General features: G+C 34.0%; 29 protein-coding genes and 1 riboswitch. Of the genes, 14 read left to right on the top strand and 15 right to left on the bottom strand.

Annotation, left to right across the window (positions count from 1 at the left end; translation table 11 throughout):
- The first annotated feature begins 405 nt into the window (after window positions 1-405).
- The 3 genes from ACHZDT_RS11750 to ACHZDT_RS11740 all read left to right on the top strand — a co-directional run bounded on the left by ACHZDT_RS11750 (window position 406) and on the right by ACHZDT_RS11740 (window position 2,434).
- The gene (locus tag ACHZDT_RS11750) at window positions 406-1,002 is read left to right on the top strand and encodes a hypothetical protein (RefSeq protein WP_394774817.1); all 597 of its coding nucleotides are present in this window, start codon (window positions 406-408) and stop codon (window positions 1,000-1,002) included.
- A 155-nt stretch (window positions 1,003-1,157) separates the two neighbouring features.
- The gene (locus ACHZDT_RS11745) at window positions 1,158-1,460 is read left to right on the top strand and encodes an ArsR/SmtB family transcription factor (RefSeq protein WP_394774816.1); all 303 of its coding nucleotides are present in this window, start codon (window positions 1,158-1,160) and stop codon (window positions 1,458-1,460) included.
- A 32-nt stretch (window positions 1,461-1,492) separates the two neighbouring features.
- Window positions 1,493-2,434 (top strand): proline dehydrogenase family protein, encoded by a 942-nt coding sequence (locus tag ACHZDT_RS11740; protein WP_394774815.1) that lies wholly within the window; start codon window positions 1,493-1,495, stop codon window positions 2,432-2,434.
- 226 nt (window positions 2,435-2,660) lie between these two features.
- Here the strand turns inward: ACHZDT_RS11740 and ACHZDT_RS11735 are convergent, their stop codons facing one another.
- The 9 genes from ACHZDT_RS11735 to ACHZDT_RS11695 form a co-directional block, all read right to left on the bottom strand.
- The gene (locus ACHZDT_RS11735) at window positions 2,661-3,710 is read right to left on the bottom strand and encodes a beta-ketoacyl-ACP synthase III (protein WP_394774814.1); all 1,050 of its coding nucleotides are present in this window, start codon (window positions 3,708-3,710) and stop codon (window positions 2,661-2,663) included.
- 235 nt (window positions 3,711-3,945) lie between these two features.
- Complete coding sequence (locus tag ACHZDT_RS11730; RefSeq protein ID WP_394774813.1) at window positions 3,946-4,392, bottom strand: VOC family protein; 447 nt, start codon at window positions 4,390-4,392, stop codon at window positions 3,946-3,948.
- Window positions 4,393-4,618: 226 nt separating this feature from the next.
- Window positions 4,619-6,121 carry an aminotransferase class V-fold PLP-dependent enzyme gene (locus tag ACHZDT_RS11725; protein ID WP_394774812.1) on the bottom strand — a complete coding sequence of 501 codons (1,503 nt, stop codon included), beginning with the start codon at window positions 6,119-6,121 and terminating at the stop codon, window positions 4,619-4,621.
- A 351-nt stretch (window positions 6,122-6,472) separates the two neighbouring features.
- A complete protein-coding gene (locus ACHZDT_RS11720; protein ID WP_394774811.1) occupies window positions 6,473-7,459 on the bottom strand; it encodes a redoxin domain-containing protein in 987 nt (328 codons plus the stop codon).
- Between the two features lie 299 nt (window positions 7,460-7,758).
- Window positions 7,759-7,858: riboswitch (SAM riboswitch) on the bottom strand.
- A 291-nt stretch (window positions 7,859-8,149) separates the two neighbouring features.
- Window positions 8,150-9,973, bottom strand: a complete 1,824-nt coding sequence (locus ACHZDT_RS11715) for an alkaline phosphatase (RefSeq protein WP_394774810.1) — start codon at window positions 9,971-9,973, stop codon at window positions 8,150-8,152.
- 741 nt (window positions 9,974-10,714) lie between these two features.
- Window positions 10,715-12,250: a RagB/SusD family nutrient uptake outer membrane protein gene (locus ACHZDT_RS11710; RefSeq protein WP_394774809.1), complete on the bottom strand. Its 1,536-nt coding sequence runs from the start codon at window positions 12,248-12,250 to the stop codon at window positions 10,715-10,717.
- Window positions 12,251-12,269: 19 nt separating this feature from the next.
- Window positions 12,270-15,659, bottom strand: a complete 3,390-nt coding sequence (locus tag ACHZDT_RS11705; protein ID WP_394774808.1) for a TonB-dependent receptor — start codon at window positions 15,657-15,659, stop codon at window positions 12,270-12,272.
- Between the two features lie 161 nt (window positions 15,660-15,820).
- On the bottom strand, window positions 15,821-16,741 hold the full coding sequence (locus tag ACHZDT_RS11700) for a FecR family protein (protein ID WP_394774807.1): 921 nt from the start codon (window positions 16,739-16,741) through the stop codon (window positions 15,821-15,823).
- A 109-nt stretch (window positions 16,742-16,850) separates the two neighbouring features.
- Window positions 16,851-17,411, bottom strand: a complete 561-nt coding sequence (locus ACHZDT_RS11695; protein ID WP_394774806.1) for an RNA polymerase sigma-70 factor — start codon at window positions 17,409-17,411, stop codon at window positions 16,851-16,853.
- Between the two features lie 342 nt (window positions 17,412-17,753).
- On the opposite strand from ACHZDT_RS11695, the gene ACHZDT_RS11690 reads away from it, so the two are divergent.
- From ACHZDT_RS11690 to ACHZDT_RS11675, 4 genes are all read left to right on the top strand, one after another.
- On the top strand, window positions 17,754-18,320 hold the full coding sequence (locus ACHZDT_RS11690) for a Crp/Fnr family transcriptional regulator (protein ID WP_394774805.1): 567 nt from the start codon (window positions 17,754-17,756) through the stop codon (window positions 18,318-18,320).
- A 65-nt stretch (window positions 18,321-18,385) separates the two neighbouring features.
- Window positions 18,386-19,003, top strand: coding sequence for a DUF1295 domain-containing protein (locus ACHZDT_RS11685; protein WP_394774804.1), 618 nt, complete (start codon window positions 18,386-18,388; stop codon window positions 19,001-19,003).
- A 125-nt stretch (window positions 19,004-19,128) separates the two neighbouring features.
- The gene (locus ACHZDT_RS11680; protein ID WP_394774803.1) at window positions 19,129-19,692 is read left to right on the top strand and encodes a Crp/Fnr family transcriptional regulator; all 564 of its coding nucleotides are present in this window, start codon (window positions 19,129-19,131) and stop codon (window positions 19,690-19,692) included.
- A 171-nt stretch (window positions 19,693-19,863) separates the two neighbouring features.
- Entirely contained in the window at window positions 19,864-20,253 is a 390-nt protein-coding gene (locus tag ACHZDT_RS11675; protein WP_394774818.1) for a RidA family protein, read from the top strand.
- Window positions 20,254-20,582: 329 nt separating this feature from the next.
- Here ACHZDT_RS11675 and ACHZDT_RS11670 read toward each other — a convergent pair whose 3' ends face one another.
- Together ACHZDT_RS11670 and ACHZDT_RS11665 are read right to left on the bottom strand one after the other, a co-directional pair.
- On the bottom strand, window positions 20,583-21,167 hold the full coding sequence (locus tag ACHZDT_RS11670) for a Crp/Fnr family transcriptional regulator (protein ID WP_394774802.1): 585 nt from the start codon (window positions 21,165-21,167) through the stop codon (window positions 20,583-20,585).
- A 72-nt stretch (window positions 21,168-21,239) separates the two neighbouring features.
- Entirely contained in the window at window positions 21,240-21,623 is a 384-nt protein-coding gene (locus tag ACHZDT_RS11665; protein WP_394774801.1) for a nuclear transport factor 2 family protein, read from the bottom strand.
- An 834-nt stretch (window positions 21,624-22,457) separates the two neighbouring features.
- On the opposite strand from ACHZDT_RS11665, the gene ACHZDT_RS11660 reads away from it, so the two are divergent.
- Window positions 22,458-22,715 carry a hypothetical protein gene (locus tag ACHZDT_RS11660; protein ID WP_394774800.1) on the top strand — a complete coding sequence of 86 codons (258 nt, stop codon included), beginning with the start codon at window positions 22,458-22,460 and terminating at the stop codon, window positions 22,713-22,715.
- A 10-nt stretch (window positions 22,716-22,725) separates the two neighbouring features.
- Here the strand turns inward: ACHZDT_RS11660 and ACHZDT_RS11655 are convergent, their stop codons facing one another.
- The 4 genes from ACHZDT_RS11655 to ACHZDT_RS11640 all read right to left on the bottom strand — a co-directional run bounded on the left by ACHZDT_RS11655 (window position 22,726) and on the right by ACHZDT_RS11640 (window position 31,680).
- Complete coding sequence (locus tag ACHZDT_RS11655) at window positions 22,726-24,252, bottom strand: glycosyl hydrolase family 32 (protein ID WP_394774799.1); 1,527 nt, start codon at window positions 24,250-24,252, stop codon at window positions 22,726-22,728.
- A 189-nt stretch (window positions 24,253-24,441) separates the two neighbouring features.
- A complete protein-coding gene (locus ACHZDT_RS11650) occupies window positions 24,442-26,622 on the bottom strand; it encodes an HAD-IIB family hydrolase (protein ID WP_394774798.1) in 2,181 nt (726 codons plus the stop codon).
- A gap of 529 nt (window positions 26,623-27,151) precedes the next feature.
- On the bottom strand, window positions 27,152-30,541 hold the full coding sequence (locus ACHZDT_RS11645; protein ID WP_394774797.1) for a glycosyltransferase: 3,390 nt from the start codon (window positions 30,539-30,541) through the stop codon (window positions 27,152-27,154).
- Between the two features lie 359 nt (window positions 30,542-30,900).
- Complete coding sequence (locus ACHZDT_RS11640) at window positions 30,901-31,680, bottom strand: polysaccharide deacetylase family protein (protein ID WP_394774796.1); 780 nt, start codon at window positions 31,678-31,680, stop codon at window positions 30,901-30,903.
- 171 nt (window positions 31,681-31,851) lie between these two features.
- Between ACHZDT_RS11640 and ACHZDT_RS11635 the strand changes: the two genes are divergently transcribed.
- The 6 genes from ACHZDT_RS11635 to ACHZDT_RS11610 all read left to right on the top strand — a co-directional run bounded on the left by ACHZDT_RS11635 (window position 31,852) and on the right by ACHZDT_RS11610 (window position 39,823).
- Complete coding sequence (locus ACHZDT_RS11635) at window positions 31,852-31,983, top strand: bestrophin family ion channel (RefSeq protein WP_394774795.1); 132 nt, start codon at window positions 31,852-31,854, stop codon at window positions 31,981-31,983.
- 72 nt (window positions 31,984-32,055) lie between these two features.
- Window positions 32,056-32,748, top strand: coding sequence for a response regulator transcription factor (locus tag ACHZDT_RS11630; RefSeq protein WP_394774794.1), 693 nt, complete (start codon window positions 32,056-32,058; stop codon window positions 32,746-32,748).
- A complete protein-coding gene (locus ACHZDT_RS11625) occupies window positions 32,738-34,105 on the top strand; it encodes an ATP-binding protein (protein ID WP_394774793.1) in 1,368 nt (455 codons plus the stop codon). Before ACHZDT_RS11630 ends, ACHZDT_RS11625 begins: the two co-directional genes overlap by 11 nt.
- Before the next feature lie 625 nt (window positions 34,106-34,730).
- Window positions 34,731-37,946 (top strand): TonB-dependent receptor domain-containing protein, encoded by a 3,216-nt coding sequence (locus ACHZDT_RS11620; RefSeq protein WP_394774792.1) that lies wholly within the window; start codon window positions 34,731-34,733, stop codon window positions 37,944-37,946.
- Between the two features lie 207 nt (window positions 37,947-38,153).
- Window positions 38,154-38,693, top strand: coding sequence for an AAA family ATPase (locus ACHZDT_RS11615; RefSeq protein WP_394774791.1), 540 nt, complete (start codon window positions 38,154-38,156; stop codon window positions 38,691-38,693).
- 260 nt (window positions 38,694-38,953) lie between these two features.
- A complete protein-coding gene (locus ACHZDT_RS11610) occupies window positions 38,954-39,823 on the top strand; it encodes a helix-turn-helix transcriptional regulator (RefSeq protein WP_394774790.1) in 870 nt (289 codons plus the stop codon).
- Window positions 39,824-40,513 lie beyond the last annotated feature (690 nt).

Below are 40,513 nucleotides of genomic sequence, written 5' to 3'. Positions count from 1 at the left end.
GAAATAGTGGTAATCTGCGATGGAGATCCCAGTAAATCACCACTATTTAATACAACTTAAAATATCTTCCGAACACTTATGTTTCAAAAACCTGTCGGGTTTACTTTGTCGATATTCAAATACGAATAATTTACATCTATAAAAATACAGCATCAAACCGACAGGTTTCAAAAACCTGTCGGGTTTACTTTGTCGATATTCAAATACGCATAATTTACATCTATAAAAGTTACAATATCAAACCCGACAGGTTTCAAAAACCTGTCGGGTTTAAAGTAATCTTTAATCTCATGAAAAATTCTTTTTAAAGGCAATAAATACTCTAATTAAATGTTTTATTTAAACGAGTTAACGCGTTTAAATTTTAATGCGTAACTTTTATTTTATTTATTAATATTACGTTTTATGAAAAGAATATTGTTCCTGGCTATTATAATGGCCGTTTCTATACAAGGATATGCACAAAAAGAAGTGAATGGGAAATACAAACCCATTAATTCAAAAAACCCTGACCTTAAAGAGCCTTTGGCACCGCCTACAGATCCGCCGCCAAACACAGATCCGGCACCTTTAAAAGACGAAACTGTTTTAAAAATTAATCCGGATGAACTTTTTAAAAATAATATCCTCTACAAACAAGAAGCTAATGTTGAGGGAATTTTTTACAGAAGAAACGAATATTTGGGAGGTTTTGTAACCAATTCATCTATTTCAACAGTTCGTTATCGTGATGCTGCTTTTGTAGATGGCGATAAAATCAGAGTATATCTTAATGATAAAGTGATTGAAAAAGAAGTGAGTTTAGATGGCGAATTTCAAGGGTTTAAAATAACATTAGTAAAAGGAATCAACAAAATTGATTTTGAAGCGTTAAACGAAGGTTCTGCATCACCAAATACAGCCGAATTTCAGGTTTTTGATGATAAAGGCGTTGTAATTGAAGCAAGTCAATGGAATGTTGGTACAGGATATAAAGCCACTATTATTTTATACAAAGAATAATAAAGTCTTTTAAAAAATTCTGCGCCTACATCATTATGTAGAAAAAAGTAAAGCCATGAGTTTTCAATTTAAAAGTTGAAGACCCGTGGCTTTTTAAATTATTATTTTTTATAATCATATCGATATATCTCGATATATAATTATATATTTACAATATGGATTTTATAGAAATTAATAAAGTATTATCAAACCAGATTCGGGTTGATATATTACACTGGCTCAAAAAACCGGAAGATAATTTTCCCAAACAAATATATGTTCCAGATTTTAGCGACGGAGTCTGTGTTTGTCATATACAGGACAAAACAGGTTTATCACAATCAACCGTTTCGCATTATTTAACAATGCTTCAAAAAGTAAATCTGCTAATTGCAACACGACATGGTAAATGGACGTATTACAGACGAAATGAAAGTGAAATTCTAAATTATATCAATACATTATCAAACGAGCTTTGATACTTTAACACAGCTAAAAATTAATCAGGAAAATGGAAAAAGACTTACTATTAATGGGAGCCAATGCTTTAAGAAAAGCGGCATTGAATGAACAGGCCAAAGAATATATACTTTCTAATGAAGTTTTATTTAAAACCATAAAAAAAGCCGCCGATCGCTACATAGGCGGTGAAACACTTGAAGAAACTATTGTTAAAGTAAAGGCTCAAAACAAAGAAGGTTTTAAGTGTTCGATGGAATTTATGGGCGAAAACACGCTAACAGAAAAAGAAGCTGTTGAAGCAACCAACGAATTTATTAGAATTGCTCACGAAATTAAATCCCAAAAATTAAATTCGACTTTTTCTCTTGATCTTTCCCATATCGGATTGTCGATTTCGCGCGAATTATGTCTTAATAATTTGAATTTAATTTGTCAGGAAGCCGAAAAAGAAAATATAGAAGTTACAATTAGTGCCGAAAATGTAGCAATTACAGATGCAATTATCGACATCTACAAAACAGCATCTAAAACCTATAAAAATACTTCGATAACACTTCAGGCTTATTTACACAGATCAAAAGATGATTTTGAGGATTTAATAAAAGAAAACGGAAGAATCAGAATCGTTAAAGGCGCATTTGAAACTCCAAAAGATGTTTCAATCCCAAGAGGAGCTGAACTTAATGAGCGTTATTTATACTACATCGACCAATTATTATCCAGAAAACACAGTTGCGCCATTGCAACGCATCATGATGTGATCCAGAAAGAAGTTGTCTCGTTAATTGAAAACTATAAACCTGGTAAAGATTTATATGAATTTGAAAGCTTGTACGGAATCCAAACGCAACAGTTAATCAATCTAAAAGAACAAGGATATTCTACTAAACTATATTTTGTGTACGGAAAAGAATGGTATTTGTATTTGTGTAACCGAATTGCAGAATATCCATTAAACATATTCCAGGCATTGCATGATATTGTAAATTAATACTTTATGATTAATTTTTTCATACTTGTTCCAAATTCTATAAAATTGAAAGAAATTGTAAACGGATAAAAATAAAAACACAGGACAAATTATAAAAATTGGTCCTGTGTTTTTATTTTAGATTAAATCTAAGCCCGCGATCTTTCAAAGTAGTAATAGCATAGAATGCAAGCCTAATATAAATGTATAATTAAATCAGGATTTTTAAAACTGAAGAGTTTCGCTTCTATTGATACATTAAATTACGTTTCAATAATTCGGCATTTGTTGAATATTGTACCGCTTTCAGTGCTCTCATAACACCCCATTTGATACAAGTTGCGCCCCAGGAAAAACCAGCTCCAAAAGTCGTAATCAAAATATTTTGACCTTCTTTAAAATCATTTTTAAAATCCCAAAGGCATAACGGAATCGTTGCTGAGGTTGTATTACCGTATTTATGGATATTCACTTTGACTTTTTCAATACCAATATTCAAATGTTCGCTAACTGCTTTGATAATTCTCAGATTCGCCTGATGTGGCACAACCCAGTCAATATCTTCAACACTTAAATCATTGCTGGCAAGTGCATCCCAAGAAACGCTGCTCATTGATTCAACTGCTTTTTTAAATACAAATGAACCTTCTTGTTTGATAAAATGTTCCCTGTGTAAAATACTTTGCATACCAGCCGGTACTTTAGAGCCTCCTGCAGGAACATACAATGCCGATGTTCCGCTGCCATCTGTTCTCAAAATACTTTTCATTACGCCACATTCTTTTTCAGTTTTCTCTAAAAGAACCGCTCCTGCTCCATCTCCAAAAAGAATACAAGTATTACGGTCTTCATAATCAACAATAGAACTCATGGTATCTGCGCCAACAACAACAACTTTTTTATAACGGCCGCTTTCAATCATAGTCGTAGCCATTTCTAATGCATATAAAAAACCACTGCAAGCGCCGTTTAAGTCAAACCCAAATGCATTTGTAAAACCGCTAATCTCGCAAACTTTACTTGCTGTAGGTGTTAAAAGATGATCCGGAGTTGCAGTTGCTAAAACTAATCCGTCAATTTCTAAAGGATCAATTTCATAAGTTTCTAATAAATTCTGAATTGCAGCATTGGCAAGATCTGATGTTGACAGATTTTCATTAGTCGCTAATCTGCGCTCTTTTATCCCTGTTCTTTTCTGAATCCATTCATCTGTTGTATCAACCATTTTCGAAATCATCTCATTACTAAGTACATAACTGGGTACAAAGCCACCGATAGCTGTTATTGTTGCATTCATCCTTTATATAGATTTTTTGTTTTTGGTCTCTTTTTCTAAATGATAAAAAAGAATTTACAAAATAACGCTAAGAATTTGGAAAAGACAAGGCCGATGGCTCTAAACATGCAGTCTAAAATCATAAATATAAGTTAAACAATTGATCTAAGAAGGTTACCAAATTAATAATTTCGGAGTTTTAGAAGGGTAATTCCGAAAATTAATCAAAAATCAATGGTAAAATTTTAGATAATAACTAAAAAATAACCGACTCCAGAAATTCAATTACTTCCCCATTCGGACTATAAACCAAACTGTTACTTACCGTTACCACTTTCCTGCGATTTTCAAGTTCAAGGGTTTCCTTATCTGATAATGGTTTTGCACCGTTTTCTATTGCTTCGTTATAAGCTTGTTTTGCATCGTTCACGATAAAACAAATATGCAAAAGCGAATTTTCGACATATGGATCTCCTTGTTTTCGCTTTCGGCCCTGTGTGGGGAAATTGGCATTACTGTCGCAGATTTCTATGTAACAATCAAATTGAGTATTTTTCAACATTACACATTTTTCCAGATTAAACTCTGGCAAACTCCAGCTGTGTGCTATTTCAAAATTAAGTGTTTTGTAAAATTGTACTGTTCCTTCAAAATCCTGAGCTTTAATAGCAAAATGATGAAATCCTTTAATATTATTATTCATTATGATGTTTTTATATTCGCTGATGTTTCTTTTTTTAACACAGAAACATACATTTTTTAACTCAAAAAAGGCGTTTCACTTATTTAAAACACACAAAGCTATGCGAAAGAAATATTTCTCTTTGTTTGCTTTTAAATCTTTTCAACTATAAATCCTAATGTTTCTATGTGTAAAGTATTTTTTTAATAAGATGTTAAAATATAAACCTTTTTACTTGTAATCACTTTTATTCAAACGTAAACCATTCCTTTACATCATCAGCAATAGTTTCCTTACACATAATACTTTCAAACTCATTTGTAGCACAATTATGCTGATAATCTTTTTGCCATTGTTTATTATTTAAAACTACTTTTTGAATGGCTTCACAAACAAATAAAAGTTCCTCATTTGTCATTATCGGATGCAATGATAAACGAACCCATCCTGGTTTATTACTTTGGTTTTTCTGAAGAAGTTCCTCCGTTAATTCATTCGATTTCTCCTCGTCAATATCAAATAAATAATGCGCATAAGTACTCGCGCACGACCATCCGCCGCGAACCTGAATCCCGAAACGATCGTTTAAAAGCCTGACAACTAAATTATAGTGAATATCATCAATCAAAAAAGAAACACAACCAATCCTGTCCGTTTCAATATCTCCTAAAATTGATAAACCCGGAATTTTTTGAAATTCAGAATAACACAAATCAAGCAATTCTTTTTCCCTGTTTTTTATGTTCTCGACATTCATTTTATCCTTTAATTCCAGAGACAAAGCCGTTCTTATAACCTGCAAAAAACCCGGAGTTCCGCCATCTTCCTTTACTTCTATTGAATCACTGTAATGATATCGTCCCCAAGGATTTGTAGCCTTTACATTTCCTCCGCCAGGATTGTCCGGAATATCACTTTTATATAACTTTTCATTAAAAACCAAAACACCGCAAGTTCCGGGTCCGCCAAGGAATTTATGCGGAGAAAAGAAAATAGCATCTAATTGTTTTTCGGGATCTTCAGGATGCATATCGATTTTTACATAAGGTCCGGAAGCTGCAAAATCAACAAAGCAAAGTCCGCTATTTTGATGCAGTATTTTAGCCAGTTCGTGATACGGCGTAATAATTCCCGTTACATTTGAAGCCGCCGTAAACGAACCTATTTTCAACGTTCTGTCCGCATATTTTTCAAGTAATTCTGAAAGTATTTTGGGATCAACCAAGTTGTTTTCATCCGGTGGCAATACCACAACATCCGCATTAGTTTCATACCATGAAACCTGATTAGAATGATGCTCCATATGCGTAATAAAAACTACTGGTTTATTAGTATTATCCAGCGCAATATTCGATTTATTATCTGCCGAACGCAAACCAATAAAACGCTGTAATTTTGATAAAGCAGCCGTCATTCCCGTTCCTGTTGTAACTAAAACATCAAATTCATTGGCGTTTACATGCTTCTTAATCAATTGTCTGGCGTGATTATAAGCATAAGTCGATGTTTTTCCTGTTTCGCTGGAAAAAGAATGCGTATTAGCAATCATCGGACCTATTTTATTCAGCATAATATCTTCAATCGGCACATATAATCTTCCGCTTGCGACCCAATCTGCATATAATAATTTTTGCTGCCCATAAACCGACTCGAAAGTGTGGTTTACTCCTATTGTATTTTCTCTGAATTTTGAAAAATATCGCTCTAACTGACTTGGTTTCGTTATCTTCTCAATTGCATTTATTTCCATATCATTTTTAAATTTAACTGACTTTTTATTTTGATTGAATTCTGGTGTGTGTAATTATTTTCAAAACATAGAAACATAGGTTTTGTATGCTGAAAAAAAAAAGGTGTTTTGCTTGTTATACACATACAGTATCCGGTAAGTTGGTCATTTCGATTTCTGATAAAAACAAATCTTTTATATAAGGGATTTGGTTTTTATTTCTCGCAGATTTTGCAGATTGAGCAGATTTTTATTTTGACAATCACCATCATCCCGAACGAGAAATCACATCCGGTATTCAACAAAGATTGACACATTTAGTGTTATTTCTCTTTGCGTCGAAATGAAAAACAAGCGTGGAATTATTAACATTTAACTCCTGTTCAAAAGCGTTTTAAGCGTAGCCTGAAGTTCTTCGCCACGAAGATTTTTTGCCACAATAATTCCTTTTGAATCTACCAGATAATTGGCAGGAATAGCTCTGACTCCGTATAATTTTGCGATTGCACTATTCCAGAAAAGTAAGTCCGAAACTTGAAGCCAGTTTAAATTGTCGTCCTGAATTCCTTTAACCCAGTTTTCTTTCTTTTTATCTAAAGAAACTCCAAAAACATTGAAACCTTTATCATGATATTCTTTATAAGCAGCAACAATATTCGGGTTTTCTCTTCTGCAAGGTCCGCACCATGAAGCCCAGAAATCAACCAAAGTATATCCGTTTAGATTTTCAGAAAAACGAATATCTTTTCCTTCAGGATTTTTAGAAACAAAATCAGGTGCTTTTTTTCCAATTTGTAATCCGTTTAAAACCGTAACCAATTCCTTTAATTCTTTTACATAAGTTGAATTTTGCTGACTTTGATCTAGAAGCGCAATGTTTTGCGTAATTTGTTCCGGAGTTAATCTGTACGACCAATTTCTATACAATACATAAGCAGAAACCAGAGAACCAGGATGTTCTGTTATAAATTTACTTATATCAACGTTCTCCGTTTTTTGATAAATATCGAATAAATCCTGAGAGGCAGAACCTTCAACAACCGAAGTACTGTAATATTTAACCGGACTTAATTGTACAGTAATTGGCGCTTTTTCAAGAAAAATATACAACGGACTATTCGCTGTATTAACGCTTAATCCGTATAATTCAGGAAGTTTTACTTTGGTTTTAAAACCAAACTTTCCATCCACTACTTTCACCGAATCTATTGTGGTAAACATCTTATTATGAAACTTTTGCAGATATACATATTTTACAATTGTGTCTGTAACAGTTCCTTTTAACTGAACATTTGAATCTTGTGCCTGAATTGCCGTTGCAGAAAAACATACGGCTAGAAATAATACTATTTTTTTCATTTTATGGAGTTTAAGTTGAACTTTGTCAAGTTTAAAACTTGAAAGTTCATGTAATTTGTGTTTTTAATTGGACATAAAAATTCTCTCGACCTATTTAAAAATGGTCTAATGGAAATATTGAAGAAAAAAGGGATTGTAAAAATTAGCGGCTGCGCATTCGGAAAACTAAAACTTCGTTTTCCGGGAAAGGCAATTGTACTTGATTGTAAAAGGCGTTTAAATTGAATAGCTTAATTTTCATTTTAATTATAAAAAAGGTTTTAACATAATGATCTTATTCAGATTTACCAAGGAAATCTTTCTTATCTGTCCGCCTTAGCGGAAGGATTTAGCACCTTATTGGGCAACAGGTTGCTAAGACGTCACAGGGCCTAATCCCTCAGTCTTTCTGGATAAGTTTACGCAGAAACATTCTGCTGATACAAATATATATAAATTCTATCTAATTAGTATAGTTTAAAATAATATTTTTTAAAATAATTGTAAATAGGTGTTAAAACTGGTAGCCTTTTGCAAAGGTTATCTATCATAAATCCTTAAAAAAAATATTTAATTAGAGCTATAATAGCAAAAAGAGACAATTCGGATATTTCTGATTTGTCTCTTTTTAAATTATTAAAAAATATATTATAACTATAAAACTATATTTTCATTTACGAGAATTTATCGTCTTTTTAGAAAACAGAACTCTTATTTTGTCGAAAGAGATTCTAAAATTTTAGAATAAATTTCGGTATTCTGATAAACTCCCGTAAAATTTTGTGCGCCTGGTCCGTAAGCAAAAACAGGAACCGGAACTGCCGTATGATCGTTTGTACTGAAACTTCCGTGAACATATCCTTTTTCAATATTTCCGTCGATTAAGGATAATCCGCCAGTTTCGTGATCTGCCGTTACAATTAAAAGTGTGTCGGGATTTTTATCTACAAATGCCATTGCCTGACCCACTAATTTATCAAAATCAAGCATTTCGCGAACCACATATTCCACATTATTTTGATGTCCGCCATAATCGATTTGCGCACCTTCCGCCATTATGAAAAATGGATTTTTAGTTTTCAAAAAAGTCGAGGTTGCTTTCGCCAAAGATTTAGTCAAAAAATCTCCTCTTCCGTTTTTCATCGAAACTACCGAAGCATCATCTAAAACAATAAATTTAGCATTTTTAATAGTGTCTAAAGCGCTGAATTTATCCGAAAAAGTATATCCTTTTTGCATCAAAACCTTCGATAAATCCTTGCCGTCTTTTCTTGAATTGAACTCCTTTGCTCCTCCTCCAATTAAAATATCAGACGGATTTGCTAAAAAATCTTCTGCAATTGGTTCGCTGTAACTCCTTTCCGGTTGATGTGCGTAGAAACAAGCTGGCGTAGCATCTGTAATATTTCCTGCCGAAATAATGGCCGTTTTGTAATTTTTTTTAACCAATTGCTGAGTGATTAATTCCAATGGTTTTCCGTTTTCATCAACGCTAATAAAGCGATTATTGGTTTTATGTCCCGTTGCCATTGCCGTTGCGCCCGCAGCAGAATCTGTAATATAACTATCCGATGATTTTGTAATTGATAATCCCTGAGTTGGAATGTTAAATAAATTCAACTGACCTTTATTTGCCGTATATCCCGAATAAATCTGCGTTAATCCCATTCCGTCACCAATTAAAAGAATAATATTTTTTGGATTTTTTCTAGAAAATTTCACTCCGTTTTTAGGAATATAAGCTTCGTGAAACTCGGTATTTTGATAAAATGTCGATTTGATATTGTTGATAAAATGCGTCAGTTCAGGGACATTATCTGTACCAATAAAATCAACTTTCAGGTTCATTAAAGTCATCCATGTATTTACATTATCCTGCGTTGCCCAAAACCGAACTTTTTTATTTTGATCGTGTACTTTTTTAATAATTGCCTGTACTTTTTCCGCATCAAATTGCGTCATTACACCTTTTCCGTTCCAGATTGTGATTTCTTTCAAATCTTCACTAATCATTTCAACGCGAGACAATTGTTCTGCCGAATAATTCTCATTCAATCTTCCGTCAAAATAAATAAAATCAGGATAATCCTTCCAGTTTGCTGCCGAAGGTCTATTTCCTGAAATGACTACTTTTATGTTTTTATTCGATATTATATCCGGAAATGTTTTTAATTGCTGCGCGATTAATTTTAGCGTTGCATCAACTTCTGTCTTGATGTCAATCATTAAAATCAAAGGTTTATTGTCTGGATATGCTTTTCCGTTTAAAGCTTTTAATTTATTGGATAAAGGATCAAGATATTGACTTTTAAGCGTGTTTTGCGTTGTAATTTCTTTAGACGTATGCGCAACAAAAAGTTCATTATTAACTAAAAAAACATCGGCTTCAATAACGCCTGATTCATTTGAATACGCTTCATAAAAAGGCAATTTACTAGCATAATCATTATGCGAGTGAATATTAGACGAACTGTATTCTTGCGCCTGAACAATCACGAAAAATTGAAGGCAAAAAAGGGTGATTAATTTTTTCATATGAAAAATAAGATTTATTCTATTTGAAGTCGTGGGTTTACTTTATTATTATGTAATTATTTTTTTAACACGCATGTTTGTCATCCTGAGCGGAGTCGAAGGACACACAAGTAACTCACCAAAGATTGTCACCCTGCATTGTAGAGTTTCTTGCGGAGATCCTTCCTCCGTCAGGATGACAAAAATGAGAACATTTTTTGTCGAACTAAAAATCAACATCAGGTTTGTCATCCTGAGCGGAGTCGAAGGACACACAAGTAAGTCGCCAAAGATTTGCTTTTCTATACGGAATTTCTAGTGTGATTCTCGTTCCTCGAAATGACATACTAAAACGAAAATCTAATTTTATATATATTTCGCTCCGCTGGAGCTTAAACTCAACAATGTAATAATAGCTATAAATATATTGTCCCGCTGGGACTTAATTTTTGGCAACATTAAAAGATTTGCTTTTCTACATGGAATTTCTAGTGTGATTTCTCGTTCCTCGAAATGATATACTATAAGGAGAAATTTATTTATAAATATATCGCTCCGCTGGAGCTTAACTTCTATAATCTATATAATAGCTATAAATATATCGCTCCGCTGGGACTTGATTATACTGACATATTAAAGCAGAAAATCACAATGCAAAAACCCGCCTATTTTTAATCTTTAATTAATATAATTTTTCATTACAACTGCAAGCTCCGACAAGCTTGCAGCGTAAAAAAAAAAATAAACAAAATAAACTACAAACTACCAACCCTTATTTTGGGTTAATGCTCCTTTGCTCACTGCGATTTCATCTGGTGGTATTGGCCAAACGTGGTGAATTGCAGGGTTAAAATTACGCGCAGGATAAATCACGCTTCCGTTATAATGGTGCAATGGTTTTGCATAAGTTGCCTGAGCATCGCCCCAACGCACTAAATCAAAATGACGGTCTGTCCATTCTCCGGCAAGTTCGCAACGTCTTTCCCTTTTTAAATCCGTTAAAGTTGCTCCGGAAATACTGGCTAAACCTGCACGATTTCTAATCATATTAATTTCAATATCAGCGTTTAAGCCTTTCATTAATTTGGCTTCAGCCAACATTAAAATGACATCGGCATATCGCAAAAGCGGAACGTTTAAAGCCGTTGACGGTTTGTCACCGTTAGCATTTACATACCGAATATCGATTCCGCCAGACGTTGTTTTTGCATAACCAAAAGGCTCCATGTATTTATTAAACTGATAACCTGTTCTGTTACTTGAACTTACTATATATTTTCCTTCGTTAAAAGTCACTAGTTCACCAAAATACATGAATTTATCCCCTTTTTGTAAAATTGTCGCGCTTCGTCTTTTATCTGTTGGATCATAAGTATCGAACAATTCTTTGGTAGGATAAAAATTTCCCCAGCCGTTGTAAACTCCCCAACCTTTATCTTCAAGGCAAACTCCCGGAAATATTGAACCTAACGAAGTATTTTCGGCACTTGAAGTTACAGACCATATATATTCTGACGACCAGTTATTTTTGATTTTAAACACATCTTCAAAATTGTCAAGCAATTTATGTTTTCCGCTGTTTACAATCATATTGGCATATTTAATCGCGTTGTCCCAATCTTTTGCATACAAATACGTACGAACTAAATATCCCCAGGCTGCGGTTTTATGTGCGCGCCCGTAATTATCAGACGTTAATTCGTTGAAATAAGGTAATAAATCTGCTGCTTTTACTAAATCTGCTGCGATATACGCGTAGTTTTCGGCCACATTTTTAGCGCGTGGCACATATACATTTGTTGGATCTTCGCGATCCTGAATTGGTATTCCTGCACGATCATCTCCATAATGATACGCCAATTCTAAATGCATTACGGCATGATTAAAATACGCTTCACCAAGCATCATATTTTTAGTTTTATCGTCTAATGCTATCTTCGGGATATTACGAATTACATCGTTACAGCGTTTCATCACTTCGTAGTGTAATCTCCAAATATCTTTTGTATCAGATTCTGCTCCGTCAACAATAAAATTTTTGATACGTTCAGCATTTTGCCTTGGTTTTGTTCCTATATCATCACTCGCATTATTCAGCCAGAAAAAACCACGGCCGTACATATTATCATCAGAATATAAAGCATAAATAGCGTTCACTCCTGCTTTTGCATCGGCAGGTGTTTTCCAGAAATTTCCGCTTGACGGAGCTCCTTGAGGCACTAAATCAAGTTCACTTTCGCAAGCTGTCGTGCTCAATAAAAGCAGAAAACTCATTAATAAAAGACTTAAATTTTTCATTTTATTTGTTTTATATTTTTTAAAAAGTTGCGTTTACACCCGTCATATAAATGCGGGAAAGTGGATATTTACCTAAGTCCATTCCAAAGTTGTTCAAGCCAATTTCCGGGTCCATTCCTGAATAATTCGTGATTGTGAAAAGGTTTTGTGCCGAGATAAAAAATCTAAGTTTTGCTTTTCCGTTCAGCCATTGATCTTTAACCGTGTAACCTATAGAAAGGTTTTTTAATCTTACGAAAGATGCATCTTCGATATAAAAATCAGAGATTCTCCCGAAGTTATTATTGTTATCCGTCGCAGAAAGTACCGGAATATCTGTGTTTGTATTGGTAGGCGACCACGCATTTTTAGATTCAGCTAATAAGTTATATCCAGGGAAAGAACCATTTAATCCCGTATATTTTACGGCATTAAAAACGCTGTTTCCTGCTGCTCCGCTAAAAAACACATTCATGTCAAAACCATTGTATCTAAAGTTCATATTCAAACTAAAAGTAGTTTTAGGAAACGGATTTCCTAATACAACTCTATCGCTGTTATTGATTACGCCATCGCTGTTTACATCTTTAAATTTAATATCTCCCGCAACCGCACTTGGCTGATACACTTCGCCTTTTGTATTTGTATAGGCTTTTGCTTCGGCATTACTTTGGAACAATCCATCTGTAGAATATCCGTAAAAAGCACCAACCGGACTTCCTACTTCGTAAATATTCGCTAAAGGCAAACTACGAACTCTGGTAAGATTTAAAGGTTCAAGAGATGTCAAATCATCTTTGATCGAAACAATTTTATTGCTTAAAAATGCTGCATTTGCCGTTATATCAAACTTGAAATCTCCACGAGTTTTCTGGTACATTAAACTGGCTTCGATCCCTTTATTTTCAACATTTCCTGAGTTTACAATTCGACCAAGCGGCGTTCCTGAAACACCCGGAAGCTGATCGCGAACCAGCATATCTTTGTTGGTTTTTACATACGCATCCAGAGATCCTGACAACGCATTATTGAACATCGTGAAGTCTAAACCTACGTTTGTCTGCTCTGAACTTTCCCATTTTAAATTTGGGTTTGATAATTCACTTTCAGAATATCCGTAATTAATCACTGGACTTGAACCTATCAAAGCCTGAGTCTGATTCAACGGAACACTAAATTGGTAAGGTCCCAGGTTTCCTAAATTCCCAATTTGTCCCCAGCTTGCACGTAATTTTAAGTTGCTTACTATCGGATTAATCCCTTTCATAAATTCCTCTTCAGATATTAACCAACCCGCAGAAACTGAAGGATATACTTTCCAGCGGTTTTCTGACGTTAGCTTTGAAGTTCCGTCACGACGCACAATTCCTGAGATTAAATATTTTTGATTAAAATCATAATTCAATCTTCCAACATAGGATGAAATAATCTCTTCAGACATTCCTGCGCCCAATTGCTGGATAAGTTTTGCGTTTAATAAATAACGCTGTGATGCATCTTCGTTATCGAAACCAGTTCCCTGAATAGTATAAAAATCTCTTTTGGTTTGCTGATACGTATAACCCGCCAAAGCTTTGAAATTATGTTTCCCTAATGATTTTTCGTAAGAAACTGTTTGCTCGCTCAACAAATCTATAGTTGTTGCATTTGTTTGCGTTAATCTGTTGAAATCGAATATCTTACCCGGTTCTGTAATTTTTACCGCAAAGTCAGTTGAATTGTTTTGGATTCTCGTATAGCCCCAGTTTGATTTTATTTTTAAGCCTGGAATAATTTCCCATTCGGCATACGGATTAATCAAAATAGTCGAAATAGGATTTCTGTTATCCAATCGTTTTAAATACGCCACCGGATTAATCACGTCACCATAAGAACCGATATATTTCTCCGGAACTCCTCCAAAATGTCCTGAACCGTCTTCCCTGTAAATCGTAGCATTTGGCGGATAAAATATCGCTGCCAAAATCGCTCCGGTATAACCGCTTGTTGTATTTGCCGCCTGACCATCTGTTAAGGAATACGATAAGTTTTCGCCTAAAGTAAAATTTGGCGCAAGCTTAAACGATGAATTTGCTCTTGCTGTATAACGGCTTCCGAAAGTATTCAATAAAATTCCTTCGTTTTTTCTATAACTTCCTGATAAAAAGAAATTCGATTTCTCGGTTTTTCCGTTTACTGAAATTGATAAATCCTGAATTTGTCCTGTCTGGAAAATTTCATCCATCCAATTTGTTTTTGTAGTTCTTGCCGTAGGTTCAAACGCCGGATCAAACGCCGGAATTCTGGGCAAACCTGCATTATCCCTTGCCGTATTCATTGCGTCAGCATATTCGCCGGCATTTAAAACGTTTAATGTTTTTGCCACGCTTTGAACTCCGCCCTGATAATTTACATTCACATTAATTCGGTCAGAAACTCCTTTTTTAGACGTAATCAAAATCACACCGCCCGAAGCTCTTGCGCCATAAATTGCCGCCGAAGCCGCATCTTTCAAAACACTAATCGATGCAATATCATTTGGGTTTAATGTATTTAATGAACCGCTGTAAATGATTCCGTCCAAAACAATTAAAGGCGTTTCAGCATTTAACGAACCAATTCCGCGAATGTTGATTGTAGGTTCCGCCGTAGGATCTCCACCATTGTTAATTACCGTAACACCGGCAACAGTTCCCTGCAATAATTCGGCTGCGGTATTGTACGTTCTACTTGAAGTTTCTTTCATGGAAACAGTTCCAACAGCGCCTAAAACTTCGTTCTTTTTTACACTTCCGTAACCCATAACCACAACTTCCTGAAGTTGTTTCATATCAGCTACAAGCTTGATGCTTATGTTTTTATCCGCTTGCGTTACTTTCACTTCCTGGGTTACATAACCTACGTACGAAAAAATAAGTACAGCTTCCGATGAGTTGATTTCCATCTTGAAAGTTCCGTCAAAATCTGTCGTTGCGGTGGCATCAGAATCTTTGTCTTTTATGCCAACGCCCGGCAAAGGCATTCCGTCATCACCGCCAAAAACAGTTCCCGAAAGGTTTATTTTTCCTTGTTCTGAATCCGCAAGTTTCTGATTTTTTTTGATGACAATATTATTGCTTACAATTTCATATTTCAGTAAAAAATTGCTGCATATTTTGTCTAATGCCTGTTCTAAGGTTACATTGTTTAATTTTAAACTAATTTTTTGATTGGTATTTACCTGATTGCTTTCGTACATAAAATGCACATCGGCTTGTTTTTCAATATTTTGGAATACATTTTTTATACTTTCATTCTCTACTTTTAATGTTACTCGTTTGCCAATATCAACACTTCCTGCTTTTGTTGTTAATCCGATAAAAAATAAAGCAACAAACAGAAGCGCTTTCGTCAACACCGATTTTTTAACGCTTTGACACTTTACGACATACCGCATTTGTTTTTCATTCATGATTGTGGGTTTTAATTGTTTTTGATTGTAGGGTTTTATTTGTGGAACTTTTATTATTATTTTAAATTTTTAAATAAAGTATAAGTTTCTGTGTACTTATTTTTTGCACGCAGATTAAGCAGATTTTTAATTTTTAATTCTCAATTTTTAATTCTTTTATCTTACTGTATGATATAATTTCCTGCTTCCAGTTTATAATTGGCATTAATGATATTGCATACTAAAGCAACAACCTGATCTACAGGTAATTCTTTAAAATAAGCGCTAATTTTTAGATTGTTTAAATTCTTGTTTTCGATCTGGATTGTTACATTATAATTTCTGTTAATCGTAGCGATGACTTCGGGCAAAGGCGCATCTTCAAAAACAATAATATTTTTCCGCCATAGCGAAATTGAATTCACCGGAATATCTGTAAAAGCCTTCAACTTGTTATTCTGAGATTTAAAAACCACTTTTTGTCCCGGCGTTACATACACATTTTCCTCGGTTACGGTCGATTTTACATTCACTCTTCCGGTTAAAACCGAAACTTCCTGCGTCGTATTATCGGGATACGCCTGAACGTTAAAACTGGTTCCTAAAACCTTGGTATCCATTTTATCAGTGTGAATTATAAAAGGATGTTTTTTGTCTTTGGCAACATCAAAAAAAGCTTCTCCGGTTAAATAAACTTCACGTGTTCCGCCATTAAATTCAACAGGATATTTTAATAAACTTCCCACGTTCAACCAGATTTGGGTTCCGTCGCATAATGTTATTTTGGCGTGTTCTCCTGATTTTGTAGCATATTGTCTGGTTATGGTTTTCACCGATGTCAAATAGAAAAAACACGATAATCCCATTAAAAACAGCAAAGAAGCTGCCATCGCCCAATTTCTATTTTGAAGAAAAATAACCTTGTTTGTTTTTTTAATTTGTCTGATTTCCTTTTTTAAAGTCAAACGATCTGATGTTATAATTGTAGCAGAATCCAGAATTTCCTCTGGATGATCGTACCAGTTATTCCATAATTCTTCTCCTTTTAAGGACGGTTTTCCTTCCAGAAAAAGTTGTATATCTTGATGTAATTTTTCAGGCATTATAATTTGTTTATCTCTTAATAGTATGTCTTGGAAATCTCAATTTCAGGTAGGTCAATAAGGTTACGCTTTTGTTAAGAAAAGAAAATGCAAACCTCAATTTCAAAACCTAATAATTGAATTCGCCCAAATAGTTTCGCATAAATTTTAGCGCATAAGCAATATGATACTTTACGGTTTCGTGCGACACGTTCAATTCCTCGGCAATTTCTTTGTTCGTGTAATGTTTGATTCGGCTTAGGATAAAAACTTCCTTGGATTTTTTTGGGAGTAATAAAGTCGCTTTGTCAACCGCTTCTTGTAATTCTTCGTAGTAAATAGAATCCTCTGTGCTATTATTGCTGCTAAAATCATTTGTATTGCTGTCCATCACTTCCTTTATATACTGATCTGTGATTGTGTGTGATTTTATATAATCCAGAGTCACGTAACGAACTGAAGTATAGACATAAGCCGAGAATTTCTTCTGGATAACAATGGTCTTCCGGCGTTCCCAAATCGTGGTAAAAACTTCCTGAACAATCTCTTCAGCAATCGCCACAGATTTCATGCGCACATATACAAAACGCACCAAAACATCCCGATATCTAAAATACAATTCATCAAACGCCTTGTCTTTTCCCTGTCTCAGCAATTCAACAAGCTGTTCATCTGTAAAACCTTTATACATGATGTTTTGCTTTTGTAGTATTAGAAAAAATGGCGCTTTGTAAAAGACATATTCTCCTTATTTTTTTGCGATGTATTCTTAATTTTAAAAATGACATATACTAGTAGTGTTGTTTTATATATGTCTCCAAAATTAGAAATCAGGGTAGGTCGATAACGTTACGTTTATATTAATAAAAAGGTCATTTTATGAAACATTGTATTAACATTTTGTAACCGAATATCAAATAATCGAAATGAGTTTTTAAGATTAATTCGAAAGAAATAAAATGGATTATTTGTATAAACTTCAGTAATTTTATAACCAAAAGCAGGATCTTTATAATGTAAACGCGTCTAAAACATGGAACAGATAAAAGCCTATTTTCAAACTAAATTGCAATTGACGGAGGAATATTGGGAATTGTTTTCATCGAAATTAGAACAGAAAAAATATCCCAAAAAATCATTGCTTATTAAAGCTGGCGAAACCGAAAAATATCTTTCGTTTATCAATAAAGGAATGGTCCGACTTTATATTCCGGAAGAAATTGAAGATCTGACTTTTGGCTTTGCTTTCGAGAATAATTTTGTCAGCGCTTACGATTCTTTTCTTACCCAAATACCTTGTACATATTGCATTGAATCTCTGGTAGAAACTGTGGTTTGGCAAATATCATATGATGATTTGCAAAGTATTTATCAAAACTCAAAAGAAGGTAATTTTATGGGAAGACTTGCCGGTGAATCTCTATTTTTAGAAAAAGCGCGCAGAGAAATTTCCTTCCTCAAAGATTCTGCTGAACAGCGTTATTTGCATTTGTTTACCCAACAGCCACAACTTATTAAACACATTCCGTTAAAATATATTGCATCGTATATTGGCATTACGCCACAAGCTTTAAGCAGGATCAGAAAGCGAATTTCTTAACCTGGGTTCATTGTTTTGACTGACTATCTTTTGCAATTTTGCCTTAATTATAAAAGATAGAAATCATGAAATTAACCGTAAATTTTATTATCAACGCTCATAAAATACTGGTAAGTCCGTTTGTCATTTTCCTAATGTGGTATTATGATAATTGGTCTGTCTCAGCATTTTTGTATTTGGGTTTGCACGGAACATATTCCTTATTATGGCTTTTAAAACAGGATTTATATCCGGACAAACGATTTGAACAAAAAATTCCTTTCTGGATTGGGATTCTGACTCCGTTTTTGCCACTTGCAGCCTATTATATTGCGCCGTTTCTTTTAATTTCCCGACACATTACTTTGCCTGCATGGATTTTTGCCGTTGCGCCTGCAATTTATACTTTTGGAATTTTTATGCATTATGTCAGCGATGCGCAAAAACATTATACATTACGTTTACAAAAAGGAATTATTGATGATGGTTTATTTGCAAGAACCCGAAACCCTAATTATCTGGGCGAAATATTAATTTATGCTTCTTATGCGCTTTTATCATGGCATTGGCTTCCGTTTTTAATATTGGGTTGTTGGATTTTGTATTTTTTCAAAAATATGCGCAACAAAGATCAATCGATGTCCAGACACGCTGCTTTTAATGATTACAAAAAGAAAACAGGCATTTTATTTCCGAAGTTTTAACCGCGTAAAAGCATATATTAAAGTTTTGAAAAAGATATTTAAATAGAAAAAGGCAATCTTTACGGATTGTCTTTTTTAGCTTTATCCTATTTCATTATTAAAATTTCAATAACTTTGAACCCAATATGCAGGCAAATCTTAGAGAACATATCGAAAAAATAATTCCGTTAACGGATGATGAATTTGCATTTATATGCACTCATTTTTCGACTAAAAAATTTAAGAAACACCAATTTCTTATTCAGAAAGGTGATCCTGTAAAACATTCTTATTTTGTAATTTCCGGACTTTTAAAATTGGTTTACACCGATGATGCTGCAAAAGAACATATCGTTTCGTTTGCTATGGAAGATTGGTGGGAAAGCGATTATTATGCGTTTTTTACTCAAACCGAAGCCACAATGTCATTAGAATGTCTGGAAGATACTGAGGTGCTTTGTTTTTCGCTTGACGATTATAAAAAAATGTGCGACGGACTTCAAAAAATGGAACGCTTTTTTCTGGAGAAGGCAACCTTCGGGTTTCTGGGATCACAAAAACGTATTATTTCCTGGCTCACTTCAAACTCAAAAGAACGTTACGAACAGCTTTTAAAACAATCTCCATCACTAATTCAGCGCGTTCCTAAAAGTCTTATCGCTTCGTATTTGGGGATTTCCCGCGAAACTTTAAGCAGATTATCTTCCTGATGTGACATATCTCACTTTAAATTCGTGAGAAATGTCAAGACCTTATTCCACTTGTAATTTACAATTTTGCAGTACAAATTTTAAACTGTTATTGTGAAAAAATCAGCACAACTTTTAGTATTACTAGTATTAACGATGCCAATATTGGCACAAACTAAAAAAGCAAAACAAATGGAAAAAAGAGCAATTAATCCTTGGGAATGGCAAAATCAGCGCAGTTATGTTCAGGCTGTTGAAGTAAAAAATCCGGAAGGAACACTTTATGTTTCAGGACAAACGGCAATAAATGCCGACGGAATTTCGAGTAACGAAAACATGGAATCGCAAATAAAACTGGCGCTTAAAAATCTGGAACAAGTAATTACCGAAGCCGGATATGAACCTAAAGGAATTGTGCGCCTGAATATTTACACCACAAATACTGAGGAACTTTGGCCTCATTTTAATCTTATTCAGGATTGGGTTGCGAAACACGGTATCAAACAAGCCACAACTTTACTGGAAGTCAAAAGCCTTTTTGAAACCTTAAAAGTAGAATTAGAAGCTACGGTTGTCAAATAATCTGATTTCAAATTGATATTGATATTGATGTTGATGTTGATGTTGATATTGATAAAGTAAACCCGACAGTCCCGAAGCCCAGTGTCATTAAGTTAAGGTTTTTCAACCTATATTTTTCAAGCAATGTGTAGTTTTGAATTGCCTCCAGCTTTAGCTGGAGTATTTATAAAATCAATCTGAATGGCTTTAGCCAAAAATGTGTGATTTGGCTAAAGCCACCTTATCGTGCGCATTAAACACCTCCAGCTGAAGCTGGAGGCTAGTCAAAAACTTAACTTAATGACATTGCCTGAAACTGTCGGGTTTAATACTGTAAATTAAAATCAACCTTATTTATTTTCAATCGCTCTTTTTTTGATGATACTTAAAAATACGGGCGTAATCCCTAAATACGAAGCGATATGTTTTTGCGAAATCCTTTTGTGCAACATGGGATATTGTTTGTTGAAAAGTGCGTAACGAATTTCGGCAGATGTTGAAAGTGCGAGCGTCAATCTGTTTTGGTACAAAGCGAATCCGTTTTGAAACAGAATTCTAAAAAAACGCTCTAATTTCGGAATCTGAATATAAAGTTCTTCCAGATCTTTTAGATCGATATAAATTACTTCACTGTTTTCAAGCGCATCAATGGAATAAGTTGCAGGTAATCCCAATGAAAAACTATTAATGTCCGAAGCCCACCAATTTTCCGGACAAAATAAAATATTGGTTTCTTCGCCATTTTTATGATTCTGATAAATGCGCAAACATCCTTTATTGACAAAATAAATATTCCTGCAAGGATTTCCTGCCGTTAAAAGCGCTTCGTTTTTAGAAATTATCTTAAAATGAAGTTTTGATTTTAACTGCGTTTCTTCGGCTATTTCTAACTGAATGTGTTTTGCTATATTTTGGAAAAAAAGTCCGTACATCATATTATTTTATAATGCTAATGTAAGGACTCTTTTCGCTTGATTTGAAGTAAATCATTTTTTTTGAAGCGTTAATTATTGCAGTTTTTCTAACGGATAATCGTTTGAGAGTTTAAAAAAACTAACCAAACGCGTAATCTCAAAATTTGCATTGAATTCAAAATAATCATAACCCGTATTGGTTTTTTCTTCATATTCTACATGCCAGACATATTTTCCAAATGTGTGGTGATGTTCCGGTTTTTCTAATACCTTGAATTTTCTGTTTGGAATAATTTCCAGTGATTTCTGTGCAAAATTTGCTATTCCGTCTACTCCAATAATATCCTCAGAATACGGATCAACATAAACAGCATTTGCTGCCCAGCATTTCCCGAATTCTCTTTTATATGCTTCGAGATTATTCTCGTTCCACGCCGAAACATATTGTTCAATCATTTCTTCTACTGATGTTATCATGACTTTTAATTTTTAAGTTCATGCAAACTTACAGGAGGATTTTCAGTAAAAAGTTTAACTAGTTTAAGAGATATTTTCTTTTTTATTCTAAGACAGGATTTGTTTGCCATAGATTTTATTCTCATTATTGTCATCCTGACGCAGGAAGGATCACACTCGTAACTCGACAAAGATTGTCACTTATCTGTGCGGAGCTCCTTAATGAGATCCCAATGTCATTAAGTTAAGGCGATATATAAAATTATTAACAGTTTAATCAAGAAAACAATTAGAAAAATCCGTTTTTATCAGCGTTTTTCGCTTTAGCGAATCAGTAAAATCAGCTCTAATTTTGACGCGGATAAAACAGATTTTCTTCGTAAAAACGCGGATAAAAACGGATTTGATCTGCAATAATTTTATTTTTTAAAAACTTAACTTAATAACATTCAATGAGATTTCTCGTTCCTCGAGATGACAAAATCAGCAGAAACCGCGGGCAATAATTAAATTCGTGCTAATTAGTGGATCCCGATAGCTATCGGGAGTGGCAAAAAAAATATAAAATCCGTAAAAACCAGTTTAACCCGCACAATCTGTGGGCAAAAACAAAATTCTTTAAATTACAAACAAAAGTATTTCAAACAGTTACAAACCTAACAATCAAAAAACCATCTTTATTTCAAAAATTATAACCTTTTTTAAAACTCAAAAGTAAGTTTTATCGTAATTGTTTAAAACGATAGTCTTGTAATGAGATTGGATTCAATTCACTGTAACGTTTTTGGAAAAACATTGGATTTAATCTTATTCCTGATTATCGTTCTTTTTTATTAATTTTTAAGAAGAATAAGCGTGGACAACATAAATGTACAACGGTTAAATAAAACTTTGGCTTACCTGAAAAGCAAACAACGCGAATTAAAAAAGACCCAAACTGACACGCGAAGTCTTGAATCGATGATAAAATATCTTAAAAAAGATATGCTGGAGCAATTCAAACTGCACAATTATGATATCTATATCAAGGACGAAATCAGTAATACCGAAACTTTTATACAAAGCGTTCAAAGTATTATAGACAGTAATTCCTCAATAATTGAAAACTTTTAACTTTATTTAATTAACCCAAAGGTTCTTTTATTTGTGTTATTTTGTTGTATTCTTCTAATGATTTATTTGGATCTGCGGTTGCATATTCATTTTCCGGTTCCGGAATTACGTGAATTTTAGAATCGCTTAACGATACAATTGCTGAACAAACATAAACCCCAATTTTACCTTCGCTGTATTTGAAATCCAACAAGGTTAATTTGACGACTTCGTTGATCGAAAGTTCATAATAATTTCCGTAGCGAATAATCTTAAAATAAATCTCTTTATTTTCTACAATTTCAAACTGATTGGTTTGGATATTTTCGAAAACAAAATTATTTTTTACGTCTTTTTCATTAAATCCCCACGCTCTAAACTGAACAAAACCGTTTACAAAATCAATCGAAATATAATACGCAGTTCCTTCATCATCACATTCGATTACAAAACCTGTTTTCCCCATTCCTTCCACCGCCAAAGTTCCTTCCCAGACAAAATTTTCTGATGGTTTTTCAAAGCAATACACTTCATAGCCGCTTCTACAGCCTATTCGCCATTTATTTTCATTTTCCAACTCAAAATTTGCCGATGGATTTCCTAAAATCGGCGTTGGAATTGGCAAGTTTTTTTGATGGATTGTTCTTTGATAAAGCGTTTCCCAATGGTGATATGTTTTTAATAAAAGTCTTCCGTTTGTATCAACGCCCAATTGTTTTGGCGGCGGAATCACGCGAAGTGTATTGACATTTCCTCCCACAAAATAGAAATTATAAATCAAATAATAATCGCCTTCTTTTACAATTCTGGCAGCATAATTACCTTGTGGCAGCAATACATTATTATGAAAAGCGTGATATTCGCCTTTAAAATCCGGTGAAAACCAATAACGCACTTTTATATCTTCCCGAATAGAACCCAGCAAATAATGCATTCCTTTTATTTCGACCACGCAAGGACATTCAATATCATCATAAACATACGCAACATGCAATGGTTTTTGTAGCACAAATTCCTTCTCGCCTCTTTTTGCTACGCCTATGCAACCTCGTCTATATGTAGGACCAACGGCACTTCTGGCACAAATTAGTAAATAATCTTCTCCTTCAAATTGGTATTTATAAGGATCTCTAAAACTGAGCCATTCCCGCGGATTATTATCTCTGCTTTCATAATACGGCGCGTCACTTTTTAGTGGTAAACCGTATTGATTGTCTTTTGTCCAATGCAATAAATCTGGCGAAATTGCACGTCCTACTTTCTGCGTCAATCCTTTATCCTTGCGTTTTAGTCCTGTATAATACATTTCGTAACCTTCGCCCGCCGAGTTTTTACTTACGTGCATTGTCCATAACATATCATCGTCCCATTCGCCGGGATCACCCACAAATAGCGCGTTTTTGACTCTTTTCCATGAAAGTCCGTCTTTTGAAACGGCATGCGCAATGTAATCATGATTGGGAATTATCAAATGAAATAAATGATGGATTCCGTTTTCGTCAATGAATACATCGACGTCGCCAATTTCCCAATTACTAAATCCTGAACCTGAATACATATTTTATATTTTTATTATTTAAGGAGTTTAATGTAACCGCTTTTGTCATCCTGACGAAGGAAGGATCTCCACAAACAAAATCGCCAATCTTTGTAGAATATCGTACGTAGATTTGTTTCGCCTGTTCGCTATCGCTTGGGTCTCATTCCTCGAAATGACAAAATGGACGTAAATTCACCTTATTTTATTTTATTTAATTATTTTATAATGCTTTAATCCTTCTAAAATCCCTGACGAAGCTGAACTTTTAGCCACATAAATACTTTTAGTCGTTTCATATTTAGCTAATTCTATACTTCGGTTTCCTACGATGATTCCTTTAATTGCACCTCGAAACATATCAATATCATTTCCTGAATCGCCCGCAGCTATTACGTTCGTTAACGGAATCGACCATTTACGGCACAAAAATTTAATGGCATTTCCTTTTGAAGCCCTTTTTGGAATAAAATCCAAAAACTCGCCATGACTTGGGATAATGTTTATTTTGTACCATCCTGTGCCTAATGCAGCAATTATCTCGTCATAATCGTAATGTTCTTTATCATAATAATAGGATATTTTATAAGGGTTTTGTGCTTCGTCTTCCTGCATTCGCAACCACGGAATCTCCTTTAATCTATTCACAACATCTTCTCGTTTCCAGCGACCGGCGAGAAATTTGGCCCAGCCTTTGTCAAGGATATAATCTTTACCGTTTGTATAATAAATTTCGGTTCCCACAGAGCAAATAATAAAATCCGGAATAGGAAATTGTTCCTCTTCAATGACTTTTTTAACGAGCGCTAAATTTCGTCCTGACGCTAAGGCAAAAGCCATTTTATCGGTTCTGTTATTCAAATGTTCCTTCAATTCCAGTAATCCCGGATTATTAAGTTTGGGTTCAATCAAAGTTCCGTCAATATCCGAAACAAATAAATGCGCCACTTTTCGTTTTAATCGTTCAATATTAATATTTGGATAATGCTGTTTTTTGAATCCTGAACCTGACGATGATAATAAATTTTCATTCACCAATTCTACATATTGATTGACGTGGCTTAACCAACTGTAATGTTTCTGGATATTAATTGCTCCGTTATTAGAGTAATATTTCCATTGACTTTCATTAGTTAAGATATTTCTTAAAGATTTTTTGATTTCATTTTCGTCAAGCGGATCTACCAATTCTCCGTTTTGACAAGTTGGAATAATCTCAGATGGTCCACCGTTTTTTGTAACAACAACAGGCAATCCTGAACTTGCAGATTCAATTACGGTTAAACCGAAGTTTTCATGCAAAGCCAGATTCACAAAAACTCCTCGTTTTTCGGCAGCATAACGGTAAATAATCGAAACTTCGTTTTCAACGTCATGTTTCTTCGGAATTGCCATTTTTCCGTATAAATCATATTTGTCCATTAACAATAAAAGATCCGTCAGAACATCTTTTTCAGATTCCGGCATTTGCGAAATGTCTTTCCTGATTCCGGCAAAAATTACCAGATTCGCAATGCTTTGCAATTCCTTATCTTTTCCATAAACTTCAATTAAAGTATGAAGGTTTTTATGGCGATCAGGTCGTGAAAGCGCTAAAATAAAAGGTTTGTGCGGATTTATTAAAAACTTTGAAATGGTTTCGGCAACCCAATATTTGCGCTGCTCCTCTTCCATTTGTTTCTCGCCATCCTGTTCTCTGTGGTAATACGGAACGAATTTACTGGTATCAATTCCGGGAGAAATGGCGTGGTATTTTCCTAAATCAAAATTTAAATAGGGTTTGTAAGTTTCAATTTCCTGCTCTGTCGAAGTAACAATAAATTCAGATAATTCCAATGTTTTTTCCTCAGCCGCAATTCTTTGTGCGAACTTGAATTTCTTCTCAATTTCTTCTTCATTTTCACCGCTTTCCAGCAGTTTTTTCTTTTTATGATATCCTAATGAATGTCCGGTATGTGCAAACGGAATATTTAAAATTGTAGATAATTCGCTTGCCACATATCCTGCATCTCCATAATGCGAGTGAATCCAGTTTGGGAAAATATCATGAAGTTTGATATGCTGGACAATTCCGTTTACAAAAGTGTCCAATCCGTCCCATAATTGTTCCTTTGGTTTGTACTTTTTTCCTAAGAAGGGAATTCGCCTTATGTCTAATTTTTCATTAATGATTTCGATAGGTGCTGCATATTCCGGTGAAAGCTTAGGATCATCAATTAATCTTGTAAATATATGAACGTGTTCTACATCTGGGTGTTGTGATAAAAACTCAGCGAGTTCATACACATATTTAGTTTGTCCGCCATTATCAGCATCTCTACCAATCTCTAAACCGGAACCTTTTAACAGTCCATGAATGTTGATTAATGAAATTCGTAATTTTGTCATCATTGTACTTTATTTGTTAGAAAATTTAAGGTACGAAAAATCGACGAATTTGACCTGAACTCCTAAAAAAAATAACAGGATTCTTAACATTTTAAAGCAATTATGTAAGAATCATAGTGATGACAAAATGTATTTATGCTTTTTTGATAATAAGATGAAAATTTTGAAAACATGGTGTCTTCAAGTCCTAACGATACAATATATTTATTAGAAAATTAAAAAAATAAAGCCAGAATAGTTACGGAAATATGACGCTCATAGAGCTGTAAAAAAAATACTTTTCTAGTCTGAGCGAGACGACATATTTATAGAAAATTAGACAAATGATACAAAAACCCAGCGAGGTGAAATATCAATAGCTATAAATATGCCGCTCCGATGGAGCTGAAAAAACATACGTTTCTAGTCTCAGCGAGACGACATATTTATAGAAAATTAAACAAATGAAACAAAACCCCAGCGGGGTGACATATCAATAGCTATAAATATGACGCTCCGATGGAGCTGTAAAGTTAATTGAACTATTATTTTTCTAATCCAGCGATCCCACATTTCCGGTTCTGGTTAATACTCCCCAACTCTGGCTTTCTCCTTTTATAGCTCTTCTAATTGCTTTAAAAAGTATCACATACATCAACTGACGGTACACAAATCGTTGCGGAATCAGCCAGATTAGTTTGCTTAATTTTTCTTTTTCGAAAATAAAAGCAATCACACTCACGAGCATGTCCACCAACATAAATACGAGATAATAAATTCCTATTTTGTGAAGGCTGTCTATGTTGTTATGATTCCAGATTAAACTTACTATCAGAATTAAATCTGCGAGCGGAGCAAAAATGGGAAGCACAATCTGAAAAATCAGGACATTTGGCAATGAAACCATTCCGAGGCCTTTGTATTTGGGGTTAAAACAAGCGTCACGGTTTTTCCAGAAAGCCTGCATAATGCCATAACTCCAGCGAAAACGCTGTTTCATAAACTCATTCAAAGTTTCCGGCGCTTCTGTAACCGCAACGGCTTCGACACAATTGACGATTCGGTAATTATTTCGAAGAATCCTGATCGTTAAATCACAATCTTCGGCAAGTGTATCTGTTGTAAAACCTCCGGCAACTTCAATCGCCTCTTTTCTAAAAGCGCCAATTGCTCCGGGAACGACCGTGATTCCATTAATTAAATCAAAAGCTCTTCTGTCAAAATTTTGCGCCGTTGTATATTCAATACTTTGCCATTTTGCGAGCATCGTATTTTCGTTCCCAACTTTTACATTTCCGGCAACGGCACCAACTTGTTTATTGTCTTTAAACTGTAAAGTAAAACGCTTCATTAATTGCGAAAGTGCATCGGTTTTTAATTGCGTGTCGGCATCAATACAAACTACAAAATCATTTTGAGTAATGGCAATTCCGTGATTAAGCGCAGAGGCTTTACCTCCATTAATTTTTGTATGTACTTTTACAATATCATGATTTTTAAATGCTGTATCGACCTGACTAAATGTGGCATCTTTTGAACCATCATCGACAAAAATAATATCAAAATTAGGATAATCCTGTCGCAGTAAATTATGAAGTGTTTTTACGGCGTTTACTTCCTCATTATAAGCCGGAACAATAATACTTACTTTTGGATGTGTTTCTCCTGTTGTATCATAACTTAATGGATGTTTATAGTCTTTCCATTTCTTTAAAAAAGCCATAATCGCCATCAATAAAATGCGAAAAAAACCTAACAGAATCGCAATCCAGAAAACGGCTGTAATAAAATGACCAAACCAATATCCGAGATCAAAAATAATGTTGTCAATGGTTACCAAATTGCCTTTTGCCTTGGGCATAATTTCGTCTTTTGTTTTTCCCAATAACTTAGAAACAGTGGTAAACTGAATTCCTTTATCCTTAAAATATTTAATAATTCTCGGCAAAGCTTCTACAGTTGCCTGTCTGTTTCCGCCGGCATCATGAAGCAGAATAATTCCTTTAGTGGGATCAGCTTCATATCCTCTAATTACTCTTGCGTAAATACTATCTGCAATAACGCCTTTTGCCCAATCATTTGGGTCGATACTTTCGCCAACGGTATAATAATTCTGGGCTTTGCTTAAGGCAACAGGTCGCAATTCTGCTTCTGTTGTTGGTTCAGCATCAGCATTGTACGGAGCTCTAAAAAGTACTGTGCTTCGTCCTGTTACGGCTTCGATTAGCAATCTTGTGGTTTCCATTTCGGCAGAAGCCCTTTCTTTACTTACCAATGCAATATTAGGATGCGTAAAAGTATGATTCCCAATCTCATGTCCCTCAGTATAAATGCGCTGTAAAAGCGGAATATTATCTTCGCCCTGAAGTCCGACTACGAAAAAAGCGGCATGAATTTTTTCGCGTTTTAAAATATCCAGAATTTGCGGCGTATAAGTAGGATCGGGACCATCATCAAAAGTTAGAATTACCTCTTTATGTACGTTCCCAAACTTGCTTATTACATATTTTGTTGGCAATTCTTCATAATGTTCCTCGGTGATTATGGATTCATTTGCAGCTGTTTGAAGCTTAATTTTTCCGGGTTGAGGATCTGTTAATACATTCAGGATTTCTCCTTCACCAATATAATCCGGTGTTGAAAAACTCATGTGTACTTTTTCTAAAACTTTAAAATCAAATGCTGCTTTTGCAATACTTTTATTAGTTAAACTTCTATTATAATAATGCCATAATCTGCCATCTTCACTGCCTAATCTCCACAATGCGGTTCCGGCAGTTCCATATTCATCTGCAAACCTGATTGTATTAAAATTTGTTGCCGCATCTGTAAAATATACCTGATGTTTTTTTCCTCTTCCGTCAGTATAATTAAATGAATTGTTGTAACTGTTATTGTCAAAAGCAATCGTTGCGCCGTATTGTTTTGCGAGGGATAATGCTTCATCATAAGTTACGGTTACGGCTTCTTTACTTTGTTCCCAATCGTAACCATAACCTGCAAAACAGAGGATAATTTTGTTCGACGGAATTTCTTTTGCAACTTCATCCAGGATTCTTTCTGTCCATTTTTGACTGCTGATTGCGCCGGGAACACTTCCGCTATAATGCTCATCATAAGCCATTAAAAACATATAATCGTTATATTGCGATAATGCTTTTATATTAAAATCATCGTCGTTTGCCATTATATCCTGCGTCACGATCAATCCCATTGGATGCAGTTTTTCATACAATTCTTTCTGAAAAGCTATAATGGGTTCGTCGCTGGTTTCTTTAAACTCTTCAAAGTCAATATTAATTCCCTGAAGTTTGTATTTTTTAAGGTTTTTAACAATATCATTTATCAGTCTTTCTTTTTTGACATTATCGTGTAAAATTCGATGAATCATATCGCCATCAAATTCTCCTTCTCCTTTAGATTCGTTTATATTATTGATTAGGGGAATAATTTTAATATTGGCTTTTTTCATGATTTTCAAAGCCGCGGTATCAATTTCTATGCGCAGTAAATCGGTTTTGGGATCTATAAAAAACCATTCCGGAACAACCATATTGAGTTTGTCAATATTTTTTTGAAGAGAAAACAAACTTTGCGGATCCCAATCGACATAAAAAGCGGCACGAATTTCAGGAAAGTCAACGGTTAAATTTTGTTTTTTGAGTTTCTCCATCTTTGATTTTGATCTCAAAAAGCTGTTAAAACCTTTGTATTTAATCAGTTCTTTTGCCGTAAGTTCTGCGGGAGTTGTGGGATTTAAAAGTTTTTGTGTTGATGTATCGTTGCCTAAAATGGGCAAGGAAGGCTTTAAACCTCTTTGCAGCGTAATAATAAAAACAGGAATCAACATAAGAAGGAGAAAAATAAGTAACCTCGTTGACCATTGAAAAGTTCTCCAGCGTAATTTTGTTTCTGTTTGAAATATTTGTTTTTTATTATCCATAGTCTTCATACGATTTGCATAAATATACGGTAAAATTCTGATTATATTTAGTTGTAAATTTTGATTATCCGGCAATTATAAAAAAAGGTTTGCCACAGATTAAGAGGATTAATTAAGTCCCGGCAGGACGACATATTTATAGATATTAGAAACCAAATACAACAGAATCCAAGCGGGGTGAAATTAATAATTACGCAATATGTCGCTCCGATGGAGCTTGATTTTAACAACCAATATTTATTTTCTATAAATATAGCGCTCCTCTGGAGCTTTGCCTCAAAACCTAATATTTATTTTCTATAAATATGACGCTCTTCCAGAGCTGTAAAAATAGGGTGATTTTTAACTGTAGTTAAAATTTATTCTTCCGGCAATAATTCATCTAAATCAGATAACTTATAGAATTTAAGATCGTTAAGTTTCATGTATTTACAAATAAACTCTAACGTTTCAATTTTTGTCTGATAATTTTCGGTTACATTTTTAACGGGTCTGTGACCGCATAAAAGCAAAATTTTATTGTGTTTTTTAGCATAATCGAGTAATTCTAAAACATACGGAATACTAAAATGAATGTGGCTATTGTCGATATCAAACGCAAATACAATTTTAGAATTATTAAAATAGCTATTTTGCTTTTCGGGAACTTCGCCTCCAAAAGATCTTCCTCGTATAATTTTATAATCTTTGGATAATTCTCTGTCAAGTGCCTGAGATCTTTCTCCATACGGATAAGCAAATGACGTCACATTAAAATTATGCTTTTTCATGGAAACAATCATCGGGTCAATTTCCTGTTTCATATAAGCGTTGATTCCGTGTTGTTTAACAAATTTTACGGCATTGTAATGATGATATCCGTGCGCTGCAATCTCATGTCCTTCTTTTTCCATTTCATGCAATTTCTTGATTTGTGGAGCGCCAATAGAATCTATTCTGCAAACATTAAAAGTTGCTTTCCATCCGTATTTTTTCAAAGCCTGATCTGCTTCGTACCATTCATCGACATAGGCATCATCAAAAGATAAAAGTACACCCGCTTTATACGGTTTTGGTTCCTGGTTTTGTTTTTTAGTTTCGCAGGAAAAAAAAGTTAAGACTATTAAAAACAGTATTATTCGGGTAAAAAATATCTTCATATTAGGATTTTATTGTTAAAGAATTATGTTTCAAATAGCTATTATTGATTTTAAAGATAGTTATTTCCTGATTACAAAAATTCATTTTATTGCGTAATATATATTTTTCCTATTCATTGCGAGAGCCCTTGGTTTTAGTTACTTTTATGACATCAAATTTAATCACTGCCAATGATTATCAAAAAAAAGAATACCTGGTTTAAAATGCTATTTGAATGGAAAGGTTCTGTTTTACCGCAACTTCTTCCAAGGCTTTTATTATTGCTTTTCTTTTCATTTTCTTTAGTTTCGGCAAAAAAATAATCCCAATACAAAACCCTGACAACTATTGCATTACTTAATTTCTGATAATAAACTGTCCAATGATATCCGGTTATGAATAAAGTATTATTAGTTGAAGATGATCCCAGAGTTGCTTCGTTTATTACGCGAGGACTTGAAGAACATTTATATGAAGTCAAAACGATTACAAAAGGTTTTGAAGCCATAAAAGAAGTTATGGAAAACGGGTATAATATTATTATTCTCGACATTATGCTGCCCGATATTACCGGATTTGAAGTTTGTGAAGTTTTAAGAAGCCGAAAAATCATTGTACCAATTCTTATTTTGAGTGCGCTTGATACGCCACACGAAAAAGTAAAAGGATTACAAGCCGGAGCCGATGATTATCTTGCAAAACCTTTTTTATTTGAAGAATTGCTTGCCAGAATAAATGCACAGCTTCGTCGTGCCGAATTCAGCGCAGGGATTTTAGACTTTCAGTCATATGCCGGAATCGAAATAAACATGAAGGAACAAAGTGCTTCACGAGACGGAAAAGAACTCAATTTATCTTCAAGAGAACTGAAACTTTTAATTTTCTTCATGAAAAATCGCGAAACAGCGTTGTCCCGAATCGCAATTGCACAAGCTGTGTGGAATATTGATTTTGATACGACCTCAAATACGGTGGATGTTTATATTAATTATTTGCGAAATAAAATAGACAAGAACTTCCCTACTCCATTAATTCATACCATAAAAGGGACGGGATATATGCTCAAACAAAAGAGTTATGAATCTTAAAAACAAGTTAGCCGGAAATTCTACTTTGCTTTTTGCTTTTATAACAGGACTGCTTATGGCTGGATCTTTCCTGTTGTTTAGAAGTCATATGAAGGATCTTTATTTTGATAATCTTGAAGATCATGCGATGACAACGGCGCTTTTTTATTTTGAAAAAGATGAAATAAAACAACTTAACAGTGCTCGTTATAAACAAATTGAACTTCAGTACAAACGCATAAACAATGAATCGATAAGGGTTTATGATGCTAATACAAACAAGCTTTACATACATGACAATATTGATTTTGCTTTAAGCGAAAAGGAATTAAAAACAATCACAAAAGAAAAAATCTTAACGTTTAAAAGAGATGACCGCCAATTTGTTGGTTTATTTTACAAAGATAATCAGGGTGATTTTATCATTGTAGTTTCGGGAATTGATCGTGCCGGAAACCGACAACTTGAAATCCTTGGTTTTATGTTTCTTCTTTTTTATCTCGCGGGAATTCCGTTAAATTATCTTTTAGGAACTTTTTTAGCCAAGCAAACTTTTCGTCCTTTTAAGGAAGTTATTGCAAAAGTAAATACAATAACAACCGAAAATCTGCAAACGAGATTAGAGATTCCGCAAACAAGTGGAAAAGACGAAATCAAGGAACTTGTTACCACTTTTAATTATTTACTGGAAAGACTGGAAAGTGGGATTATGATCCAAAATAATTTTCTAAAAAATGCTTCGCACGAATTAAAAACGCCGCTTACTATTATTATCGGCGATATTGATGTTTCATTACAACAACCCAGAACCAATGAACAATACGAGAAAATATTAAAATCGCTTCGCAAAGATGCCTTACATCTCAAGGCAACTCTTGAAGGACTTTTGGTTTTATCAGGACTAGAACTTTCTGAACCTCAACAAATGGAAACTGTGAGAATTGATGAAATCTTGTGGAATGTTCTCGAAAAGAAAGCTATTGAATATCCGGAATCTAAGGTTTCGGTCAATTTAAATGCCATCGCAGATCATGAGGATTTACTTTCGGTTCACGCAAATAAACACATGCTTTTTATTGCATTGTACAATATTCTGGACAATGCTATTAAATTTTCTTTTCCTAAACAAGTTGATGTTTTTATACTTTCAGATGATGGAAAACTTCTGATAAAAATCGTAGATCACGGACACGGAATTTCTGATAAGGATAAGGAATCTATTTTTGATCTTTTTTTTAGAAGTGATAATACCCGACATATTCAGGGACAAGGTTTAGGACTTTTTATTACAATGCAAATTCTTAAACTTCATAATATTAATTTAATCGTAGATTCTGAGTTGGAGAAAGGAACTTCGTTTTCACTTTTATTTCCTTAAGAAATCATGCGTATAATAGCCAAAGAAACCACAATCATTGTCATCCATATTTCTATGATAAAAACAAATCTTTTTTATTAGGATTTGTTTTATTTCTCACAGATTGAGCAGATTTTTATTTTGACTAAAATACTCCACAATATTAATGTAAAATAGTTGGGCACTTGTACCGTCAGGTACTAAATATTTTCACATAATAACCAGAAATAAATATAACATGTCATAAATACGCAATATCTACCGTTTCGTTGCGTAACTAACGGCACTCTATTGAATTTAAAATTAAATTTCTACCAATTCAGTGCCAGACAGCACAAAAAAATCCGCTCAATCTGCTCAATCTGCGAGAAAAAAATGCCATACTATAATAATCAATTTTCACAATCGGTAACAATTGCTTAACACTCTAATCTTTTTCTAATGTACTTTAAATGTAACTCTAATCTGTTTATTTTTAGCATTTTACTCAAGTCGCTGATTTTAAAGAACTAAATCAATTCTGCCAAAATAACACGTTCATAATCCTGCGTTAACAATGAATTGTTTTATCATTTTAAGTTAACAGAAGCGTTAAATCTTATCGAAAACAACTGAGTTTCTTTGTCAAATAAAAACTAAACAACAAATGACAAAACTAAAACTCTTTTTTTCGGCTTTAATGTTCCTTGTCATGGGAAACATTTTTGCCCAGATTACAACCTCATCTTTATCTGTAAAAGTTAATGATGGTACAAGCCCGCTTATTGGCGCTTCGGTTACTTTAACGCATTTGCCTACAAATTCTGTTTACAGAGCTGTAACGGATAAACAGGGCCGAATTAGTTTCGAAAATTTAAATGCCGGCGGTCCTTATGAATTAGAAATTAAAAGTCCGGACACTAAAGATTATTCTAACGCACAAATTAATTTATCTCTTGGCGACAATGATTTACCTACAATTGTGGTTAGTAAAGCAGATAATAATGTACTTGAAGAGGTTGTAATAACTGGTTCTAAACCTTCGTCTAAAAATAACGGAACAAGTATTAATGAGAAGAAAATTAATGGTTTACCGCTAATTAACAGAGGAATTCAGGATGTTACAAAACTGGTTCCGCAGAGTTCTAACAACTCATTTGCAGGAACAAACTTTAGATACAATAATGTAACAATTGACGGTTCTATCAACAATGATGCAATTGGTTTTAGCCCGTCATTAGGCGGACAATCCGGAACATCTGGAATGCCGGGAAGCAGTACGCGTTCCAACTCTATAAGTCTTGATGCGATCCAGGATATTCAGGTTTATATTGCGCCTTATGATATTAAATTAGGAAACTTTTTAGGAGGAAGCGTAAACGCCGTAACCAGAAGCGGTACAAATCAAGTAAGCGGATCTATTTACAGTTATGGCAGAAGCGCCGCTATTACAGGTCCTAATAATGCCGGCGATGGTTCAAAAATGCCAAAATCTTTTGGTGATTATCAAATTGGTTTCAGATTAGGTTTACCAATTATAAAGGATAAATTGTTCTTTTTTACCAATATGGAATATGCAGAACGAACTGATCCATTGTTTTATAATGCAGGACAAACGAACTCTGACGGAAAATTAACTTCATTAGTGGATAATGCAACGGCAGAACAAATTTCGAATTTCGTAAAAACAAATTACGGCTTTGATCCCGGAACTTACGGCGCATACAATAACTTTGCAAAAAGCCAAAAATTCTTCAATAAATTAGATTGGAAAATTAATGACAAACATTCTCTTTCGTTAAGAAACAATACTGTAATATCCGAAGCTTCAAACTTAGAACGTGATGCGGCAAATTTCAGGTTTTCAAGCATGGATTTTACCCAGAAAAATCAATCGGTTAGTACGGTTTTAGAATTAAAAAGTCATTTCAACAGCCAATGGTCGAATTCATTTATTGCAAGTTATTCGGCAATAAAAGATTATCGTGATCCAAAATCAGGCAATGACATGTTTCCACAGGCAGAAATTGGTTATAACGGAGGAACTATTTTCTTAGGAAATGATCGTGAAGCAACTGTTTTTAATATGAAACAAAATACTGCCGAAATCACGGACAATCTTACCTACAAAACCGGAAACCATACTTTATTATTTGGTACGCATAACGAATTTTACGATATTAATTACGGATTTGTAAATGCGCTTAACGGACGTGTTTCATACAAATCATTAGGTGATTTTTTCAATAAACTTCCTTCTCGTGTTCGCGGAACTTATCCGTTTGACGGTTCAACAAGAGATCAGATTTTCAATAATCCGTATGCGCAATTCAAAGTAAACCTTTACAGTTTTTATGTTCAGGACGAAATCAGAATTGGTAATAAATTAAAAATTACTCCGGGCGTGAGAATCGATTATACAGATTTGCCTACGAAACCTAACTTAAGTTCACAAGTACAAAATTCTCCGGCTGATCCTAATTACGGAAACACATATAGTTATACGCCGTTAAATCAGATAAAAAACAACTTTTTTAGCACCGCATTAGTTTCTCCAAGAATAGGATTTACGTATAATGTAGACGAAGATAAAACGCTTGTTTTAAGAGGCGGTTCAGGAGTATTTACAGGTCGTATTCCGTTTGCATGGTTAGGATATGCTTATTATAATGATGGCGTAGGTTACGGAAGTTATGATAAAAACAACCTTACTCCGGCGCAAGTTGCAGCGGCAGGAGATCCATTGGCAACAAATGGTTTAAACGGATATCATGATGCAACGCCAAAAGTACAGGCAGATTTAGTAGATAATAAATTTAAAATGCCTGCGGTTTTAAGAAACTCATTAGCAATTGATAAAATCATCGACGGATATAAATTTACAACCGAAGGTATTTATACAAAAGTGATTCGTGATCTGGAATTTCAACAAGTAAATAAAACGGATAATCCAACTTATTTTTCTTATGATACCAATCATCAAATGCCAATTTATGCGGCGAATATCAATCCGGCATTTTCAAATGCGTACTTATTGTCTAATACCAATAAAGGATACAGATACAGCATTACCGAAATGGTTTCGAAAACATACGATTTTGGTTTGAATTTTATGGCGGCTTACACTTACGGAGATTCCAGAGATATCACAAACGGAATTCGTAATTCTATGGAAAGTAACTTTCAGATGAATCAATCCTTAACGCCAAATAATCCTCAATTAGCAACTTCTAACTTTAATATCAAACACAGAATTGTTACCAATGTAGGATATGCTGTAAAAGTGGCTGATAACAACACATTATCTGCTAATATGTATTTTAATGCGCAATCAGGAAATCCGTTTTCATGGGGATTTGTAAACTCAACCATTGCAGGAACAGGACAAGCGGCAGGATTAGCTTATATTTTTAAAGATGCAGCCGAAGCAGCTAAATATATTGGTGTAAGTGCTACCGGAGTTCCATCGCCAACAGCAGCGCAACAAGTAGCAGATTACGAAGCTTTTGTAAACGGAAATGATTATTTAAAAAGCCGACGAGGAACATTTACAGAAAGAAATGGTGATACAACGCCCTGGAACATTCAGGCAGATTTGAAATTAATGGATGAAATCAGGGTTTCAAAAGTAGGTACATTTCAGCTTTCATTTAGTGTAGCAAATATTGGAAACCTTATCAATAAAGATTGGGGAAGAAGTTATTTTGTTCCAAATACTTATAATTCAACAGCAAACCTTGGTTTAACAAAATCCGGAAATATTGGCGGAGTTGCAACTGGCGATCCAACATATACATTCCAGAAACCAACAACTACTCCTTATACTGTAGATCAATTAGCCTCAAGATTTCAAGGACAACTTGGAGTTAGGTATTCGTTCTAAAAGATTGTGTTTTATTTTTTTATTTGTCCCCCAGTTTCATGCGGTTTGAAACTGGGGGACTTTTTTTATATCCCTAATTTGTTCAAAACATTCGCTGTTCAATACAGATTTAATTTTAAATTTGAGCTTTTGTTATTCATCAACGGTAAATGAACTGTAAAATATTGCTTTTTCCATTTCAGTTTCAGTCCAAATATTAAAAATACAATGAAAATAATGATCATGGGAGCATCAGGAGCCGGCGCTACAACACTAGGTGAGAATTTTATAAAAAACAACAATGTTTTTTTGCATCTTGACTCTGATAGTTACTTTTGGGAAAAAACCGATCCTCCTTTTCAGACCGAAAAAAGTGCAGATGAACGTAATTCATTATTCGAAAGTGATTTTTATTCTCAAAAAAATGTAGTCGTTACCGGTTCAATATTTCATTGGAATACAACTTATAAAAACCTGTTTGATCTTGTCGTTTTATTATATATTCCCAAAGAAATTAGATTGCAAAGATTAGCGGAACGGGAAATTTCAAGATATGGAAATAAAATTCTTTCTGATGAAAAATTAAATACGAAATACAACGCCTTTCTTGCATGGGCATCTGAATATGATTTAGAAGAAAATACAACTACCAGAAGTCTTAAACAGCAAAAACAATGGATGACCGAAGTAAAATGTGCCACCTTATTTTTAGAAGGTGACTTAACTGTTAAAGAAAGACTTGACATTTTACAAAATTATATTGCTTAAATTAACGTTCAAAACAATATATCTTTCCCTTTATAATCCCACAACAATTTAATTTACAACAAATTATAAATTATCCTATTTTCATCTGATATAAAATCACCTTTATTCTATACTCCTTTCTTAAAATAAATCTGACTTAAAAAATAGATTTCATGACAATAAATATCCATTTTGTAACATATTTTTCTTTTCATAATCAATAGATATTTACTTTTAAAACAGATTAAAAACAAAACCAGGCAATAAATTCTCCCCAAAAAATGCTTGAAAAAAGAACAATATTAATAGGATGTGATGATACTATGGTTTTAACCAAAGTACTAAATATCTTGTCTATAATATCAGATTTCACTTTTTCAACCGTTTCTGTTTCACGGGCAATTGACCTGAATGATACCGCAAAATCATTAAATCCTGACCTGATAATTTTATGTTTTAGCAGAAATCAATCCATAATTAATGATCCTAATTTTAATTCCGGTAAAAAAGATATTCCTATTTTATGTTTGACAAAAAGTTATGAATGCGAATCTTTATGCTGGTCAAAAAACTGTATTGTTTTTACATATCCTTACAATCAAATTGATAATACTGATTTTTTGATTTACCGAATTCAATCTATTATTCTGCTCAAAAAAACAGAACCTAAAACCAAACCAACTTCCACTTTTGCAGCAGCTGCATTTCAAAAATCAGACAACGATACTATACGCGAATTAAGCCATTATGTAATGGAACTCGACCAGAAGGTTGAAGTTTTGCGCAAAGTAAAAGAACGCATTTCATATCTATATCCCAACGTAGACAATTCGACCCGAATTGAATTAATGTCGATTGTAAATTCTATAAAAAACGTTGCAAACGACACCAAACTCTGGGACGATTTTAAAATTTATTTCGAACAATCGAATCCCAATTTTCTTTTGGCTCTAGCCAAAAAACATCCTTCATTAAGTTCTAAAGATTTAAAATATTGCTGTTATATCAAAATGAATATGAGCAATAACGACATCACAAACCTTCTGGGAATCAATCAGGAAAGCGTACGAACTCACAAATACCGCCTTAAAAAGAAATTAACGCTTGAAAAAGAACAAGATATAATTTCGTACTTACGAACTGTTTCATGAAAACCGTCATATTTGTCATTCCGTAGCAACGACGAATCTCATCAAGGGACTCGACAAAGATTGTTTTTGCCCACGGATTAAACAGGTTAAACGGGTTTTCACCGATTAAAAAAAATATTTTGAATCATTAAAATTTACATCACAACCAATCTTTATCGATTTTGATGTGTATGATGGATTAATCCCGACGCTTCAGGCAATGTCATTAAGTTAAGCTTTTAAAATAAAATTATTGCAAGTCAAATCCGTTTTTATCCGCGTTTTTACGAAGTAAATCTGTTTTATCCGTGTCAAAATTAGACGCTGATTTTACTGATTCGCTAAAGCGAAAACGCTGATAAAAACGGATTTTTCTAGTTACTTTCTTGATTAAACTGTCAAGTAATTTTATAGATTTCCCCTTAACTTAATGACATTGCGCTTCGGGACATCCCTACAATATGTTTCGTTCCTCCTGAACTTTTATGAAAATTACGAAGGAATGATTTATTTTATAGCCAGGGATTTTAATCCCTGGTACACAACATAACCACAACATAACCACAATATTTGCCAATTTTGATTGCGTATGATGGATTAATCCCGACGCTTCGGGCAATGTCATTAAGTTAAGCTTTTAAAAAATAAAATTATTGCAAATTAAATCCGTTTTTATCCGCGTTTTTACGAAGTAAATCTGTTTTATCCGCG

The sequence above is a fragment of the Flavobacterium sp. genome (assembly GCF_043722275.1).
Lineage (GTDB): Bacteria > Bacteroidota > Bacteroidia > Flavobacteriales > Flavobacteriaceae > Flavobacterium.
Note: the sequence above shows the minus strand (reverse complement) of the source record. Positions and strands in the feature narration are given on the sequence as shown.

Excerpts from the sequence above, each read along its gene's own strand:
- ACHZDT_RS11670 (WP_394774802.1), bottom strand. The coding sequence starts at position 21,167 with ATGATGTACGGACTTTTTTTCCAAAATATAGCAAAACACATTCAGTTA.
- ACHZDT_RS11695 (WP_394774806.1), bottom strand. The coding sequence starts at position 17,411 with ATGTATAAAGGTTTTACAGATGAACAGCTTGTTGAATTGCTGAGACAG.
- ACHZDT_RS11725 (WP_394774812.1), bottom strand. The coding sequence starts at position 6,121 with ATGGAAATAAATGCAATTGAGAAGATAACGAAACCAAGTCAGTTAGAG.
- ACHZDT_RS11615 (WP_394774791.1), top strand. The coding sequence starts at position 38,154 with ATGAAAATAATGATCATGGGAGCATCAGGAGCCGGCGCTACAACACTA.
- ACHZDT_RS11720 (WP_394774811.1), bottom strand. The coding sequence starts at position 7,459 with ATGAAAAAAATAGTATTATTTCTAGCCGTATGTTTTTCTGCAACGGCA.
- ACHZDT_RS11645 (WP_394774797.1), bottom strand. The coding sequence starts at position 30,541 with ATGGATAATAAAAAACAAATATTTCAAACAGAAACAAAATTACGCTGG.
- ACHZDT_RS11735 (WP_394774814.1), bottom strand. The coding sequence starts at position 3,710 with ATGAATGCAACAATAACAGCTATCGGTGGCTTTGTACCCAGTTATGTA.
- ACHZDT_RS11705 (WP_394774808.1), bottom strand. The coding sequence starts at position 15,659 with ATGAATGAAAAACAAATGCGGTATGTCGTAAAGTGTCAAAGCGTTAAA.
- ACHZDT_RS11680 (WP_394774803.1), top strand. The coding sequence starts at position 19,129 with ATGCAGGCAAATCTTAGAGAACATATCGAAAAAATAATTCCGTTAACG.
- ACHZDT_RS11625 (WP_394774793.1), top strand. The coding sequence starts at position 32,738 with ATGAATCTTAAAAACAAGTTAGCCGGAAATTCTACTTTGCTTTTTGCT.
- ACHZDT_RS11715 (WP_394774810.1), bottom strand. The coding sequence starts at position 9,973 with ATGAAAAAATTAATCACCCTTTTTTGCCTTCAATTTTTCGTGATTGTT.
- ACHZDT_RS11740 (WP_394774815.1), top strand. The coding sequence starts at position 1,493 with ATGGAAAAAGACTTACTATTAATGGGAGCCAATGCTTTAAGAAAAGCG.
- ACHZDT_RS11730 (WP_394774813.1), bottom strand. The coding sequence starts at position 4,392 with ATGAATAATAATATTAAAGGATTTCATCATTTTGCTATTAAAGCTCAG.
- ACHZDT_RS11655 (WP_394774799.1), bottom strand. The coding sequence starts at position 24,252 with ATGTATTCAGGTTCAGGATTTAGTAATTGGGAAATTGGCGACGTCGAT.
- ACHZDT_RS11665 (WP_394774801.1), bottom strand. The coding sequence starts at position 21,623 with ATGATAACATCAGTAGAAGAAATGATTGAACAATATGTTTCGGCGTGG.
- ACHZDT_RS11750 (WP_394774817.1), top strand. The coding sequence starts at position 406 with ATGAAAAGAATATTGTTCCTGGCTATTATAATGGCCGTTTCTATACAA.
- ACHZDT_RS11685 (WP_394774804.1), top strand. The coding sequence starts at position 18,386 with ATGAAATTAACCGTAAATTTTATTATCAACGCTCATAAAATACTGGTA.
- ACHZDT_RS11745 (WP_394774816.1), top strand. The coding sequence starts at position 1,158 with ATGGATTTTATAGAAATTAATAAAGTATTATCAAACCAGATTCGGGTT.
- ACHZDT_RS11675 (WP_394774818.1), top strand. The coding sequence starts at position 19,864 with ATGGAAAAAAGAGCAATTAATCCTTGGGAATGGCAAAATCAGCGCAGT.
- ACHZDT_RS11635 (WP_394774795.1), top strand. The coding sequence starts at position 31,852 with ATGATTATCAAAAAAAAGAATACCTGGTTTAAAATGCTATTTGAATGG.
- ACHZDT_RS11700 (WP_394774807.1), bottom strand. The coding sequence starts at position 16,741 with ATGCCTGAAAAATTACATCAAGATATACAACTTTTTCTGGAAGGAAAA.
- ACHZDT_RS11620 (WP_394774792.1), top strand. The coding sequence starts at position 34,731 with ATGACAAAACTAAAACTCTTTTTTTCGGCTTTAATGTTCCTTGTCATG.
- ACHZDT_RS11690 (WP_394774805.1), top strand. The coding sequence starts at position 17,754 with ATGGAACAGATAAAAGCCTATTTTCAAACTAAATTGCAATTGACGGAG.
- ACHZDT_RS11610 (WP_394774790.1), top strand. The coding sequence starts at position 38,954 with ATGCTTGAAAAAAGAACAATATTAATAGGATGTGATGATACTATGGTT.
- ACHZDT_RS11640 (WP_394774796.1), bottom strand. The coding sequence starts at position 31,680 with ATGAAGATATTTTTTACCCGAATAATACTGTTTTTAATAGTCTTAACT.
- ACHZDT_RS11650 (WP_394774798.1), bottom strand. The coding sequence starts at position 26,622 with ATGATGACAAAATTACGAATTTCATTAATCAACATTCATGGACTGTTA.
- ACHZDT_RS11710 (WP_394774809.1), bottom strand. The coding sequence starts at position 12,250 with ATGAAAAATTTAAGTCTTTTATTAATGAGTTTTCTGCTTTTATTGAGC.
- ACHZDT_RS11630 (WP_394774794.1), top strand. The coding sequence starts at position 32,056 with ATGAATAAAGTATTATTAGTTGAAGATGATCCCAGAGTTGCTTCGTTT.